Here is a 57671-nt window from a genome sequence, read left to right on the forward strand (position 1 = left end):
ATTGAATCACCAAGATCACCATAGTGAAGATGGAAATGTGGCTGACCTTCAAGGTGAGCGATTCTCTCTCTATAATCTACAGAAGATCTTCTGATAATACCGTGAACATCATAACCTTTTCCTAAAAGAAACTCTGCAAGATATGAGCCATCCTGCCCTGTTATACCTGTTATTAAAGCTTTTTTTGCCATAAGTTTTCCTCTCAATTCAAAGCAATTATTTGCATTTTTCTATGTTATTATATTGCGTGTCTTTCTCTATTTAAATTCACTTTCTTGATTTTTATTTGCATTATCTTGCTTAGTTGTTTATACTATCAATTATCATTGTCATGGAGTATTTTATTATGAAAAACAGATTATTTCAAGGTGAGTACGTATCCTCTGACAGACTCCTTTATACTCCGTCAGAATTCGCAAAAAGTAACCTTTTTTATCTTCAGGAAATAGGGTCTCTCAAGGCCCAGAAAAAACATACAAGTAAGAGGCAGAACCTGTCGTCATTTTTATTTTTTTACATAAGATCAGGAAGTGGATATTTGGATTATGAAGGCAGGGAATATGAGATAAAGGCGGGCGACTGCGTGTTTATTGATTGTCAAAAACCTTACTCCCATAGAACTTCTGAGGATCTGTGGTCTCTTGAGTGGATACATTTTAACGGAAATGTAGTTCTTCCAATTTACTTAAAATACATCGAAAGAGGCGGCCAGCCCATCTTTCATCCAGACGATTCTCAAGTGCTTGAAGGGATTTTTGAAAGCATAAAAACCATTGCCCATTCCGACGATTACATAAGAGACATAAGAATCAACGAAGGTCTCTCATCCCTTCTCACATTCATTATGTCTTTTAGCTGGAATCCTGATATAGTACCGGAAAACAGTAATACCAAGACTCTTTTCATGCTCAGGGAATACCTTGATAGCCATTATCAGGAAAAAATAACCTTGGACAATCTTGCTGATAAGTTTTTGATCAACAAATATGCTCTTTCCAGAGGATTTAAAGAGCAGTTTGGAACTTCTATCATCAACTATCTCTTATCTGTCAGGATAACACATGCCAAGCAGCTCCTTCGTTTTTCCGCAAATTCTGTTGAAGAGATCGGAAATCAGTGCGGTATATCACCTCTGTACTATTTTTCACGTATTTTTAAACAGATAGAAGGGATAAGTCCTATGGAATATAGATCACAATGGAAGTGATAAAAAAGTGGCGTGCAACTTTTTTATAAATATAAAATATTTATAAACATATTATTAACGCTTTATAAAGTTCGAAAACGTTTACCTTAAAAAACTGTTAAAACCTCTAAAAAATGCTTAATATTCGTTTTTTCGTATATTAATTAAGGTATTATCCGATTATAGGAAAGATATTATTTCAGTTCTTATAAACGGGGATACTATATATGAAAATATTTCTATGTGGATTACTACTCACATTTTTCATGAGTATGTGGATATTTTCCATAGATTCTAAAGCCACAGCGGAAGATGAGATTTTATCTCAGATAAATGCAGCAAGAGAAGCTGCCGGATTGTCTTCGCTCACATATAGCGAAGACCTTGAATCTGCTGCGACAATAAGGGCGCAAGAATGCGCAAGCAGCTTTTCGCATCTTAGGCCATGCGGTTCAGCCTGGTACACAGTTGGCTATACACGTGGCGAAAACTTAGCACACGCAAAAAATGAAAATCAGCGCAAACCTGAGAACGTCGTGCTTGCCTGGCTTTTGTCGCCAAAGCATAAAGAAAACGTGCTTCGAAGCTGTTTCACTTCAGTTGGTGTTTCTTATTACAGCAATTCTGACGGAGAGACATACATCGCTTGTGAATTTAATTAAAAAGGTAAAAAACAGAAAGCCAGGGTGACTCATCACTCTGGCTTTACTTTATTGTCCTACACTTTTTAGTCCATCAGTTATAGTTTCACCCAAAAATTCTACTTCACCGGTAAGATCATGAGTTGCGGCAGGAAAAGGTGCATACCCGGCACGGTCTCCCTCTTTAGGATAGTAAATCGTTGTATCCCCAAGCTTAAATGAGTCAACATCATAAGTTCCATAGTCCTGCTGAACCAACAGATATTTGGAATTAAATCTCGGTACATCCTCAATAACTATATTAATTCCCTTGTAAACAAGCCATATAGCCAAAAATGCAATAAGCACTTTAAAAGATATCTCTTTTATCCCACTACCATTTTCAGCAAATTTATGAAGGATCATTATGATCATTCTTCCGAAAACTATTGAGATAGTCGCAAGAACATAAACAATCCCATACCTGATAAGCGGTGCGCTAAAGAACCAAAAAACAAGGCATAAAATAAGCGTTCCACTAAGTGTCAAAAAATCAGCAAAACTAAGCATGCTTCTATGGCTTAAGTCGAATACTTTATTGCCAATAAGCTTGCCAGGCTTTTTTTTATGTTCTACAGCTGCCAGAATAAAATATACAATGCAGCAAATATAGATAACTAACGATATTATTGAAAGTATAATCATTGCCTTATGGAAAAGCGAGAGCTGGCCAAACCAGTTAGGAACCCATTCAGTAAATGGAACATTCATGAAAGCTTCAACATCATTATATCCACGACCAAATGTCCTGATTTCCATTGAATCGTACTGCGCTACTCCCTTTGGTATCTCCCACGCAAGGTCAAAGAAATCCAGGAGAGTTACAGGATAAAGAATCCACCCTGAAATAACTATATTTCTCGCAAAAAAAGGAGCAGTTATTATAAACGCCATGAGAACAGATATCCCAAAAGTCTTTATTTTCTCATCATTCCTGCTATGAAACAGTTTATAAATCGGAATAATTGACAGAAGGACCATAGGCGCGGCTGAAAGTTTAACAGTAACCGCATATATACCAACAAGTGCAAGCAAGATGTATGGAACAAATGCTTTTTCATGCCTTACATACATATCAGTGCAACAGATGATAATGTAAAAAACAAGTGTCGATAAAAAATAATCAGATGCAGGCGCTACCATCTCATCAAAGATTGTAAATATGTAGTACATAGCTGCAATCCTCGGAAAATCTGATAAAACAATCTGCCTCCTTCTGATAATTGTCTTAATATCAAGACACTGCCAAGCCAAAAGCAGTGCAAAAAATCCAGCCATGGTATGCAATGACTGTTTTCCCAAAAATGCAAAGCTATAAAATGCTGAAAGTGCGAATGATGCACTGTTATAAGCAAGTCTCAAATGAAGATTTCCAAGGCCCTTTACTATGCCCGCGCTTTCAATCCAGTGAATAGCCTGTGCATGGTACAAATCTGAATCATAATGCATGATTCCGTGGGATGTTCCATAAGCCATAAAGAGAAATACAAAAAAATACCATAACCAGTCTCTTTTTGCCAAGAGAACATGGCTTACAAGGTAGAATTCTTCAAGTAATCTCTCTCTGTAGTAAAAAGCCACCGCAACATCAAACAAAACCAATAAGGCGTTAGCCATAAGACCAACGCCACTAAATAAGCTCCAGAGTTGAGAAAACACAGTAACCACAACCAAACCGGCTACTATATAACTTTCCTGATATCTGATTTTATACTTTTTTGACACACCTTTGGAATTTCTAAAAGCCATACAATCAAGAGATGTTATGACATTGAGAAAAAAGAATCCTGTAAGATATGCGGTTGCTAAAACATAAATCCAAGTAAGTATAACTGCTATCATTATCAGTTATCTCCTGTGTCTATTTATCCAATTGAGGAAACCACAGCTCCAACTATGATTCCAAGAATCGCTCCAAACAAAACCTGAAGCGGAGTATGTCCGACAAACTCTTTTAATCTCTGCTCTGTTGGAATATCTTTATCAAGCTCTTTAAACCAGTCCATCATATTATTGATGACAACTGCCTGCTTTCCTGCCTGCCTTCTGACACCCATAGCATCGTGCATAACGATAAGGGCTAGAACTCCTGAAATTGCAAACTCAAAGGTTCCTGCTCCATAATGATAAAAAGTTGATGTTACAAGAGCCATTACCGTAGCTGAATGAGAACTAGGCATTCCACCGTCTCCCATAAGCCTTTCAGGATTAAAGTTCTTATTAACAATAACATATATTATTGTTTTCAATACCTGAGCAATAAGCCAGCCCCAGAAAGAAGCCATTAGTATTGTATTACCGAGCATATCATAAATTAATTGCATTTAAACCTCAATTCTATTATCAGCCAAGTTCTCTGATATACCTCTCAATAGCCTCATGCCAGTCAGCAAACATAAAGTCAGATGTAAGCTTTAACATATAATTCTCAAGAATACTGTAAGCAGGTCTTGGTGCTGACTGTGGATTCTTTGCCTGATATTCTTCAGTTGAAACATGGTTTACTTTTGTACCCTTACCTGCAAGTCTGAAGATTTCTTCAGTGAAATCAGCCCAGTTAGTTGATCCTTCACATGTTCCGTGGAAAATGCCGTAGTTCTCGGTAGGAAGAAGATATGCAATAGCTTTGGCAAGTTCATATGTACTTGTAGGAGTTCCGAGCTGATCGTTAACTACGCTAACTTCATCATGATTTTCAGACAGTGCAAGCATTGTCTTAACAAAATTCTTACCATCGCCATACAGCCATGCTGTTCTTAAGATAAAGAAATCTTTTGCAAACTGTTTTACAAATTCCTCGCCTGCAAGCTTTGTCTTTCCATAAACACTTACAGGATTTGGTCTATCAAACTCAACATATGGTCTTGTCCCATTACCTTCAAATACATAATCTGTAGAAACATGAACAAGCTTAGATCCTGTTTCAGTAGCTGCAATTGCAAGATTTCTCGGGCCAATAGCATTGATCTTATAGGACAGATCGATATCGCTCTCCTGCTTATCAACGGCTGTATATGCTGCACAGTTAACAATAGCAACAGGCTTTACCTCTCTTGCAAGTTTAAGAACCTGATCAACGTTTGTTATATCTAAAGGTATAATGCCCTCCTGCTGAAAAACATCAGTATTTACAAGTTCATATTTACCGGCAAGTTCTTTATTGATTGCTCTTCCAAGCTGTCCGTTGCAACCTGTAACTATAATCTTTTCCATACAATTTATTCCTTTCTTGTAAAAATTCGGACGGCATTACTGCCGCCCGCCAAATGCCATTTTTATCAATCAGCGTATGTAACGCCATTTACTGTAAACTTAGAGAATGAACCGCCCTTTTCCTGAATAACAAATATCATTGTCTTACCTGTATTGAATACAACCTCGTTTCCGGCTTCATCATAGTAAGTTGTTGGACCGTAGTCGCTTGTCTTCTCCCATGTAACATGGATCATCTTACCTCTGGTAATGAAATATCCGTCACGTGTTGTATCATGCATCTGATATGCAAGGTAACCATTGTCATCACGAACTTCGTGGTATGTTCTCTGAATGATTACATTGTCAAAAGCAAGCTGTTCACCTGTTACAGCATCCTTCTGTGCATTTCCATACAAAGTCTTAAGGTATACTCCCTTTGACTCATCATACTTAAGAGCTGACTTTGTTACAGGAAAGCATCCTGACATATCAATCTCAGTTGCTTCAACTGCTGACTCTCCATACTGCTCTAAAGTATTAGGATTAGAATAACCAGTGAAATTGAAGTGTGACTCACCTTCGAAATCATCTCTGTGCTCTTTTTCAAATTTAGCTTTCTCAATAGCTGCAGTTACATGTGAACCATCTGTGAAAGCTGTATGCTCAGATGTACTTCCTTCAGGAACTCTGAAGAATGCACCATAATCTGAACCCATTACTCCGCCGACACCATTTAAGTTATCAACGTCATCTCTTGTAAGAATAGATTTAACATAGAGTTCTGGTCCGCCGTAGTGAACAATAATCGGGTCATACTCAAGTGCTGCATATACAAAGTAATCACGGATGCTTCGGATATTACCGATTCTCTCAAGATTTTCCCAATTCTCAAGGATACCCATCTGACGGCTCATGCTGCCTTCTTCCATGATCTCATAGAAAACTGCAACATTGCTAAGTCCGTACTGTGGCTGAGCTTCCTTGTTAATAGGATACATTACAGCAAGTGGTCTGTTTGAATTAACTGCTTCATCAACCCACTCGTTTGTGAAATAACTTCTTACCATACCCTCTGCAGGAGGAACATCTTCATCAACTGTTTCTTCAACCGGTGCCTCTGCAACAGCTTCTTCAGGCTGGCTTACATCTTCTAACTTCTCTACACTAAGTCCAGAAACAGACTCATCACCTGCAGATCCGCATCCAAATAACATAGCTGCTGTTAAACCTGCAGCTATAATTGCTTTTGCTTTTTTCATATCCTTTTTTATTTCCTCTCTCTTTATATTAACACGTGATAGTTTATCACAAAAATATTCTATTCGCCAAGACCAGTCTCGATTGCCTTAACAAGGGCTTCCATAGCTTCTTCTTCATCCGGACCGTCACATTTAAAGGTCAATTCATCCCCACACTTTATACAAGCCCCAAGAACACTAAGAACACTCTTGGCATTGGCAGTATTATCACCATAGCTAAAAGTGATGTGTGATTTATAGTTCATTGCCACCTTACATAGATTACCTGCCGGTCGCAAATGTAATCCAGTAGGGTTTGTAATAACTACCTTCTGACTTACCATATTATAGCATAACCTCCTCGATCAACTTCGCAAGGTTCCTTGCTTCTTCCTCAATCTTACTCTGATCTTTACCTTCTATCATTACTCTTACAAGCGGTTCTGTACCTGATGGTCTGATAAGAACTCTTCCATCTCCGGCAAACTGCTTCTCAAGCTCTGCAATAGCTCCTGCGATCTCAGGATACTCCATGTATGAATCCTTTTTATGAGTAGGAACATGTGCATTTACAAGCGCCTGAGGCATAACCTCCATAACTTTAGCAAGCTCTGAAAGAGGTTTCTTGGTATTTACCATGACTTCCAAAAGATGTAGAGCTGAAAGAAGTCCGTCTCCTGTAGTATTGTCGTCAAGGAAAATGATATGTCCTGACTGCTCACCACCAAGATTTGCTCCGATTTCTTTCATGTGCTCAAGAACATATCTGTCTCCAACTTTTGTCTTGTCAATCCGAATTCCTTCTTTTTCACCCATCTTAAAGAATCCAAGATTACTCATTACTGTTGCAACTATCGTATTCTTTGCAAGCTTGCCATTATCCTTCATGTATTTTCCGATGATAGCCATGATTTCGTCACCATCTACCATCTTACCATTTTCATCAACTGCAAGGAACCTGTCCGCATCACCATCAAAAGCAAGGCCAATGTTTGCCTTTTCGGTAACAACTCTTCCCATAAGTTCTTCCATATGAGTAGATCCACATCCTGCATTGATGTTTGTTCCGTCAGGATTATTGTGGATAACTATCATTTCAGCACCAAGCTGTCTGATAGCCTCTACGGATGTGTAGAACGATGCTCCTTCCGCACAGTCCATTACAATTTTCATTCCCTTAAGGTTAATATCTACAGCATTAAGGTTGTGATTTATATACTCTTCTCTTGCGTCTGTACGGTTCTTGATCTTACCGATACCTGCACCTGTAGGCATCTTAATGCCTTCCATGTTGTTTTTTATAAGTGCTTCTATTTCGTCTTCCATTGCATCAGGAAGCTTATAACCATTGCCATCAAAGAACTTAATACCGTTGAATTCCATCGGATTATGAGAAGCAGAAATAACAACTCCCGCATCTACTCTGTATTTTTTTGTAAGATAAGCTACACCGGGAGTTGGTATAACACCAACATTAACTACGTCCGCGCCTACTGAGCAAGCACCTGCCATCAGTGCACTTGCAAGCATATCACCGGAAAGTCTTGTGTCACATCCTACCATAATAGTAGGCTTGTGATTAACTTCTTTTGATAAAACATAAGCCCCTGCCTGACCAAGCTGCATCGCTAAAAGCGGAGTAAGTTCATCATTAGCCACTCCTCTGACACCGTCTGTTCCAAATAATCTTCCCATTTTCAAAACCTCGTTATTCTTTTCTTTCTATTGTCACATATACGCTCACAGTATTAGTGGCTTTTACACCATCCGGAAGGTTCCAGTTAACATCGACGCTGTAAGTCCCGTCTGCAAGCTCCCCATTTTCACTATTCTGAATAAAGCTATTAACATCCACTGTTCCTGTCAAAGAAGCAGCTGATACACCACTAATTGTAGATGTTAGTCCTGTAAGTGTCAGAGAAACTGTGTCATATTCAGTATCTTCAATTGCAACATTATAACCGTCAACTTCTCCGGCAACAGATATATTCTTTATGTCTACATCAAATGTTTCTTCAGAAACACTCTCTATATGAACAACAACCGCAGCTGTTCCATTGTAATCACTATCTCCAAGAATCACTCCGTTTGGCAGATAATCCTCAACATCGATGGTACATGCAAGATTTCCGGTAAGCCCTGATACGTCAAGCTGTTCATCATCTATAACAATCTCATTTACTGAAGAGATTGCGCTGTTTTTGCCGGCAATAAGTACCTGATCAGGATTGGTGTCAACCTTTCCTGTAAGCGCATACCCATCAGCAGGTTCACCCTTTATTGTATATTTAAGTGGAACATACTTGGTTCCGTAAATTGTTACGTTAACATTGACAGTCTTGGCATTCATGGAAATCTGTGATGTATCAACCTGATTACCATCAACATCATAAAGAACTATATCTGCGTTGGTAATAATATCTGACGTAAAACCTGTTACATCAACATCTACCTCTGCTGTCTGAACTTTCTGGATCACCGATTCAGGTCCGTTTATCCTGATCATATTCTGACCTGTTGAAATACCGCCGATCACGTATCCATCGGCAAGCGTTCCGGATGTAGTAGGTGTAATTGCAAGAGACTTGGAATTCTTGCGCTCTACACTTAATTTAACTACATCATTACTTGTAGATATATTCTCAATCTTGTCACTGTATTTGTTGGTAGTAACATTTATGCTCACCGTATTAAGACTGGAAAGATCCTGAATATCAGCCGTTGCAACGATATTATTCTGACTGATTGAATCTATTATGGATCTGGGTGCATAAATTGTTACAGAACTGATAGTATCTGTATTATCAAGCACGGTATATACCTGCCCCTGCTCCGTAATAAGATTCGTGTTTTTTAAAGTTACCGGAATGTTGGTATATCTGACCGACGTTACCGGGTCATTGATATTGGTAACCAAAAACCACACAATTATAGCAAAAATAAGTGAAGCGAGCTTAAGCCCCCAATTAGACGTAAGTTTTTTCATTTTTTCGCCTTTGCCTTTCTGGCAAGGTGCTTGATCGGCGCCTCTTCAGTGTGCTTATCCTGAAGAATTCTCAGGCGTTCCCTCAATCTGTCACTGTCAACAGATCTCTCTAATTCGCCCTCATAAGCGATACTTATCTTACCTGTCTCCTCAGAAACAATAATTGTAAGAGAATCTGTTGCTTCAGAAACACCCACACCGGCACGATGTCTTGTTCCAAGTTCCTTACCTATCCCCATATTGTCAGAAAGTGGCAAATAACATGTGGCAGCTGTTACCCTGTCACCTTTGATTACAACTGCTCCATCATGAAGTGGAGTATTGTGTTCAAAAATATTGATAAGAAGCTGACTGGTTACTATTCCGTCAACCTCAATTCCTGTGCGTTCAAACTCAGTTAAAGGATGATTATTCTCAATAACTATCAGTGCTCCGGTTCTTACCTTGGCCATCTCAACGCAAGCTCTGACTATTTCATTCAAAGTTCTGTCCGAAAATCTTCCCTGTGTTTTAGGATCACCAAGCGACAGCACATTGGAAAAGAAATTTTTCCTTCCCAGTTCTTCCAAAGCTTTACGAAGTTCAGGCTGCAGTATAACAACCATTGCTATGATTGCAATACTGAAAACTCTTTCAACAATCCACAGGATAGTCGTCATATTGAAAAGAGCTGCAACTAAAATAAACACAACAATTACTATGACACCCTTTAACAGTGACCATAGTCTTGTGTTTTTTGCCCACACCAAAATATGATATACCAGAAACGCAATAATAAAAATTTCCAGTATATCTGAGAATCTCACAGTTGGCATGTGCAAACTTGTTCTATTGAAATCAAATAAAAAATCTATTTGTTCCATGGTGTCCCTTTATATATCACCTGCGCTGCTCTCTTGCGCGGTTTATTTTCTTAACCCTTCGTTCAGGTGTAGAAACTGTAACCTTAGGTACAGCCTTTACATAATAATAATATTCATCATCTTCAAACTGCACTTTCTCAGTTCTGCTATAGTCAAGACTGAATGAGAAAAACTCAACCACAAGCATTAGAAGTGCAGATACAACAGTTCCAACTATAACTCCTACCAAGGCAATATCTGTATCAAATATAAGATTTCCAACAAGGATACAGATAATAAGAGAAATAGCACCTGCTGATATTGCAATCTTCCATGAGTTATCAACAGAAGATCTGCGAATCAGATATACGATAACAATCGTAATTGCAAACGCAGCTACCAAAACTATCATAGATTTATTTCCTGTGATTCCAGACACTATGGACTGGAACTCATTGGCTGCTTCCTCAACACCATCACTTCCAAAAGCTGTGGCATTTGAAGAAAAATAGGAAATCATGAAAGATATTACTATTCCAAATCCAACCGATACCATAGAAGCCGGTGTACCTAACAATCCCATGGCAAGTGGCATCACATAAGGAAGTCCAACAAAATAAAACAATGGTGTAAGTACAACTGCCAAAGTATCTTTAGGTGAAAACCTAAAATAAAGCAAAAACATCAAAACAAAAATAATTGCCGCTACAAGTGCGCATTCAGGAGCAAGCGAAAAAAGGTGCCCCAGTATAAAAGCTGCTGAAGCAACAATAATAAAGTTTGCAGGTAAAATAGCGCACAAAAGTGAAGCCATCAGAACAATCGCCATATTGTTCAGAGAGCTCATATAACCAAGCTTATTATTTATAACTGCAATTGAAATGAGTGAAAGTAAGAACTTCCAGACATATGTAAGATATGTTTCGTTATTGATATAAAACCTTTTGATATACTGCTTAAATTCCAATAATGATGTCATAGTATCACTTTTCCTTCTCGTACATTCTAGCTAACTTTTTAAGATCCCCATAATACTGTCTCATATTCTTACGCATCTTGGAATAACGATAGGAATATATGATATATGAAACAAGAGAATACACGCCAACAAGCAGGAGGTAGTATATAAGATACCTCCTGCCAATAGCCAATAAATTATTTGTATTGTAAAGATTAGATAAAACATTTTCGAAATCGTAAAGTGCATAAGTTCCAACACAAATAGCAAAGACAACTGTCGCGCTAATCACTGACTTAAGTATATTAAAGCCAATGTAATCACTCCTAAAATAAGAGTTGATTGCTCCGTTCTTCTTGCCTTCACGATCCATAAATGCAGCCATTTTGGTCATCAAAATGACTTTGTCTTCATTTAACATTTTTGCTCCTTATGTATCCAGGAAGCGCATTCCAGCTTTCTTATCTTGCTTAACCGGCTGTTGAATAACTGGCTGAGGTCTGGCAAACGTATTATTGAGGTTGTCTGCCATACTAGCCTTACATTTATCACAAAATCTTCCTGTTAAAATACGTGCACCGCACTTTTCACAAGTCATCTTGAGCGGTGAATTTTCAGCGAACATCAGCCTTTCCTCACGAATCCACTGCTGTATCTGCTTGGTGGTTACTTCATTATCTTCCGCGATCTGTTTCAAATCTGCTGTCGGATTCTCAATGATGTATGCCTTAACTCTCTGAAAATCCTCTTCGATTGCCTTTTTACAAGGCTCACAGATCGGTTGTCCACCAATGTAGTTGAACATTTTCCCGCATCTTGCACAATTCCGTAAGTTCATAAATCTGACCTCCATTTATCTTATGTAGTTTGCCCGATAGCAAGTGTAAGGAAATAAACATTCTTTACTCCGGCCATCTGAAACTCATGGGTGATCTCATCAATGGTACTTCCAGTTGTATAGATGTCATCGATAATGAGTATGCACTTAAATTTTACATCATTTCTTACTATATTAAAAGCCTTTTTCAAATTATTGCGGCGTCCACGAAGGTCAAGCTCCTTCATAGGTCTGGTCTGTCTTGACCTTACTATCACATCACCATACACAGGAATTCCTGTCAGCTTTGAAAGCCTTGATGCATACTCTGCTGCCTGATTGTATCCTCTGATATACTGTTTATCTTTGTACATCGGAACAGGTATTATCGCATCCACGCCAAGTCTACTAATCTTCTTCCCAAGCCTTTTCACAGTCGCTTCGGCATAAAAATCTGCATATTCTCTCCGCCCCATATACTTAAACCTATATATTGATCCGGAAATACTTCGATAATTAAATACTGAAAATCCCCGATTAAATCTATGTCTGATAGCCATACAGTCTGCGCAGTACTCTGACTGGTCAGATAGCTTTAAAGGTTTCCCGCATTTTTCGCAGACATGGTCGCCTATGTATTTTATTTTCTTTTTACATTCCTCATGAACTAGGTCTTTAGACTCTTTATATCTAAGTACGCCATCACAGATGGGGCATCGCCTTGGATATATGAGATTCAGAACATTTTCAATTACCTGCATCAAATACTTCTCTAATTCTATCTTTAAGACCGGTGTATCTTTTCAGTTGCTGTTCATTAGCTGTCATGTTTAGTACAGTCTGACTGCTGCCCAAAATACATACAGTGTTCTTGGCTCTGGTCACTGCTGTATAGAGCAAATTTCTGTTCAGCAGCATTCTTGGGCCGCCCAAAAGCGGCATAATAACTGCAGGGTACTCGCTTCCCTGAGATTTGTGAATAGTAATTGCATATGAAAGTTCGAGCTCATCCAATTCAGCAAATGGATACCTGACTCTCCTGTGCTCATCAAATTCCACCACAACATCTTGAGAATATTCATTAATCTCCCTGACAATTCCCATGTCACCGTTAAACACTCCAAGGCCTGAATCCACCGGTATATTATGCTTTCCAACGACTTCCCACTGAGCCTGATAGTTATTCTTTATCTGCATGACCTTGTCGCCTTCCCTTAAGGTAAGCTCGCCATAAACATGCTCCTTTTTGGTCTTGTCAGGCGGATTAAGATACTCCTGCAAAATCAGATTAAGCTGTATCGCCCCAAGCGGGCCCTTTTTCATGGGTGTCAGAACCTGTATGTCATAGGGCTGCGCCCCGACATATCCGGGAAGCTTATCTCTTATAAGCTGTACCATGTGCTTATATATAACGTTTGCATCATTTCTTTCCAGGAAAAAGAAATCCTTACTTTTATTATCAAGCACCGGCTTCTCACCATTATGGATTCTGTGAGCATTCATAACGATGTCACTTTCCTCAGCCTGCCTGAATATCTTTTGCAGATAGATGGTCGGAAATCTTCCACTGGATATAAGATCAGCGAGCACCTGCCCCGGTCCCACACTCGGTAGCTGCGAACTATCTCCAACAAGAATCAGATGCACTCCTGGAACGAGGGCCTTTAAAAGTGCATAAAAAAGATGAATATCAACCATGGACATCTCGTCTATAATGATTGCATCCGCTTCGAGAGGGTTGTCCCTGTTTCTTTCAAATCTAACTGCACCGGACTTGGTATCATCATCACCAACCTGGCCCGAAACTTCCAATAATCTATGGATTGTTCTGGCTTCGTAGCCTGTTGCTTCAGTCATTCTCTTGGCTGCTCTTCCCGTAGGAGCTGCTAAAAGAATATCCAATCCTTCACTTGCATAATATTCAATAATAGTGTTGATAGTAGTGGTCTTACCTGTGCCGGGTCCACCTGTAATGATAACAATTCCATTTGAAATGCTCTTTAATACAGCCTCTCGTTGAAGGTCATCAAGCTGAAGATTTTTTCTTTTCTCTATATCAAGGATTCTCTGCCTGTATCTCTCCTCATCTGCAGCAGTAACATTTTCAGCAACATTCAGGTCCGAAAGCATAACCGCTGCCCCCTGCTCCTCGTAATAAAAATTAGCAGAGAAAATATTGTCATTATTTTTTGCTATGAGTTTTTTGTCCATCATCAGATTCTGAATCTGAATCCTTATGCTGTCAGAATCAATCATCTGGTCAGGTGTCTGTATTAAGAGTTCTTCTGTCTTTGAAACAAGTTCATCCATGGGAAGATAGGTATTTCCATCAAGTGAACTCTGAAGAAGTGTGAAAAGAATGCCGCTTCTTATACGGTACTCAGAATCCACGCGAATGCCGACTTTGGCAGCGATCTCATCAGCAGTCTTAAATCCAATCCCGCTTATATCGTCAGCAAGCTGATAAGGATTCTCCTGAATAATCCCATAAACTCTGGTTCCGTAATTGTTGAATATCTTAACTGCCATATTGTTGCTGATACCATATTTCTGCAAAAAAATCATGGCATCGCGCATCTCTCTTTTTTCTGCCATCTGCATGGCTATGTCTATGGCTTTTTTTTCACTGATTCCTTTAATTTCAGCTAATCTTTCAGGTTCATCCTCAATGATCCTGAAAGTATCCGCTCCAAATTTTTTAACTATACGGGCTGCCAGTGCCTCTCCAATTCCCCTTATAGCACCTGAACCGAGATATCTCTGCATAGATACTGCATCATCAGGAACTGCAATCTTGTAGGAACTTACCTTTAATTGCTGGCCGTATACAGGATGGTTAACGTAGCTGCCCTCGATTTCAAGAGTATCTCCTACATCAGCATCCTTAAAGGTTCCGGTGCAGGTTACCTCCTCTTCATCTACAATAAGGCTCACTACACCGTAGCCGTTTTCCTCGTTCTTATATATAAAATGATCTATGTATCCTTTAACTGTTTCTTTTTCCATAAAAAGTAGTATACCATAATAAAAAGCGTATAAATCTTAAGATTTCTTAAGAATTACACGCTTTTATACACATTCTTATACTTTTATGTGGATGGAGCTTCAGGAATGTCATAGTTGCGTTTTAAATTCTCATAGAGCATCTGAGCAAAGCCATTACTCTGAGTCTCTACTGATGTTGAGCAGACTTCCTGAAGTGTCTTGTCCTTAAAAAAGTCTACCAGAGTTGATGTGGAATTGTCCTCAGTTTCAGGTTTAAGAGCATCTACAGACTTCTGCATTTCTTTGAACATCTGCTCAAGGAAATATGCCTCAAAACTTTTGCAGGCTTCCATAAGTTCATCATCCGTGGAAGTTTCGGACGTATTTTGCAGCTTATTCTGAAGCGCAATAGTGCTGGCGTTCTTACTCTCCTGCATTGCATAATCTGTAATCGCCGTTGAATTTAATCCTTTAATATCAAGACCCGCCATAATCTCCCCTTATCTCACTTTATTATCTCTTAAGTGAATTTGCTGTCTGCATCATTTCATCAGTTGTCTGAATTGCAGTTGAGTTCATTTCATATGCACGCTGGGCTACGATTAGATTTACCATTTCTGTTGCCACATTTACGTTTGATCCTTCAAGATATCCCTGAACGATCTCACTTTTCTTAATATTATCGGCGTCATTTTCAAGAATAGGCTCGCCACTTGCCGCAGTCTGTATCCACGCTGCACTTCCTACCCTTTCAAGGCCTTCTCTATTGGAGAACTGCCATACTCCGATCTGAAGTCCCATATCTGTAGGAACTCCCTGATCATCAGGGTAAAAAATCTTTCCATCGCTGCTGATAGTGATTCTGCTTGCAATCGCTCCATCAAGAGTAATAGCTGCGCCATCTATATCAAGCACAGGATTTCCTTCTGCTGTTGTGAGCTCAAGAGTAGTTCCACCTGTATCCTGAAGTGCCCACACAAAGTTACCATTTCTCGTATAGTTAATAGTCTCACCATCGGCCGACATATATGCAAAGAAACCTTCGCCGCCTATTGCAAGCGCCGCCGGATTATCACTGCTTTGAAATGAACCCTGGGAAAAGAACTGATTAATCGTTGAAGTACGTACGCCAAGTCCCACCTGCGAATTGGTTGGTTTTGGAGTACCATTAGAAGTGGTTGTAACAGACTGTAACTCCTGGTACAAAAGAGATTTGAACTGCGCACCCTGAGCCTTATATCCCACTGTATTAACGTTCGCAAGATTGTTAGAAATGGTATCTACATTTGTCTGCTGCGCATTCATTCCAGTTGCTGCTGACCATAGACTTCTTACCATAAGCCACCTCCGATTTAGATAAATGTAGGTATCACCGTCATCCGTGACTGGTAATATCATCTTCTATATTCTTATCGGCTCAATCCCAAAAAATATTTATAAAAATACTATAAATTTTCATGACAGACGTCCAAGCTGGTTAGCTGCAATATCAAGAGTGCCGTCAATAGTGGTTATCATTCTCTGGTTTGTATCATAATTTCTCTGAACAGCAATCATATTGACCATTTCATCAACTACAGATATATTAGATTGTTCCAAAAAGCCGGCGTAGACTGATGCTGTAGATGTTATCTGAGTTGCATCATCTGTTGGAATATACATATTTTCGCCGTAATGCTCCAATGTATTGTAAGTAATTCTTCCATCAGGATAGGTTACCTTTTCAAAATCAAATTTTCCTACTGTGGCAACAACTTCACCATCCTGAATTATTTCGCCCAATGTATTTATCTCCACAGGAAGTGCCGGATCAACTTCAATATGTCCTCCATCCTGTGACAAAACAAAGTCTCCATCCTGTGTTACAAGAACGCCTTCATTTGTAAGTGTAAAGTTTCCGTCTCTTGTGTACATGATATCAGTCTGCCCTGCTACATCTCTTTCGATGTTTACAGCCTTATTGGTATATTCAATTCCAAAGAATCCATATCCGCCAAGAGCCAGATCAAAAGTATTACCTGTCTCTTTCATCGGTCCTTCAGACCAATCCACGTATCCTTCGCCGATTTTTACACCGGGATTAATAATGCCCAGTCCACGGGCAGTGAACGGGGCATCAGTATAGTCTTTAATTTTGAGCGCAAGCTGATCAGAAAAAGCCTGTGAAGTTGCGCCTTCTTTTTTATATCCGTTAGTATTGGCATTAGCAAGATTGTTAGTGAGCACATCCATTCTGTGCTGTTCGTTAATCATTCCTGTGTATGCTGTGTAGAGACCCTTTACCATACAATATTCCTCATGCCATCCTGGCTTTACAACTGTTCAGTCCATGAACAGTGCGTTAGGCCTTAGTCCTGATGATATCCTGCAAGGAACTCTACATATCTACCTGTTCCGATAGCAACTGCTGTCATAGGATCCTCAGCCGTCATAGTGTTGATACCGGTCTTTGAATAGATGAGATCTTCAAGTCCGCGAAGTAGTGCTCCGCCACCTGTAAGGACAATTCCTCTGTCTGCAATATCTGCAGCAAGTTCAGGAGGAGTGTTCTCCAGAACACTGTGAATCGCCTCAATGATCTGTGCCGTAGGTTCACGAAGGGCCTCTTCTGTTTCCTCAGAAGATACTCTTACAGTCTTAGGAAGGCCTGTTACAAGATTTCTTCCTCTTACATCAAGATAGTCATTCTCAGCTCTTGGATATGCTGAACCTATCTTTATCTTTATATCTTCAGCTGTTCTGTCACCAATAAGAAGGTTGTGTTTCTTTCTCATGTAACGAACAAGTGCTTCATCAAAGTCGTCTCCGGCAACCTTAACAGATGTACTTACAACTGTTCCGCCAAGTGAGATAACTGCTATATCTGATGTACCACCACCTATATCAACAATCATGTTTCCGCATGGCTTTGTAATGTCGATACCAGCTCCAATTGCTGCAGCGATAGGCTCTTCAATAGTCTTAACATCTCTTGCACCGCAAAGTCTTGTTGCATCTTCAACGGCTTTTTTCTCAACTTCTGTAGCTCCACTTGGAACACAAACTGCAATGAATGGTTTTCTGTGGATTCTACGTCCAATAGCCTTCTTGATAAAATATCTCATCATCTGCTCTGTGATCTTGTAGTTAGAGATAACGCCCTGGCGAAGAGGACGAACAGCCACGATGTTACCCGGTGTACGCCCGAGCATAAGTCTTGCATCCTCACCGATAGCCTTGATTTCCTCTGTATCTCTATCATAAGCCACAACTGAAGGCTCTTTCAAAACAACGCCCTTTCCTCTTATATAAACAAGAACTGACGCTGTCCCTAAATCAATTCCAATATCTGCATACTGCATATTACAATGCCCCTTTCAAAAAACAACCAGCATATATCTAAGCGCATAAAAGCGGATAATACTTTAGCCTATAATATCATTTCGATTATAAACCAAATAAAAAATATTGAAAAGGGGATATCCATCTTTTATATATATCGGACATCCCCTTCCAAATCTTTACCTATTTAAGCATTTTTTTGATATATGCTCCTGTGTAGGATTTCTTGCACTTGGCGACTTCTTCAGGTGTTCCCTTGGCTACTACCATTCCACCCTTTGAACCGCCTTCAGGGCCCATATCAATAATGTAGTCACCTGTTTTGATAACATCCAGGTTATGTTCTATAACTACAACTGTATTTCCCTGTTCAACCAGCTCATGCATGATTTTAACAAGCTTTTGGACATCTGCAAAATGAAGACCAGTCGTAGGTTCATCAAGAATGTAAACCGTCTTTCCTGTTCCAACTTTACTAAGCTCTGTGGCAAGTTTTATTCTCTGAGCTTCACCACCTGAAAGCTCGGTACTTGGCTGGCCAAGCTTTACGTAGCCAAGTCCTACATCATATAGAGTCTGGATTTTTCTCTTTATGGTCTTTACATTTTCAAAGAATACCAAAGCCTCTTCAACTGTCATGTTAAGGACATCATAGATGCTCTTGCCTTTGTACTTAACTTCAAGAGTCTCGTGGTTGTATCTCTTTCCGCCGCAGACTTCACAAGGCACATAAACATCTGGAAGGAAATGCATCTCAATCTTGATGATTCCGTCACCGCCACAGGCTTCGCAACGCCCGCCCTTGACATTGAAGGAGAATCTGCCTTTCTGATATCCCCTTGCCTTAGCATCCGGAGTTCCTGCAAATAAATCTCTTATCATATCAAACACGCCTGTATATGTTGCAGGGTTAGATCTCGGAGTTCTTCCGATAGGAGACTGATCGATGGCAATGACCTTATCCACCTGCTCAAGTCCTTCAATTCCTTTATGCTTACCAGGGATAACTCTTGCTCTGTTAAGATCTCTTGCCAGATGCTTATACAGTATCTCATTAACAAAAGAACTCTTGCCCGAACCTGAAACTCCTGTAACTATAGTAAGAACTCCAAGTGGCACATCTATGTCGATGTTCCTTAAGTTGTTTTCCTGTGCTCCCAAAACTTTAAGCCATCCTTTAGGCTCTCTTCTGGTCTTTGGAACTTCAATTTTTAGCTTTCCTGACAAATACTGTCCTGTAATGGATTCCTTGACCTGCATAATCTCTTCTGCGGTTCCGCAGGCAACTATTTTTCCACCTTTTGAACCGGCTCCGGGACCTACATCCACAATATAATCAGCCGCTCTCATGGTATCTTCATCGTGTTCAACAACAATAAGAGTATTGCCAAGGTCACGCAGGTTCTTGAGTGTATTAAGAAGTTTGTCATTATCCCTCTGATGAAGTCCGATGCTTGGCTCATCAAGGATATAGCAAACTCCGCAAAGTCCTGATCCGATCTGCGTTGCCAGCCTTATTCGCTGTGCCTCACCACCGGAGAGCGTTCCTGTAGCTCTTGATAGTGACAGATAATCAAGTCCTACATCAACCAAAAATCCTACTCTTGCCCTGATTTCTTTTAGAAGCTGAGCACCAACCATTTCCTGGAAACTTGAAAGTTTAAGCTGTTCAAGATATTTCTGAAGATCATCTATGGACATGGAAGTTATCTCATAAATATTTTTATCATCGATCGTCACTGCCAAAGACTCTTTTTTAAGTCTCTGTCCGCCGCAGAGCTGACATGGAGTAATTCTCATATACTCCTCGTACTCAGCCTTTGCTGATTCCGAAAAAGTCTCCCTGTATCTCTGCTCAACATTCTTTATAAGACCGTCAAAAAGAACAGGATAATCTCCCTCTCCTCTTGATCCCTTGTAGTGGACATTGACGGTTTTATCCGCTCCATAAACCAGCATATGTCTTACTTTTTCAGGAAGATCCTGAAAAGGAGTATCCATGCTGAACTTATAAGCTTTTGCAAGAGCCTTTAATGTAGCATTAGAAAAACTTCCCTCTTTATTGGATGACTGCCATCCCATTACAACGATGCATCCGTCATTTAAAGAAAGAGATTTATCTGGAATCATAAGGTCCTCGTCAAACTCCATCTTATATCCAAGTCCTGCACAATCGGGACATGCACCAAAAGGATTGTTGAACGAAAAGCTTCTTGGTTCAATTTCTGAAATACTGATTCCGCAATCAGGGCAGGCAAAATTCTGGCTAAAGCTAAGTTCCTGTCCACCAATTACATCAACAAATAAAAGGCCTTCCGCAAGCCCTAATGCATTCTCAACTGAATCCGTAAGTCGTCTTCTAAGATTCTCATTGTCATCTCTTACTACAATTCTATCGACAATGATCTCAATATTATGCTTGATATTCTTATCAAGTTTTATCTCTTCTTCTGCAATCTCGTACTGGCTTCCATCAATTCTTGCACGTACGTAACCTGCACGAACAGCTCTCTCCAAGGTTTTTGCATGCTCGCCTTTTTTACCTCTTACAACAGGCGCCAGAATCTGAAGCTTAGTTCCATCTCCAAGAGCCATGATCTGATTGCAGATTTCATCTACAGTCTGTCTTCTGATTTCACGTCCACATTTAGGGCAATGCGGAATGCCTATTCTTGCGTAAAGCATTCTGAAATAATCATAGATCTCAGTAACTGTCCCGACTGTTGATCTAGGGTTTTTATTGGTTGATTTCTGGTCAATGGAAATAGTGGGAGAAAGGCCTTCGATTCTCTCAACATTGGGCTTGTCCATCTGACCAAGGAACATTCTGGCATAGGAAGATAAAGACTCCATATACCTGCGCTGCCCCTCTGCAAAAATAGTGTCAAATGCAAGAGAAGACTTACCTGAACCTGAAAGTCCGGTGAAAACAGTAAGAGTATCTCTCGGAATCTTTACATTAACGTGCTTAAGATTATGCTCTGATGCTCCTCTCACCCTGATGTAGTCATGTATATCAGTGGGAAGGATTCTCTTGGTCGTAGTATTCTTTTTTGTCATTCTGTTCTCAGACATATATAATTCTCCACTAAAACGAATCGAACTAGCGTAGTTACTTACCTTCGGTAAGATCATTAAGAACTTTTTTAAGTTCAATCATCTTGTCACGCAACATAGCAGCATTCTCGAAATCCAGCTCTGCTGCAGCTTTCTTCATCTTCTTCTGAACCTGCCCAATAAGCTTTTCAAGTTCTTCCCGGTTCATCGACTCAGGTTCCTTTTCAAACTTAACTTCTTCCTTGGCAATAGCTTTGGTCACAGCGATAAGATCTCTGACTGCCTTCTTGATAGTTTGAGGTGTTATGCCATGCTCCTCATTGTATTTTTCCTGAATAGCGCGCCTTCTCTTGGTCTCCTCAATAGCCTTTTTCATGGAATCCGTCATATTATCGGCATACATAATAACATGACCTTCCGAGTTTCGGGCTGCCCTTCCTATGGTCTGTATAAGAGATGTTTCCGAACGAAGAAAGCCCTCTTTATCAGCATCTATAATAGCCACAAGTGAAATTTCAGGAATATCAAGTCCCTCTCTTAAGAGATTGATACCAACAAGAACATCAAAAACATCAAGTCTCATATCCCTGATTATCTCTGCTCTTTCAAGAGTATCAATATCAGAGTGAAGATATTTAACCCTGATGCCCGCCTCAGCAAGATATTCTGTAAGGTCCTCTGCCATGCGCTTTGTAAGGGTTGTAACGAGAACCTTATTCTTTTTATCTATTTCTTTTCTGATCTCAGAAATCAGATCATCTATCTGTCCCTCAACAGGCCTTACCGAAATCTCCGGATCAAGAAGTCCTGTCGGTCTTATTACCTGCTCTGTGCGAAGAAGCTCATGCTCCTCTTCATATTTGCCGGGTGTTGCCGAGCAGAAAAGCATCTGATCAATATGGGATTCAAACTCCTCAAAGTTAAGTGGTCTGTTATCAAGTGCAGAGGGCAGTCTAAAACCATAATCCACAAGGGTAAGCTTCCTGCTTCTGTCACCGTGGTACATGGCTCCAACCTGTGGAATGGTCATATGGGACTCATCCACTATTATCAAGAAATCTCTGTCAAAGAAGTCAAGGAGTGTAAGGGGCGGCTCCCCCGGTGCCATGAAATTGAGGTGCCTTGAATAGTTCTCGATTCCGGAGCAGAAGCCTGTTTCTCTCATCATCTCTACATCAAAGTTGGTACGCTCTGAAATTCTTTGAGCTTCAATGAGCCTGTCCTCTCCCTTGAAAAACTTCACCTGTTCCTCAAGCTCTTTTTCTATATTGTCGCAGGCCTTATTAATTTTCTCCTGAGGTACAACATAATGGGAAGCCGGGTATATCATCACATGAGTGAGCTCACTTCTCACTTTGGCAGTTACCGGTTCAACCTCTGTGATCCTGTCTATCTCATCTCCAAAGAACTCTACTCTAATGAGATAGTCATCAGCATTGGCAGGGAATATCTCAACTGTATCTCCCCTCACTCTGAAATTACACCTACCAAGCTCCATGTCATTTCGGGTGTACTGAATAGCCACCAGTTCTTTTATGATGTCATCTCTGTCCTTCTGCATTCCGGGACGGAGTGATATAGACATCCCTTTAAACTCTTCAGGGCTGCCCAGGCCATAGATACAGGACACGCTGGCAACTACTATTACATCATTGCGCTCTGCAAGGGATGCTGTTGCTGATAGTCTGAGCTTATCAATCTCATCATTAATCGCCGAGTCCTTGGCAATATAAGTGTCGGTCTGTGGAACATAAGCCTCCGGCTGATAATAATCATAATAAGAAACAAAGTACTCTACTGCATTCTCAGGAAAGAATTCCTTCATCTCACCATAGAGCTGACCCGCCAGAGTCTTGTTATGACTGATAATAAGAGTTGGCTTGTTTAAAGCCGCAATAACATTAGCCATGGTAAAAGTCTTACCAGAGCCTGTTACTCCAAGAAGTGTCTCAAACTGGTTACCTTGTTTAAAGCCATCCACTAAGGCTTTAATAGCCTGTGGCTGATCACCTGTTGGCTCATATGGAGCCACTAATTTAAAATCGCCCATATTTTTCTCCAAAACAATTAAAGCGATACATCTGCTACTTCATGTATTGGAAGTATAGCACAAGCAATTAACTAATGCAAACACTTGTTCTTCAACCTAGAGATTAAAGGAATCGTAGGTGTATACCATGTCCTGTTCAATTATGAAATCATCCATCGTGTTTCTGGAAAAGTCCTCGCTTACTTCCAAAAGATTGGTGGTACACATTGCCGCTGTGGCCTCACCCTCAATCTCACGAACAGTTTTCATTTCGCCCAGACCGGTCAATATTCCACATACACCAAGAATAACAACAAGTGCACCAAGAACCACAAAAAATGTATATAAAAAAATGATCATATATCCTCCTCTTTGATCAAACTGTCGGCGAAATCGCATATTCTCTGCCTTGCAATAGAAATTCTGTATCTGACAGCAGGAACCCTCACTACCAGATCATTACTGATTACCTTCGCAGCCTCTTCTTCATAAAATACTCCCACTGTAACAAGTGCAGATGTAACAAATGCTAATGCCGTTATTTTCACAGCCTTCAATGCCTTTCTTGCCGTTTTTTTTGCCGGTACTTTATCAAAACTTTCTTCTGCTTCCTTAAAACTATTGAATCTCTTACCTCTGTCAGCCTTTATACACCTTTCTATAAATGCCAGCATTTCCGGAGATATATTTTTCCATGCGCCACTCCTTGCCATACTCAAAGCATCTGAATCCCTGGCATTTATTCCTGTCAAAAGAGATAAGAGAGTCATTCCAAAACAGTATATGTCCGTCTGTTCATCGGTCTGGCCAAGACTTCCATACTGCTCCGGCGCTGCATATCCGATAGTTCCAAGGTTTATCGTATCTTCTGTCTTACACTTTCTTTGATAGATTCTCGCAGCTCCAAAATCAATAAGGCATGCCCTGCCTTCACAATTAATTATTATGTTCGCCGGTTTTAAGTCTCTGTATACAATTGGAGTATCATTCTCATGTAATGCCCTAAATATAGTCAAAAGATCTTTCGCAATTGCTATCACCTGCTTTTCCTTTAGTCTCCCCTTTTGCTTTAGGAGTTCCAAAAGATTCTTTCCGGAAACAAAACTGACAGCAATATGGTCACATTCAAAGGCTACAAGGCGAGGTATCCTTCCGTTACTTATGAGCTCAGCGTAATTTCTTTTCCCAAATTCCTTTAGTATATCGGCTTCATTGACAAAAGGGCTCTGCTGCCCTGTAGCCGATATATTTTTGGCAAACTTTATAGTAATAAGGTCCCCCGTTCTTTTGTCCCTTGCAAGATACGCTCTGCTGTTTCCACCTTCCCCAAGTTTCTTTAGTATCTTAAATCTTTCCATTCTTAATACTCCAGACACAGGGATGCAACTGTGATATTATCCTGTTCCTTACGATCCATTGCTGTTTTCGTAAGCTTTTTACACTCATCAAGCATATCTTCTGAAGTCACACACATCTGGGGGCAAAGCGCTCTAAAGATTTCTTTTTCTGATATGGTTTTCCAAAAGCCATCGCTGCAGGCAACAACAGTAGTACTCATCCGTATTTCTCCCCTCATAATCTGAGGCTCTGATCCACTCCCTTGCCCAAGGCACTTAAGTAATACATTACTGTCATGGCTTTGAGCTGCTTCATTTTCTGTAATTACTCCTCTGTCAATTTTATCCTGTGCAAGACTCTGGTCGTGAGTTATCTTTTGCACATCTCTTCTGCTCACAAAGTATATTCTGGAGTCTCCTATATTCATGAGCATATATTTTCTCCCAATTTGCAAAAGAGCTGTCAAAGTTGTCCCAAGTTTTATTCCTCTATGTTTACCATAACGTCTTATATCCCTGTTTATATTTGCAAGAAGCCTCCTCCATGAAATTTCGATTGCATCCCACAATTTATCCTGATCAATTCCCAGCATCAAAGGCAATTCCTCATAAAACCAATTTTCGAGTGTCCTTATCGCCTTGCAGCTTGCAACTTCTCCTTTTGAGAGTCCTCCCATACCATCACATACAGCAATAAAAGATATTCTTCCAATTTTCCCCGCACTGGCCACCTTGATAAGAGACGAATCCTGATTAACAGTGCGTTTCTTACCGGCATCAGTGTAAATGCACGCTTTTACTTTCATGATATTCCTTTCAAAAAACACAACAAATCAACTTTCTAACAATTGGAAAAAGCGCTCGAATGAGCAATTAAACCAAAAAGAAAAACTGTGCTAAGACGTAGCACAGTTTTGCATAATACTATTATTTTCTTTTATTGTCAACCTGCTTTTTCTTCCAGGTCCTCAATTGCTTCTTTTAACACTTCTACTGCTTTATTAAGCTGATTATCAGTCTTGTCCTCTGCATAAGCATCGGCATCAAACTCAACTTCAACATCAGGATCAATTCCCACTCCGTGGATATCATTACCATTTGGAGTGTAATAATTGCTGACTGTAAGTTTAATTGCTGTTCCATCTTTAAGGTCAAAAATCCTCTGAACAATTCCCTTACCATATGTTGTTGTGCCAACAAGTGTTCCGATGCCGTAATCCTTGATTGCACCTGAGAGAATTTCTGATGCACTGGCTGAATACTTGTTGACCAGTACTACTACAGGAATATCAATTTCGTGAGTACCATCACAAGTATAATCTTCTCTGTTTCCATCTCTATCCACAGTATAAACTATAGTGCCTTTTGGTAAGAGCTGTCTTGCAATGTCGCATACTGCCGTAAGGCTTCCACCGGGATTACTTCTAAGATCAATAATAAGTCCTTTTATGTCAGCAGCTCTAAGTTCTGCCATACCTTCTGTGAACTGATCCGGAGTTACCTCATCAAACTCTGTTATCTGAAGATAACCAACCCCGTCATCCATGACCTGAGTTTTTACTGTTGGCACAGAAACCTGAGCACGCATAACATCGACTTCTATTTCTTCAAGGTCACTTCCTCTTAAAAGTGTCAGATGAACAGTGGTGCCCTCTTCGCCTTTTATCAAAGATACAACTTCACTCAGTTCCAGTCCCTGTGTGGTTTCTTTATCTACTTCATAGATAATATCATCTGTCTGAAGCTTTGCTTCTTCTGCAGGTGTTCCCTCAATAACTCCTGAAATTCTGGGAAGTGCTGTAGTCTGGTCCATGCTCACATAAGCACCAATTCCATAATAGATACCTGCTGTGTCATTCATCAGGTCTGTAAGTTCTTCCTCTGTATAATATACAGAATAAGGATCGTCCAGAGAATCCATAAGTCCTTTATAAAGTCCATTGGCCTTAGCTTCGTTGGAAACATCGGTCTTGTAAAAATTCGAATCAATCACAGACTCTATTTTATTTATCTTGGTCAGTGTTTCTTCGTTGAGAACAGAATTCACACTGTTAGTACTCTGTACTGTTGTCGGTGTTAGAGTAAGCAAATAAGCCATACACACTGCTGCACTGATAAACAATGCGACAAAACACCCAACTAATATGCCACTTACAAATCTTCTGTTTAGTTTTCCACGATACTGCTGTTCATCGAATTCGGTCTGATAATCCATTTTTCTCCTATCCCCGGGAGACTTTTATTTCAGGTAATTCCAAGGACTGACATATGCTCCATTTAATCGTACGCCAAAATGCAAGTGATTACCTGTTGATCTTCCGGTAGATCCTACTGCTGCAATTTTCGTTCCCGCAGTAACATCTGTACCTTTTGAGACATACAACTTTGAACAATGCATATAAATAGTATAAAGACCGCCGCCATGGTTTATCATAATGTAATTACCCATGGAGGAATTGTAATCCGCGGCTACTACTGTACCATTGTAGGCTGCCAGTATTGCTGAACCTGCCGGTGCCGCCAGATCAATACCATTATGCATTTTCTCTATTCCCAGAGTCGGGTGCATTCTCATACCAAAATTATCAGAAATTCTGGTATAGTTTGGACAAGGCCAGGTGAACACACCCCCATCATACTTATACTTACTGTAAAGAGCTGCCTTATCAGCAGCAACTTCTTTTTCCAATGCTGCAATTGTCGCATTTTCAGCCTTTATCTCAGCTTCATATTCAGCAATCGCTGCTTCTTTATCAGAAATATCTGCTTTAACTGCGGAGAGCTCATTGCTCTTTGTAGCAAGAAGGTCCTGCAGATTGGCTTCCTCTTTCTCTTTTTCTTCCATTGCAAGATCAAGAGTTGCCTTTTCCTCCTCAAGAGCCTCCTTGGTAACAGTGATAAGCTGAGTCGTAGCAATATACTCGTTCAGTTTTTTCCTGTCATAGGATGATAGCATTTCAATGTATTCAGCCTTATTAAGCATATCTCCAAAGCTTCCGGATTCAACCAGTAGTTCCATATACATGGTGTCTCCACGCTCGTACATGAATTTAATACGCTTCTTCATGGCTACATATTGCTCCTGCTGTATCCTCTCAGCTTCTTCAAGCTCTCTTGTGGTCTCTTCTATCTCTTTTTCCTTCTCAGTAATCTGATCGGTAAGAGCATCTATTTTTGACTGAATATCCGTAAGAGATGCGTCAAGCTCAGTAATATACGCATTCAGATCTGACTTGCTCTTCTCCAGATCTTTTTTTATCTTTTCGAGATTGGTTTTAGCAGTACTAAGTGAATCACGCTCTTTTTTGGCATCACTGATCTGAGCTTCCTTGGCCTTGATACTCTCTTCAGTTACTTCTGCACACGAAGATATGCAGCTACCTGCAAATATAGCTATTGCTGTAGCTGCACATATGAACCCTTTAACTATTCTGTTTTTGTGTGATTTTTTCAATAAACTCAATGTAAAAGGATGTCCTTCTTGTATTATACATGTAGGTGTTTTCTAACAGTTGTGAAACTACCAAAGAAACCAATGCCAATTCCGATTGCCAGTGCTATTGGTACAAGCTTGTTATATACCACATTCACCGGAAGAAAGTTAAGCAAAGTTGAAAGCATAGTAAATCTTGATGCTATGTAAGTAATAGCATTGGTATAAACAAAATATATAATAACAAGCGGAATTATTGAACCAATGATTCCGATAATGATACCTTCTACCACGAATGGTGCTCTAACAAAAAAGTCGGTCGCGCCAATGTACTTCATGATATTGATCTCATCTTTTCTAACCGCAATGCCCATTGTAACTGTATTGCTGATAAGGAATATTGATACCAAAAGCAATATGATTATGATACCTGCTGAAATGTATGCGATCAACACATTCAATCCGCTTAATGTATTCGCTGTAACTTCAGAACGGTTAACCTCTCTGACAACATCAATAGATTCTGTATATGTTACCAATGCTCCCTGCATAGATACATCGTTAAGATATATCTGAAGGTTAGCGGAGTCTGCAAGCGGGTTTTCCGTGAATCCATCTGCATATTCGCCAAGGTAATCCTCTTTGAACTCTTCCCATGCAGCATCTGCGGATACATAAACAATCTCTCTAACTTCCGGTCTCTTTTCAAGATCAGACTTCACAGCCAGAATCTGTTCCTCGGCTGTTCCTTCATTGAAGAAAACTGTGACAGAAACGCCTTCCTCAGCTGTCTTTACGACATTTTCAAAGTTTGTGATTATCGAATAAAAAAGTCCGAACAAAAACAGGCAGGCGCTGATGGTAGCTATAGAAGCAAGCGTATACCACTTGTTTCTGCCTAGATTTTTAAATCCCTGTCCGATGGTGTAAAAGAAACTACTAATCCTCATCGATGTACATACCCTCTTCCTCGTCTTCTATGATGACGCCTTTTTTCATGGTTATAACTCGCTTTTTCATGGCATTAACTATTTCTCTGTTATGTGTTACCACAATAACTGTTGTGCCATTTTCATTGATCTGTTCCATGAGTTTCATTATTTCCCATGAATTGTTAGGATCAAGGTTTCCGGTAGGCTCATCTGCCAAAAGAATTGTAGGCTTATTTACAAGAGCTCTTGCAAGCGCCACTCTCTGCTGTTCACCACCTGACAGCTGGTTTATTTTATTTTTGTATTTTCCTGCAAGGTTAACTGTTGCAAGAATAGATGGAACATTTCGCTTGATCTCTCTTGTAGGAGTCTGAACTATTCTCTGAGCAAAAGCAACATTTTCGTAAACATTTCTGTCTTTCAAAAGTCTGAAATCCTGAAATACAATGCCCAGATTACGTCTGAACTTCGGAATCTTGCTATGTTTGATTTTCCTTAGATTATAACCAAGCACCGTTATCTCACCATCTGTTGGCACAAGTTCTCTCAAAAGAAGTTTGATAAGAGTAGACTTTCCTGAGCCACTGTCTCCAACGATGAAAACGAACTCTCCCTTTTTTACGTGAAGTGTAACACCATTTAACGCTGGCGCGCCTGTGGAATATGACTTGGTAACATTCTCAAGGGTTATTACCTCATCATCAGGTATCTGCCTGGTGCCCCTTTTTTTTCTATATCCTTTTTCCATAAAATTCTCCTGAAACAAAACTTTTAGGTCACAAATCCACTTTTATGCTCAAGTGAACTTTTCCATGTACTTCATGTATCTTACAACCATAAGTGCAATTTTAAAAGTGATTGCATCATCAAAAACTCGCAAATCCAATCCTGTACTCTTCTGAAGCTTATCCAGTCTGTACACAAGAGTATTTCTGTGAATAAAGAGCTGTCTCGATGTCTCGGAAACATTCAGGCTGTTCTCAAAGAATTTATCAATTGTTGTAAGTGTCTCCTGATCAAAATCGTCAGGATTCTTGCCGCCAAAGATTTCTTTAATGAACATCTTGCAAAGAGGAATAGGAAGCTGATAGATAAGTCTTCCGATTCCAAGCTCGCTGTAGCAGATAACCTTTCTCTCATCAAAGAATATTTTTCCTACATCAAGAGCCATCTTGGCTTCCTTATATGATCTGCTGACTTCCTTGATCTCGCCTACCACTGTTCCATAAGCAATTCTTACGCCTGAAAGGCCTTCTTTTTCAAGTCCTGCCTGCATCTCTTCGGCAGCCTTTGCAATCTCTCCGGGTTTATTTATGTCTGTAACATCCTTAACGATTATGATGTTGTCCTCATCAACTTCTGTTACAAAGTCAGTACCTGTACCAAAATGAGTCCTTGCAATCTCAAGCGCATTATTATCCCTTCCATTGACCGATTCAATGATCATGGCAACTCTCTTTGCATCTGTCTGAATATGGAGCTTTTTGGCTCTGCTGTAGATATCAACCAACAGGAGGTTGTCAAGAAGAAGGTTCTTGATAAAGTTATCTTTGTCGAATCTTTCTTTATAAGCTACAAGAAGTGTCTGTATCTGATATGCAATCATTTTGCCAAGCATATAGATATTCTCGCCGCTTCCTGTACAGATAAGGATATACTCAAGGCTCTGCTCATCGTATATTTTAAAGAACTGATATCCCTGGATTTCCTGAGAATCAGCCGGAGACTCCACAAAATCCCTTGCTGCAGATGAAACATTAACAACGTCACTGCTTGTGGATGCTACCTCCTTGCCATCAATATCAAGCACAAAAAGATCCACATGTGCTATGTTTTTTAGTCCATCAATGGTATTCTGAAGAATTTGATTAGAAATCATTTCACACTCTTTCTGAAGAGCTTCATGCTCTACTGAATTATATACATAGCATTTTAATATAAATGTACAAAAAAATCCACCAATTAATAGTCCTTTTTTGTATATATTTTTATTTTCATGGTCAAAACTCACAAAAACGCCACTCTGTTTTTGGTATTAACAATCTCAGTTTAAAAGCCGATATAAAAAACAGGATAAAGTATATTGTGCTCAAAATGTAGTTTCAGAGCGCAATCGCACAGGAGGTGCCTATGGATATTCCAGCTTTATCGATGGCTCTTTCTCAGAACAAGCTTCTGACAGATGTGGGAGTTGCCATGCTTTCAAAAAGCCTTGATGTCATGGAGGACACAGGAAGCTCTTTGGTTGAGGGAATTGAAACCATATCAGAGTTGTCTGTTAATCCGGATATAGGAGGAAACATCGACATCCGCATCTGACAGGTAAGCCATCAAAAAAACGCCCTTGGTTTTTTAACCAAGGGTGTTTCATTATTTTCACAAAAAAACTGCAACAAATGTCATCCAGGATACCGCTATAACCATTGCAATAACAAGTGGCAGAGTTATAAGTTTATATCCCTGTCTTGGGTACATGTGTATACTGTCAACAAAATCCTTTCTATTTTCCATGTCAGCAATCTTATAGACAACGCACAGCGCGATCACAGTAAATATAACTGCCATAACAAAGTAAATGCCAATCATCAGATATGTACTCTCATTGCCAAATCCATAGTCTTCAAGTACTTCATCAGCCCCACTTACAACATCCGGAACTGCATACATATAGATCACTTCTATGGAATTAAACAGGGCATGGGCAAAAAACGATGACCAAATACTGCCTGTCGCCTCAACGAGAAGGCAAAACATAATTCCCATTACCGTTCCGTATGCAAATTGATTAAAGTTCAAATGCATCATTCCAAAAAGAATAGATGAAAGGATAATCGAACCAATTATGCGGCCGGTTCTCTGATAACTGTGAAGAATATAGCCTCTGAATACAACTTCTTCAACAAAAGGACCAACAATACCAATTGATAAAAGCATTGTCCACATGGGCATAGCAAGAACTTCATCGCTGATAGAGCTCACCATATTCTCCACAAAAAGCATGGATACTGCATTTACAAAAGACACTAGCGGAAACAGTGTAATAACGTAGATTGCTACCATAAACAGGGTAGATATCTTTATTTTCTTAAAAGGTATTGCTTCTGTAATTTTTTCACCGCTATAGAGGATGGCTGCTATGGCCGGAACCAGCACCACCAGCTCTGAGAGGGCATTATTGGCAAATATCGAAAGGCCGTTTCCCGTAATTATGATCCAATAGCTCATAAGCAATGTAAATGCCAGCGTAGCCAGTATCATATACAGAAAAGACCTGTTGGCTCTCTTATAGTTCACGTCCTTTTCTCCTTACCTGATAACTATTGAATCTTCTTTAATTGTTATTTTCTCTTCCTTCAAAAGACGTCCTACTGCTCTTTTGAACTCATTTTTACTCATGTTTGTCTTTTCACGGATAAGTTCCGGAGAAGCCTTATCAGTAAATGGCAATCTTCCACCTGCTGCCTCTATCATGGCAAAAATCTTTTCTGCATCTGTATCCATCTGAAGATATGCCTTTTCTCTGAGACTTAAGTTAAGTCTTCCATCTTCCTTCACAGAAGTAACCCTTGCTGAAACACTATCTCCAATCCTGATATTTCCATAAAGCTCTTTCTTGGGAATCAAAGCTGAATAAATATCATCCACAGCCACAAAAGCTCCAAAGTTATCACTGAGTTCGTACACAGTTCCCTGTACCTTGTCATCCTTGCCATAAGGGCTTTCGTTCAGAAGATATCTGTAAACATTCATTGTAACGCAAAGCCTTGAGCTCTTGTCGATATAAAGTGCACAGAGTACGTCGTCGCCTTTTTTGACCTTGGCGGTCTGCTCCTTAAACGGTAAAAGAACGTCCTTTTCAAGGCCCCAATCCATAAACGCTCCAATCTTGCCTGTGTCTTTTACCTTAAGCCTTCTGACATCGCCCAGCATTATCCTGGGCTCATTGGTAGTGGCTATTAGCCTGTCATCTGAATCCTTGTAGATAAATACCTCAATCTCTGAACCGATATCTGTTCCTTCAGGCACCTGTTTTCCAGGCAAAAGAACTTTCTCTTCGTTTCCCATTTCCTCTGCAAGATAAACTCCAAAGTCTACCTTCTTTATAACTACAAGTGTCTGTTTTTCTCCTAATCTTAACATGTGTCCTCCGTCCTATCGTACGATTACTTAACAATTAGTTCAACTATACATACCGCCTGACCATCCGTATTATTCAGACTAACAGTATATATACTATTATTACTGGTTTTATTTTCTATGACAACAGGTTTTAAAACATCTCCTAAATAGGCCTGTCTTTTATATTCAGCTCTCATCGAGATGATAATCCCCGCTCTGTCCTTAATAAGGTCCATAGCCATCCTTATGTACTGGCCATTATTAACATGGTTATTGGTATCAAGATTGTGCTTTCTTACAACTATATCCTCGCAGGCATTAATCTGACCTGTTTCAGGCACTTTGATTTTCCTGTCCCCGTAATTCATATCAAGCTTATCGCTCAAAGGATATGCATTGGTTATCACAGGTGTAACTCTTGCCGGGTAATTCTTTTCAAAGTTAAAAAGCGTCCAAACAGAGTTTGCTACAGCAAGTCTCTCACCATCTTTTGTATCCATGAAGAAATTTCTAAGCCCCAGAGCCCCTTTAAGTTCATAGGGAATTGTGCCTATAACAACTTCTTCGCAGAGTTTTGGATATCTTTTTACCTCAATCTGCCATGAGTTAAGAACCCAGGCAAGATTTAGGCTCCTTAAATACTCCATTGAAGCCGGACCATCCTGAGTCTGAAAAGTTGAGCAATCCTGAAAATAATCAATAAGAGATTCCAGTGTAAGAATTCCTTCCCTATCAACTTCACTGTATCTGATCCTGGAATTAAAGGTATACATGTGACACCTCCAAAAAAACAAAATCTTATGATGCAAAAAAAGCGAGATTGTTGCCAATCTCGCTTCACTATCTAAACTGGGCTAGTAGGATTCGAACCTACGTAATGACGGAGTCAGAGTCCGTTGCCTTACCGCTTGGCGATAGCCCATCGACAAGTATTGATTATACGTGAGGTTCCTAAAAAATGCAAGTACTTTTTTTAAAAAATTTGAATTTTTTTCAGGGACCTCACAATCACATATTTTATCAGGTTTTCACGAGACCTAAATCATTTTCTTACACAGCCGGCAGCACGGTGCTGGTTACCAGGCAGCCTAAATCATCCTTCAAAAAGGAGATCTGCATATGTCGGGAATGGCCAATCGTTTTTATCAACAAGCATCTCAAGTGCATCCGCAGGTGCTCTGAGTGCATCCATGATAGGTCTGACTTCATCTTTGTAGAAGAATGCAAGTTCTCTCTGATCTGAAATTGCAGAAGCTTTACCTTCATAAATCTTAAGCTTATCAAGGGCTTTCTTCATCTTTGAAAGATTGTCCTGGATTTCTTTGAGTTCATCCATCTGAGGCTTTGCATCTACTCCTGCATTTGTGATCTCATTGACATCCTTTGCAAGTCTTCCTGCATACTTCATAACTGCAGGAATGATCTGCTTTGAAGCCATATCAATCATTGTAAGTGCCTCAATATTGATTGTTTTAGCATAAGTCTCAAAGATGATCTCTTTTCTTGACTCAAGCTCTGTCTTTGTATAAACTCCAAACTTTTCAAAGAGTTCAATAGCTTTCTTTGTAGTAAGTGTATCAGCAGCTTCAATAGTAGATGCAATATTAGGAAGTCCTCTTCTTTTAGCCTCTTTTACCCATGCATCTGAATATCCATCACCATTGAAGATAATGCGCTGATGTTCTGTAAGGTACTCTTTTATAATGTCATGTACTTCTGTATCGAAGTTCTTAGCCTTTTCGAGCCTGTCTGCCGCCTCGCAGAAAGCTTCAGCCACGATTGTATTAAGAGTAGTATTTGAGCTGGCCATTGAATCTGATGATCCAACCATTCTGAACTCGAATTTATTACCTGTAAATGCAAATGGTGATGTACGATTCCTGTCTGTAGCATCTTTTTCGAACTGAGGAAGTGTGGAAACACCTGTCTTAAGCTTTCCGCCGCGCTTACTTGACTTAGCTTCACCAGTCTCAATAAGCTGTCTCACTACATCCTCAAGCTGCTCACCAAGGAATACTGAAATGATAGCCGGCGGAGCCTCATTGGCACCAAGTCTGTGATCATTGCCAACGTCTGACGCGCTCTGTCTCAAAAGATCAGAATGCTTGTCAACAGCCTTAAGTACGCAGGCCAAAACAAAGAGGAACTGAATGTTTTTATTTGGTGTATCACCCGGATCAAGAAGGTTTACTCCATCGTCAGTGCAAAGTGACCAGTTGTCGTGCTTACCTGATCCATTTACCCCTGCAAATGGCTTTTCATGTAAAAGACATCTCATATGATGATGCTCTGCTACACGCTTCATTGTTTCCATAATTATCTGATTGTGATCTACTGCGATATTGGCAGTCTCATAGATTGGTGCAAGTTCATGCTGACCAGGTGCAACCTCGTTATGTTGTGTCTTATCAGGTACGCCGAGTTTCCAGAGTTCTTCGTTTAGGTCCTTCATGTACTCTCCGACTCTTTCTCTGATAACACCAAAGTAGTGGTCTTCCATTTCCTGCCCCTTTGGTGGCTGAGCTCCAAAGAGAGTTCTTCCTGTAAAGATAAGGTCCTCACGTTTCATTGACTTATCCCAGTCAACAAGGAAATATTCCTGTTCCGGTCCAACTGAAACATTGACCTTAGTAGCTGTATCATTTCCGAATAGTTTTACGATTCTGAGAGCCTGCTTGTTAATCGCCTCCATTGACCTCAAAAGCGGAGTCTTTTTATCAAGAGCCTCTCCTGTATATGAGCAGAATGCAGTAGGTATGCAAAGAGTAACACCTGCGCCTGACTCCTTTAAGAATGCCGGAGAAGTGATATCCCATGTTGTATATCCTCTTGCCTCGAATGTAGCTCGAAGGCCTCCAGATGGGAATGAAGAAGCATCAGGCTCTCCTTTAATAAGCTCCTTTCCCGAAAAAGATGTTATCATCCTTCCATCCTTATCAGCACTTCCTACAAATGAATCATGCTTTTCAGCAGTTATTCCTGTAAGCGGTTGAAACCAGTGCGTATAGTGAGTTGCGCCATTTTCAACAGCCCACTCTTTCATGGCATTTGCAACAACATCAGCAGATTCCTTCGAAAGCTCACCACCATGTTCTGTCACACTAACAACTTCCTTGTAAACATTCTTGGGAAGTCTCTCTCTCATTTTTGCGAGAGTAAAGACGTTCTGACCAAAGATTTCTTCAACATTTACCCTATCACTCATCAATGCATCCCCTTCGGTTAAATTTTTCTGCCATATATCTTACAACATGCTTTTCCTTTTTGCTACAAAAAAATATACTTTCTTGCGAGTGGCATAAAATCCATAAGTGCCACTCGCAGGAAAGTATATTTAGTTGTTGGCAATTCTAAGAATATCGTACTTGGATGGGATTTCAGAAAGCTCAAGGTCAATGATCTGCTGAGGATGTGGACAAGAATCAACACTCTCACCATCTTCAGTGTACATAGCCTTTACAGTGGCCTTTACATCTGTTCCATCCGGTTTCATTATCTCGATCTCATCACCGACAGAGAACTTGTTTCTCTGCTCGATGCGGGCAAGTCCCTTATCATTAACATCGTTAACAATTCCAAGATAGATATACTCGTTAACATAAGTATTGCTATCGTAAATCTGAGCTTCATCACTTGGTTTTCCAAAATAGAAGCCTGTCGTGAACTGTCTGTAAGTACATCTTGAGATCTGATCAAGGTACCATGGCATGTTAGCTCTGTATTTTTCTTCTGACTCAAAATAGTCATCAATAGCTTTTCTATAGGTTCTGGCAACAGTAGCAACATAGAGGGCTGTCTTCATACGGCCTTCAATCTTACAGCTGTCAACTCTGGCGTCAATGAGCTCCGGAATATGCTCGATCATGCACAGATCCTTTGAGTTAAAGATATATGTTCCTCTCTCATTTTCATAGACAGGAAGGTACTCGCCGGGTCTTTTCTCCTCAACAACAGCGTATTTCCATCTGCATGGATGTGTACATGCACCCTTGTTGGCATCTCTGCCAGTGAAATAATTAGACAAAAGACATCTGCCTGAGTATGAAATGCACATAGCGCCATGGATAAAGCACTCCATCTCCAAATCTTCAGGGATTCTGTCTGTTATCTCTTTTATCTCTCTAAGCGAAAGCTCTCTTGCGGCAACTACTCTCTTTGCTCCAAGATCATGCCAAAAATTATAAGTCTCATAATTGGTGTTATTAGCCTGTGTAGATACATGGATATCTATTTCAGGGCAGATTTTTCTGGCCTTCATGAAAATTCCGGGATCTGCGATTATAAGAGCATCCGGTCCTATTTCTTTTAACTCGTGAAGGTACTTATCCACACCATCAAGATCATAGTTGTGTGCAAGGATATTTACTGTTACATGAACCTTTACGCCATGTTCATGCGCAAATTCAATTCCTTCTTTCATCTCTTCAGGGCTGAAGTTTTTAGCTTTTGCTCTAAGACCAAAAGCATCGCCTCCGATGTATACAGCATCTGCGCCAAACATAACAGCTGTTTTTAATACTTCAAGGCTACTTGCCGGAATAAGAAGTTCTGGTTTCTTCATAATTCTTTCTCCTAAACTAACTTGGGTTTACTGTTGGCTCCTCATTTAGAGTTTTACAGAAAGTGTCATTCCATCTCCAACAGTAAGTATAACTGTGTTCAACATATCATTGTGTTTTAGTTCATAAAGGTACTCACGCATTCGTGCATGAATGGTTCTGTCCCTTCTTGTCACTGCAAATCTGGACTCAATCACATCTCCGTCCTGAAGGCAGTTATCTGACACCAAAAGTCCTCCTTTATTAAGGATTCTCAGGCAGTCCGGTAAAAAATTTATATATTGGCCTTTTGCCGCATCCATAAAAATAAAATCATACCCTGGTTGGAGAGCTTTCAATATTTCTGTCGCATCACCTTCCAAAAGTGTGATTTTATTATCTCTGTCGTACTTTATAAAGTTTTCTCTGGCAACAGGTATTCTCTTTTCGTATTTCTCTATTGTTGTAATCTTAGTCTCAGGGCTGCTGTACTCAGCCATCAAAAGAGCTGAGAAACCGGTGGCAGCTCCCACTTCCAAAATGTTTAAGGGCTTTGACTGAACCATTAAAAATTTCAGAAGGGCCTGCGTATCCTTTCGAACAATCGGTACATCCTGCTGCTTGGCAATTATTTCAAGTTCATCAAGGTAGGGTTCATTTCCCCTGTCCAAAGAATTGATAAATGCTTTAATTCTGTCCTGTTCAACCACCGTTTACATCCTCTGAATTCTCTTCTGTTGCCTCTGAAGTCTCCTCCTCAGATGTCTCTTCCACAGATGCTTCTTTTGCTGAAGTCTCACCGCTCTTTTCTCCACCGGACATTACAGCGAGCATTTCCTCCGGAGTCATTGTAGTACTAAGTTCATAAGTACCTGCTTTTTCCATCCCATGGTACTCAGAAAACATTTCCTGAAGTTTGAAAAGTGTCTTATCCGTTATAAGTCCTACCCCAAACAGCTTTTCACCTATTTCTTTTGATGTATCGCCATCTTTAACAGTAACCGAAACCGTTCTTCCTGTCCCTGAAGAAACCGCTGTCTGATTAAAAATGTGGTATCCGTAGTCATATGCAACCTTTGCATATTTTACAATGAGCATTGCGACAAATATTATGAAAACAACTTTAACAATCGTATCAAGCAGTCCCAAAAACATCTTTTTAGCATTCATAAAAAGCATTCCCCTTAGAAGGCATCAGTCATTTGTAGACATGATAATTGGCATTATCATAGGTCTTCTCTTTGTCTTCTTCCAAATATAATCACTCAAAACATCTTTGACAATATTTTTAAGTTTATTCCAATCATAAATGCCTTTATCAAGTGCACTTATAAGCTCGTCATATACGAGATCTGTAGCATCATCAATAAGCTTATCTGACTCCCTGACATAAACAAAACCTCTCGAAACGATGCTCGGTCCTGATGTCAGTTGGCCACTTTCCTGGTCGATTCCAAATACAACGATGACAATACCATCTTCTGCAAGGTGCTGTCTATCCCTAAGGACTACATTTCCTACGTCTCCAACCCCAAGTCCGTCAACAAGGATTGCTCCCACCGGAACTTTCCCTTTAACTTTAGCGCTGTTTTCATCAAGTTCAAGCACATCTCCTGAAGTTAAGATAAATACGTTTTCCTTTGGAATTCCCAAGTCCTTGGCAATATTACTCTGAGCAATGAGGTGTCTGTACTCACCATGAACAGGAATAGCATATTTAGGCTTAACAAGTGTATAAATAAGCTTTATATCTTCCTGACAAGCATGTCCTGAAACATGAACATCCTGAAAGATAACATCAGCGCCTTTCATCTGAAGTTCGTTAATAATATTTGTAACTGCCTTCTCATTGCCGGGAATCGGGTGGGATGAGAAAATAACCGTATCCCCCTTACCTATTGTTATCTTGCGGTGCTGATTGCTGGCCATTCTGCTGAGAGCGGCCATACTTTCACCCTGGCTGCCTGTAGTAATGATAACAGTTTTGTTTTCAGGATAATTTTTAAGCTGGTCAATATCTATAAGAGTATTCTCAGGAATCTTGATACACTCAAGTTTCTGGGCAATATCAATTATGCTTACCATACTTCGGCCTTCAACTACAACTTTTCTACCACACTTGTGAGCTGTATTTATGATCTGTTGAACTCTGTCAACATTGGAGGCAAAGGTAGCTACTATGATCCTGGAATTCTCATGTTCCTCAAAGAGAGAATCAAGAGCTCTTCCTACAGTTTTTTCTGATGCAGTAAAGCCAGGTCTCTCAGCGTTTGTTGAATCGCACATAAGCGCCAAAACGCCTTTTTTACCAATCTCTGCAAATCTCTGCAGATCAATGGGATCTCCAAATACAGGTGTGTAGTCAACCTTGAAGTCACCTGTGTGAACCACAGTTCCTGCAGGTGAATAAATTGCAAGGGCAGCCGCATCAACTATAGAATGGTTGGTTCTGATAAACTCAACTCTGAACTGTCCAAGATTTATGGATTGTCCGAATTTAACAACTTTTCTTCTAGTCTTTTTAAGGAGACCGTGTTCCTCAAGCTTATGCTCAATAATTCCCATTGTAAGGCGTGTTGCATAGATTGGAACATTAAGCTCATGTAAAACATAAGGAAGCGCACCGATATGATCCTCATGTCCATGAGTTATAACAAAACCTTTTACCTTGTCTATATTCTCCTGCAAATATGTAATATCAGGAATCACAAGATCGATTCCGAGCATGTCATCATCAGGAAATGACAGTCCGCAATCCACTACAATAATACTGTCTTCATACCTGAAGGCAGTGATGTTCATTCCAATCTGCTCAAGACCACCCATAGGAATGATTTGCAGCTTGGACGCATTTTCAATTTTCTTTTTACTCAAATTAAATCCTCCATTTATATTGGCGGATAAACAGAACCTGCTATCAACTATGCTCCCCGTTAGATATCAAGATCTATTCCATCCTCAGAAAGCAGCTTACGAAAAACACCTGCAACTGCATCCAGTTCCAGATCGTCGTCCACTATTACATAAACTGCTTCTTCATCTTTAATATCGGAGTCGTCGCGTAAAATAAGCGCTTCTCCGTCACCATCTTCTTCATCTGTTACAAGCAGGTAGGTCTTGCCTCCAAGGCTTGTCTGTTCAAGGCAGTAGAACTCTACTGCTTCTTCCCCATCGGGACTAAAAATTATTTTTTCCAATATTATTCACCATTTGTTTTGCTGTTATCAAGATAATCCTGAAGGATTACCTGCGCTGCTATCATATCTACGTACTCTTTTCGCTCACGGCCTCTTATACCGGCTTCATCCATTATCTCATCAGCCTCAACAGTCGTAAGTCTCTCATCCCACATAATAACAGGGATACCACATCTTCTCTCTATTTTGTCTTTGAATTCAAGACACAACTCAGAGCGCACAGAGGGAGTCTGATCCATGTTAACAGGGAGTCCAAGAACTATCTTCTCCACCTTAAACTCCTCTATAAGCTCCTCAATGCGCGCTAGCGTTCTTCTTAATTTGTTTTCTTCTTTTCTACGGATTATCTCCTTGGCACCTGCAGTCAATAAGAGCTCATCGCTGAGCGCCACACCAACAGTCTTGGAACCGTAGTCAAGACCCATTATTCGCATATATTACTTCCAATAAAAAATTATTTACTTGCCCAATTATTACTCTTGATATACTCGGTAAGCATTTCTTCAACAAGTTCATCACGTTCAACCTTCATGATGAGACTTCTTGCCCCCTTATGGCTGGTAATGTAAGTAGGATCACCAGACATAATGTATCCTACAATCTGGTTAACCGGATTGTATCCCTTTTCGAGGAGAGCATCATAAACAACAGAAAGAACTTTCTTAACCCCTGTCTCAGGCTCAACTTCTACTTTAAAAAATTGGGTGTTTCCTAAATCCTGATCTGCCATAAACCTTCTCCGTTCTTGGAATATTAGGATATTCCTCATATTTTCAAAGGTCTTAATAAATTAAGACACTTTCACATTATTAATATTACACTAACAAAATCAAATAAGCAATGTATCCGCATTTATAAAGGCTGATGGAGAAACTGTAGTTATTTCTCCTGAATGCGCCCCATACTTTTCTATTTCATTTTCCGGAACTGCAACGCGCACATATCTGTCAGTATGGCCTATCATGTAACGCCTTCCCTTTATCTCTTCTTCATCTTCCCAAAGAACACTAAGCTTTTCTCCAATAAAGATGTTACGATAACATTCTGCCTGCTTTCTTGTCAAGTGGAGGAGAATTTCGCTTCTTGCAGTCTTTTCTTTATCTGTAAGCTGCTCCTTCATTCCTGCAGCAACAGTGCCTTTCCTGGGAGAATACTTAAACACGTGCATTTCATAAAAGTCTATATCTGTTACAAACTTCCTGCACTCTTCAAACTCTTCCTCAGTCTCGCCAGGGAATCCGACAATAACATCAGTTGTAATGGCCGGTCTGTCAAAAACCTGCCTGAGTATCTTTACACTTTCTTTAAAGTCTGCAGCCGTGTAGTGTCTGTTCATGCGCTTAAGGACTGAATCGCATCCACTCTGAAGTGACAAATGGAAGTGTGGACAGAGCTTAGAAACAGCTGCAAGCCTCTTGGCATTTTCTTCGGTGATGATCCTTGGCTCAAGAGAGCTTAAACGGATTCTTTCGATGCCTGCGATATCAGCAATCTGCTCTACAAGTTCAATAAGCTGAGGCTTTCCAAAATCCACTCCATAAGAACTAGTATGGATACCTGTCAGCACTACTTCCTTGCAGCCGGATACCACAAGGCCTTTTATTTCAGCAAGAATATCCTTCATCTCACGGCTTCTTACTCTTCCTCTTGCATAAGGGATTACACAATATGAACAGAATTGATTGCATCCATCCTGAATCTTGATATAGGCTCTTGTATGCTCAGGCATCTGCGTAAGAGTCATGTTCTCATATTCATGTGTGTTATTGATATCAATGATAGAGTGGCCATTTAATGTCTTGTCATACGTATCATTTCTAGCTTCCAGAAATTCATTAAGAATATCGACAATCTCTGATTTTTTATTGTTTCCAACTGCCAGATCAATGCACTCATCTTTGTTAACGCCATCAATTCCTGTTTCAACATAACAACCTACAGCAACAACTATAGCATCAGGATTTTCTTTTTTTGCTCTATGAAGCATCTGCCTTGATTTTCTGTCCGCAATGTTAGTAACTGTGCATGTATTGATAATATAGACCTCTGCCTTTTCATCAAAAGGTACTATTTCAGCACCATTTTCCCTGAGTTTCTGACTCATTACATCCATTTCATAGCTATTTACTTTACATCCAAGATTGTGAAGTGCAATTCTTAATCCATTAACGTTATTTTGCATATTAAAATTTCTTTCTAATTTTGTTTTTGTCAAGTCATTGACTTTTGCTGTTACTGCGTTTACTATAAAGAAAAGAAGGAGGTATTTGCGCAATGAAGACCGTAAAAATTTCTTTAAATTCTATCGATAAGGTTAAGTCTTTCGTAAACGATATTACGAAGTTCGATTATGACTTCGACCTCGTTTCAGGAAGATACGTTATCGATGCAAAGTCTATTATGGGTATTTTCTCACTTGATCTTTCAAAGCCTATCGATCTTAATATCCATGCAGAAGACGGCGCAGATGAGGTTCTCGAAGTACTGAAGCCTTACATGATCTAATCTTTCCGGATTAGATCTATTTAAAAGTTTATTCAAGACCATCTTAAACTTCGGTTTAAGATGGTCTTTTTGTGTAGAGCACTTGCCGAGGTCATTTCGAGGCTAGTGCAAACCACTTCTGTGTACTTAGCAACGTCTTTTCGCGCTTAGTACAGCAGAAGTTTCTTCCTGCACTTGCCAAGGTTATCTCTTAACTTCAATAACTTCATCAGTTTCAAGTGCCACTTTTACAAGCTCATCTATTTTTTCATTCAAAAGCTCTTCGTGTCTTCTGATGATATCAGCTCTTGGCTTTGTTACAGGGTGCTTAGCGACAAAAATAGTGCAGCAGTCTTCATAAGGAAGTATTGAAGTCTCGTATGCATCAATCTTATAGGAGATATCCACAATATCCTGTTTGTCAAAAGCGATAAGTGGTCTGTAAACAGGAATATCTGTTACGACTTCACCAGTGCAGATAAGGCTCTGCATTGTCTGTGAAGCAACCTGACCAATACTCTCACCTGTGATAAGTCCCATTGATCCAGACTCATTTGCAAGCATATTAGCTATTCTCATCATGTATCTGCGCATGATGATAGTGAGCTCTTCGTGAGGGCATTTCTCATAAATGTACATCTGAATATCAGTAAAGTTGATAACATGAAGTTTTACTTTCCCTGTGTACTTAGCAATAACTCCTGCAAGATCAACAACCTTCTGTTTAGCTTTCTCACTTGTATATGGAGGCGCATTGAAATAAACTGCCTCAATTTCAACACCTCTTTTAGCAACCATGTAGCCTGCAACAGGTGAATCAATTCCTCCGGACAAAAGAAGCATCGCTTTACCTGCTGTTCCAATAGGCATTCCACCAGGTCCGGGTATTACTTCTGAGTAAATGTTGAGTTTTTCTCTGAGTTCTACATTTATAAGAATCTCCGGATCATGAACATCTACTGTCATCTCATCATAGGCATCAAGAATTCTGGCTCCAAGTTCTGCAGCCATAGCCATTGAATCCATAGGATAACTCTTATCAACTCTTCTAACCTTCACCTTGAAGGTCTTGTGTTTGTCAGGATAAACTCCATCAATAAAGTCTATAACTGCCTTCGCAACACCATCCACATCCGGAAGATGATTCTCACTGTCTCTTGCTATAGATACAGCAGGACAGATTCCTGTAATACCAAAAACAGTCTTCAAACTGTCAACTGTTTCGTTGAAGTCAAAATCCTGAGCGTCGATATACATTCTTCCCGCAACACGGGTAACATTGAATTTACCATCGCACTTTGAAAGAACTCTTCTTATCTGTTTAACTAAAGCTTCCTCGAAAACGTATCTGTTCTTACCTTTAACACCAATTTCCGCGTACTTGATCACAAAAGCATGATACTGCATAAATACCTCTTTCTTTTAATGCCTGTAAAACTTTCTCATGTTAGAAACCTGAGAACAAAGTGTATCCAAAAAATAATCAATTTCTTCTTTGGTAGTCATAAATGACATACTAATACGAATTGTTGATTCAAGCAAATCTTTTTCAAGACCTATTGCCTGGAGCGTATCTGACACATGTGGATTATTAGATGTGCAGGCGCTTCCCGCAGATACATAAATATTTTTGCTGCTGAGCATGTTAAGCACTGTCTCTGCTGCAAGTCCCTTTATAGAAACACTGATAATGTGCGGTGCACCTTCACTTACTTTTTGTCCGTTGATCTTAATATCAGGGATTCGCTCAAGCAGTGAATCAACTGTGTACTGCTTCAGGTCATAGAGCTTCTTTATCTTTGCATCAAAATCCTCGTAGCATTTCTTAGCTGCAAGAGCAAGGCCTGCAATTCCCGGAACATTCTCAGTTCCTGATCTCATTCCCTTTTGCTGTCCGCCGCCATAACATACAGGAACGATCTTTGTTCCTTTTTTGATGTATAAAAAGCCAACTCCCTTTGGTCCGTGAATCTTATGTCCACTTACAGACAAAAGATCTATGTTCATAGTTCTTGGTCTGATCAGAACTTTACCATAAGCCTGAACCGCATCCACGTGGAAGTATGTGTCCTTATTGACGCTCTTTATGAGCTCTCCGGCTTTCTGTATTGGCATAAGTGTTCCAATCTCGTTGTTAACAAACATGATTGAAACAAGTATTGTCTCTTTTCTGATGGCATTTTTCAGCTCGTCAAGATCAATAGTTCCTGTCTCGTCCACTGAAAGATATGTTATTTCAAAGCCTTCTTTTTCAAGAAAAGCCATTGTCTCGAGTATGGCAGGATGCTCAATCTTAGTTGTAATAATGTGATTACCACGCCATTTATTGGCTCTTGCCACACCTATAAGAGCCAGGTTATCAGACTCTGTTCCACCGGAAGTAAAAACTATTTCCTGTGGATCAACCTTAAGACTTGCAGCAATTGTATCTCTTGCCTGAGACAGCCTCTCACCGGAAACCATCCCCATGTGATGAACACTGGAGGGATTTCCATATTCTTCTTTCATTACCTTTGCAACCAGATCTGCCACCTCATCGTAAACTCTCGTGGTTGCAGAATTATCTAAATATGCTTCCATTTTTTATGTCCTATTATCCTTCAAGATGATACATTAACCAGGATATAATTGTAAATCCTGCTGTTTCTGTTCTTAGAATTCTTTTTCCCAAAGTGATTGGCTTTATATCATTCGCCTTACAAAGTTCGACCTCTTCATCAGAAAAACCGCCTTCGGGCCCGATAAATACAGCAATATTTTCTCCCGGCTTTATTCCTTCTATGAGCTTTTTGGTCTCGTCCATATGCTCAGCATTTTCATATGGAATAAGTTTTATATCCATATCTTTTGCGTACTGAACTGCCTCTTTCATGGTCATTGGCATATGAACATTTGGAATTATCGCTCTTTTGCTCTGTTTTGCCGCAGCCTCTGCTATAGCCTGCCATCTCTTTATCTTGGACTGAGATTTCTTTTCATCAAGCTTTACCACACACCTCTTGGTAGCCATAGGAACTATCTCAAAAGCTCCAAGTTCAACGGCCTTCTGAATTATTAGTTCCATCTTATCAACTTTTGGAAGTCCTTGAAAAAGATATATCTTTGAAGGCAGTTCCTGTGAACCTTCTTCTATAAAGCAAAGCTTTCCAATGACACCGTTGTCATTTATATTCTCTATTTCATAAAAAATTTCTTTACCATCCTCATCACCACGAATGCTGACAGAGAACTGCTCGCCAACCTTCATCCTGAGAACATTGGCTATATGGTTAAAATCTTTTCCGGTGATCTCAACATTTTTAAAATCAGAAGTAATCTGATTACTCTCCACAAAAAAATGATACATCAGTTTTTCCTCGAAGTAATTGAAACCCAGTCTCCCTGATGATGAATCTCAAGTATCTCAAGTCCAGCATCAAGATGTGCCTTCTTTACCTCTTCTTCCTTGGTATTGATAATGCCTGAAGTAATATATATACCACCCTTCTTTAACTGGCCAAGTATTACAGGGGTAAGGGGAACAAGCACATTAGCTAAAATGTTTGCAACAACTATATCGTATTTATCATATCCAACAGCATCCTGAACTGACTTGTCATCAATGATATTTCCAATCATCATTTCAAACTTGTCTTCAGCGATTCCGTTATTTTCCATATTCTCTTTAACGGCAGGAACTGCACACTTATCAAGATCTGTTCCAACAGCATGTTTTGCTCCGAACATAAGCGCAAGAATGGACAACACTCCGCTTCCTGTTCCAACGTCCAAAAGCTCTGTATCTTTAGTAACATACTTTCTGAGCATACGTATACAAAGCTGTGTTGTCTCATGCATACCTGTGCCAAAAGCTGTACCGGGATCTATGTGAAGCACCATGCTGGCCTTCTTGTCATCTTCTGTAGTCTCTTTTTCCCAAGATGGAATAACTAAAACATCATCAATATAAAATTTATGAAAATACTGTTTCCAGTTATTGATCCAGTCAATATCTTCTGTGACTGATATAGAGATAGTTCCATCTCCTATATCGGAAAAAGTTCTAAGTTCATCGAGCTGTTCCTTGATTTTACTTTCAATCTCTTCAGGTGTCTTCTTAACTTTGATGTACTCACCATTTTCATCCTGAAGTTCAACAGTAAGCATATTGTCATCATCTATTTCCAAAAAGAAATTCAGATAAGCTGCGCCTGCTTCGATTCCGTTATCTTTCTCATCTGGCTCAAGTTCAGGAGCATCAATAAACATCTGCTCCTTATCAGCGGCTGATAGTGGAGCATTATCTTCTATCTGTGCCCCTTCAAGTCCTATATCCTCCAGGTAGCTTATTATAATATCTTCTGATTCTTCATTAGTACGAACTCTAAAGCGCATCCACTTCATAGAAAAACCTCCACAAAAATTCAAAATACAGTAAAAAACGTGAAGCAGATTTTACTTCCGCTTCACGCGTATAATAACACAAAACATTTAAAATGCCAAAATTACTTAAAGAAACCTTTTTTCTTCTTGCCGCCTGAGCCATCACCATTTGGATCTTTATCTCCGGCTCCCATCATGCGTTCAGCAGCAGTCAGCGAATCTCCGGTCTTCTCATCAAATTTCTTAAGAAGTTCCTTAGCTTCCTTTGAAAGTTTCTCTGGAACCTGAACAACCAATGTTACATAATGGTCGCCTCGAGTATCCCTGTCTCTAAGTGATGGAACACCCTTTGAACGAAGTCTCACTCTTGTATCAGTCTGTGTTCCCGGCTTGACATCATAAGCAACCTTTCCATCAACTGTATCAATAAGCACAGTTCCTCCAAGAGCTGCCACAGCAAATGAAACAGGAACCATAGAATAGATATCATATCCTTCTCTCTGGAAAATAGGATGATCAGATACAATAACCTCTACTAAAAGATCTCCTCTTGGTCCACCATTAACTCCTGGTTCACCTTTTTCACGAATCCTTACGCTCTGACCATTATCGATTCCTGCCGGTATCGTAACTTTGATTTTCTTTCTGCTGGCAATATATCCTGTTCCATGACAGTCTGTACACTTATCCTTGATAACTTTACCTGTTCCGCCACATTCAGGACATGTTTGAACATTACGAACAGTTCCAAAGAATGACTGCTGTGTAAATACTATCTGACCTTTTCCGCCGCACTTAGAACATGTCTGAGCTGATGTTCCGGGTTTAGCACCTGTTCCGTGACAGGTTGGGCAGGAATCCTTAATAGTAAGTTCAAGCTCTTTTTCACATCCGAATACTGCTTCCAGAAATGTAATTCTTACACTTGCTCTTAAGTTAGCTCCCTTTGAAGGACCTGTCCTGGCTCCCTGACGTGACCTTCCGCCGCCAAAGAAATCGCCAAATATATCACCGAATATATCACCGAAGTCAGCTCCGTTAAAGTCGAAGCCGCCATATCCACCGGCACCTCCGTCAAATGCAGCATGGCCAAACTGATCATACTGACGCTTCTTTTCAGGGTCACTAAGAACAGCATATGCTTCAGATGCTTCTTTGAATTTTTCAGCTGCCGAAGCATCACCGGGATTCATATCCGGGTGATACTTCTTGGCAAGTACTCTGTATGCTTTTTTTATTTCATCCTCAGAGGCGTTCTTACTAACGCCAAGGACTTCATAATAGTCGCGCTTTTGCTCTGCCATATATATTCCTCAAATCTGTCTGGTCTTAATGGTCATAGGCTGCAATGAGCAACCACAGCAGCCTATAACTATATATCCCTATATCAATTAAACTTCTCTGTAATCTCCATCAACTACGTTGTCATCTGATGATGAAGTGTTATTAGAAGCACCACTCATGTCAGGGCCCGCACCAGCTCCCATGTTAGGACCTGCGCCTGCAGCTCCCTGTGCATTTTCATACATCTTTGCAAAGAGTGCCTGAGCATCGTTCATAAGCTTTTCTTTCTGGCTCTTAAGAGAATCAATCTCGCTGTCAGAAAGTTCCTTATCCTTAGTCTGCTCAAGTGTTTCTTTGAGAGCCTTAATATCATCTTCTACAATCTGTTTCTGAGAAGCATCAATCTTGTCTCCAACATCCTGAAGAGCTTTCTCTGTCTGGAATACGAATGAATCTGCATCGTTACGAGCATCAATTCCTTCTTTACGCTTCTTATCCTGAGCTTCATATTCCTGAGCTTCCTTAACAGCCTTATCTATATCTTCATCAGACATATTAGAACCAGCTGTGATTGTGATATGCTGCTCTTTGCCTGTTCCAAGGTCCTTAGCAGATACGTTAACGATACCATTAGCATCGATATCAAATGTAACTTCGATCTGTGGAACACCTCTCATTGCTGGTGGGATTCCATCAAGTCTGAACTGGCCAAGTGACTTGTTGTCCTTCGCAAACTGTCTCTCACCCTGAAGAACATTGATATCAACTGCTGTCTGATTATCTGCAGCTGTTGAGAATACCTGGCTCTTCTTTGTAGGGATTGTTGTGTTACGCTCGATAAGTCTTGTAGCAACACCACCCATTGTCTCAATAGAAAGTGAAAGTGGAGTAACATCAAGAAGAAGGATGTCGCCTGCGCCTGCATCTCCGGCAAGCTTACCACCCTGGATAGAAGCACCGATTGCTACGCACTCATCAGGGTTAAGGTTCTTGCTAGGCTCATGACCTGTAAGCTGTTTAACTTTCTCTACTACGCAAGGAACACGTGTTGATCCACCAACAAGAAGTACCTTTCCGATATCTGCGTTAGTAAGACCTGCATCCTTCATAGCGTTCTGAACAGGAATAGCTGTTCTCTCAACAAGATCATGGATAAGTTCTTCGAATTTAGCTCTTGTAAGATCTACATCGAAGTGCTTAGGGCCGTCAGCGCCTGCTGAAATGAAAGGAAGGTTGATATTTGTTGTTGTAGAAGAAGAAAGTTCCTTCTTTGCCTTCTCTGCAGCTTCCTTAAGTCTCTGCATAGCCATCTTATCGCCTGAAAGATCTACGCCTTCTTTATTCTTGAAATCCTGGATCATCCAGTTAATGATTGCCTGATCAAAGTCATCACCACCAAGGTGTGTATCACCGTTTGTTGAAAGAACTTCGATAACACCATCACCAATCTCAATGATTGATACATCAAATGTACCACCACCAAGGTCATAAACCATGATCTTCTGCTCTTTTTCATTGTCAAGGCCATAAGCAAGGGCTGCTGCTGTAGGCTCATTGATGATTCTCTTTACTTCAAGACCTGCAATCTTACCAGCATCCTTTGTTGCCTGACGCTGAGCATCATTGAAATATGCAGGAACTGTGATTACTGCTTCTGTTACTTTTTCGCCGAGATACTGTTCTGCATCAGCTTTCAGCTTCTGAAGGATCATAGCTGAAATCTGCTGTGGTGAATACTTTTTGCCATTAATTGTACGACCGTTGTCTGTACCCATGTCTCTCTTAATTGATGAAATTGTGTTGTCTGCATTTGTTACAGCCTGACGTTTTGCAGGTTCACCGACAATTCTCTCACCATTCTTTGTAAATGCAACGATTGAAGGAGTTGTTCTAGCACCTTCTGCATTTGCTATAACAGTTGGCTTTCCGCCTTCCATAACTGCTACGCAGCTATTAGTTGTACCAAGATCGATACCGATAATCTTACTCATTTCTTTATCCTCCATAGTTTAAATTTCGATCATTTGCACAAATGCGAATCTCTTCGCTGTGCTTTTGCAATTATCTATATCACTTATTTGTTAACACCAACCATGCTGTGTCTGAGCACGGTGTCGTGGAACATATATCCCTTTTGAAGTTCCTGTGCCACAATTCCTGATTCATACTCTTCACTTTCAACCTGCATTACTGCATTGTGGAGATTTGGATCAAATTCCTTTCCCACAGCTTCAATAGGGGTTACTCCAAGATCTTCAAGCTGCTTGATAAGCTGCTTATAAATCTTGTTCATACCATCTGCGAAGGCTCCGTCTTTTTCATCTTCCGGAACTGCTGCAAGTCCTCGCTCGAAATTATCTACAATAGGGAGAAGCTTTTCTAAAACACTTCCCTGTCCCTGTTCAAACATCTGAGCTTTTTCTCTGTCAGTTCTTTTTCTGAAATTGTCAAACTCAGCAACCTGTCTTATAAGTCTGTCATTTAGTTCATCAAGTTTCTCTTTTAAAGGATCTTTCTTTTCTTTTTTGGAAGGCTCCTTTTCTTCTGGCTTCTCAGTTTCTTCTGTCTTCTCAGTTTCTTCTTTTACTTCTTCTGAAGCTGATTCCTTATTTTCAGCAGCCTCTTTTTCTTTGGCTTCTTTTTCAAGGTCTTCCATGATATTCTCAAGAACTTCTTTTTCCTGCTCGCTAACCTGTTTCTTCTTGCTCAATTCATTGCCTCCTAACACTTGTCTGTCTTAGCTGCGCTACCCTTTCTTATACAAATCATCAAGCGCATGTCTCATATTTTTTAATGTTGAAATAACTTTGTCGTAATCCATTCTCTTAGGACCTATGATTCCAACTGTCCCCTTCATTCCATCGCCAAGCTCATATGTCGCTGTAACAACACTGCAATCCTTCATGGCCTGAACCGGGGTTTCATTACCGATATAAACCTGAATACCAGTTTCCTCAGAATCTGAAGAAAGTGTATTCTCTACAATACTTGAAAGATCTTTGGTATCCTCAAAGGTACTGATAAGCTCGCTTGCCTTTGCGGAATCCGTAAGTTCAGGGTACTTAAAGATGTTCATAGTACCGCTTGTGTATATCTGAAGGTCTTCGTCAGCTGTGATGGATTCTGCAGCCGCATCAATGACATTACCTATGATTTCACTGTGAATTCCTGCTTCCTGCTTGACTGCAGCAATAAGTCCAAGATTTATATCTTCTACAGCAAGCCCGTCAAGTCTTGTATTCATAAGGATGTTTAGCTTAAGCATTGTTGCATCATCTAAAACTTCCTCAACAGGAATGATCTTGTTTTTAATGACATTTCCCTCTATAACTATTGTCGCAAGAAGGTGCCCTTCATCAACCTTACTTATCTGTATGAATTTCAGTTTATTTTTCCTGATCTGCGGAGCAGATATCATTGTAGCATAATTGGTATCTACCGCCAGTGTCTTGGCAACCTGCTTAAGCAGATTCTCAAGTTTCTCCTCTTTATCGAGGAGCATTTCCTTCATGTTCTCAACTTCCTGTTCCTTGTCACGGAGCATCTCATCGACATATACACGATAGCCCTGATCAGAAGGAATACGCCCCGCTGATGTATGAGGCTGTAAGATAAGTCCCATCTCTTCCAGATCGGCCATCTCATTTCTGATTGTTGCAGAGCTAAGATTAAGGTCCGTGTACTTGGAAATAGTACGACTACCGACTGGTTCTCCAGTTTCCAGGTAGTTCTTAACTATTGCATGAAGTATTTTTCTTTTTCTCTCATCTAATTCCATATTGCCCTTCCTATGTATTCACCGGTTAAATTCATCGGAATGGTTTTTCGATATTAGCACTCACTCGATTCGAGTGCTAATATCTTCTGTAACTTAAAATATCACTATGAGAGTGTAATGTCAACAACGCTTTTTATAAAATAAGTATTAAGAAAAAAAACGCCCTCTACAATAGTAGAGAGCGTCAAATAAACGTTTGGATTATAAACCGATTCTTCCCTGAACCTTATCATTTACTACATAATATGCAGCATCTTCATCAGGCTTTACATAAATGCTGAGTTTCGTAATCTCATCAACATTTCCCCCCATTTCATACTGGAAGTTATTCTTGGAGTTCTGAATAAGCTCCTCATATGGAATGTGCTTGTATGAATACTGAAGTTCTACACTTACCTTGATTTCTTCTTCCTTTTCAGTAGCAGCTTTCTTAACATCTGCCTTCTTAACAGGAGCAGCCTTTTTTTCAACTGTTGCTTTCTTTGCTGCAGGCTTCTTCTCAACCTTAGTTTCTGCTTTCTTTACAGGAGCAGTTTTCTTTGCAGCGGGCTTCTTAGAAACAGTTTTTTTAGCTTCTTCTTTAATAATAGCTTCAGTCAATTCTTTAACTTCAGATTTTTTTACTTCTGTTACAGGAGCTTTTGTTACTGTCGCAGGCTTAACAGAAGAATTTGTCTTCTTTACTTCAGGCATTTTTGTCCCCTCCTCAAAATCACACTTGATTTATGTAACTCTTTAAAACAGTGAAGTCATTTACGAAATAGAGTTTACTCTGTTTAACCCGCATTGTCAACGCATTTATCAAATAAAAATTATCCTGTTTGCCCATATTATGCGTTATATTTATCTTCGACAAACTCGCGAAGGCGTACCATGGCCCTTTCAACCTTCTCTGTATCGATACAGTAAGCCATTCTGAAGAATCCCGGAGCACCAAATCCGTCAGCAGGCACAAATATTAGATCGTAGTCCTTTGCCTTCTTGCAAAAGCTGATGGAGTCTTCTTCTAAAGCTTTCGGCATGATATAAAAAGTCCCATCAGGCTTAACTACTGTAAATCCAAGTTCTTTGAGTGTTTTGTAGATTATATTCATATTGGTCTCGTATACAGATAGATCAGCTGTAAGTGAGCATACTTTTGCAACTGCCTGCTGGATTATTGATGGAGGACAGTTGTGTCCTGTACCCCTTGAAATCTGTCCGCACATTGGAACAATGTACTCCGCGCCCTCGCAGGCTGGATTTACGGCCACATATCCGATTCTTTCTCCCGGAAGAGAAAGAGATTTCGAAAATGAATAGCAGCTTAATGTATTATCATAAAACTTAGACACATATGGAGTGTCTGCCCCATCGAAAACAATTTCTCTATATGGTTCATCTGAAATAAGGAAAATAGTGTGCCCATATTCATCTGATTTTTTCTTTAATATATCTGCAAGTTTTGTCAGAGTTGCTGTTCCGTAAGCCACTCCCGACGGATTGTTTGGTGTATTGATAAGTACTGCCATCACTTTTTCGCCAAGCATTTCCTCGAACTTATCAAAGTTTATCTGAAAAGAGTCAGTGTCAGCAGGAACAACTTTGAGTTCAACTCCGGCACCTCTAATATATGGATAATACTCTGGAAAAAATGGAGCAAACGTAATCATCTCATCTCCCGGCTCCGTCACAGCCCTTACTGCATGAGCTATTGCACCGGCAGCTCCGGTAGTTGGAAAAATATGCTCAGGACCATAATTCATCCCAAAACGCTCATTTAGAGATTCAGCTATTCTTTCCTTATAAAGAGGATTACCAAGACTTGGTGTATATCCATGAAGAGTCATTGTGTCCTCATTCTGCAAAAGACGTATCATTTCCTCTGTAAACTCTTTTGGAACTTCTACACTTGGATTTCCAAGGCTGAAATCAAAAACATTCTCATATCCAATCTCTTTTCCCCTGGCTGTTGCATATTCTGAAAGCTCTCTGATAACAGATTTAGCCCCAAGCATTTCTTTATACTGCTGATTGATCATAACTGCCTCCTGAAAAAATCATTTTAAACTGACTCACATTATATCACATAGTTTTAACCATTTACAGCGCTAAAGTTTCTTATTCAAGTGCTTGATAATAAATAGCGCACAATGTAAAATTATCCATAACACTATTTGAGGAGCGAATTATGAAGCTTATTAAAAAATTTATCCCCTACTACAAACCTTATATTGGCGTGTTCCTGTTCGATCTTGTATGCGCTTCAATACTATCTGTAATTGATCTTGCTTTCCCACAATTTTTACGAATCCTTCGAAGTTCTCTTTTCCTCGAAGAACCTAAGGTTATCTTAAGTCGTCTTGGTCTTTTGGCAATAGCACTTATACTTATGTATATAGTAAGGTCACTTTGCAAATACTATGTCACTTATCAGGGGCACATGATGGGTGCAAAGATGGAATCCGGAATGAGGCATGATCTGTTTGAGAGATTTGAAGCATTTTCTTTTTCCTATTATGACACTCACAACACCGGCGAAATGATGAGTAAACTCGTATCCGACTTATTCGATATTTCCGAACTTGCCCACCACGGCCCGGAAAACATCTTCATCTCAGTGGTAAAAATAGTCGGCTCTTTCATTCTTCTTATGAGAATAAATGTCCCTATGACTCTGTGCCTTGTGGCCGTTGTTATATGCATGGCTATTTTTTCAGTGAGCCAGAACAGGAAAATGCGTGCGACTTTCTCCGATAACAGAAAGAAAATTGCAGGTATCAACTCATCTCTCCAGGACACATTAGGCGGAATACGAGTCGTTAAGTCTTTTACCGGTGAGGAAATTGAGGAAAAGAAATTTGATGAATCCAACATTGCTTTTCTTGACTCCAAACAGGCAAATTACCGTCAGATGGCAAAATTCCATTCAGGAAACAATCTGTTTGAAGGCCTTATGTTCGTGACAGTGCTTGTGGCAGGAGGCTTCTTTATTGCAAAGGGCCAGCTTACCGGCGAAGACCTTGCTATCTATGCGCTTTACATAAACATTTTCATTAACCCGGTCAATGTCCTTGTTGAATTTACAGAGCAGCTCCAAAAGGGTCTTGCGGGCTTTGAGAGATTCCGTGAAGTTATGGATACCATGCCTGAGATCGTGGATAAAGAAAACGCCGGAGAGCTTAAGAATGTCAAGGGCGTTATTGATTATAAGAACGTAAGTTTTTCATACGAAGAAGATGAAGCAGTGTTAAAAGATATAAATCTACATGTGGAGGCCGGAAAATCAGTTGCCATAGTTGGACCTTCAGGCGGCGGGAAAACAACGCTTTGCTCGCTGCTTCCAAGATTCTACGATGTCACAGAAGGTTCTGTTCTCATTGATGGCACTGACATTCGAGATGTGACTCAAAAGTCGCTTCGCTCCTACATCGGCATCGTTCAGCAGGAAGTATATCTTTTTAATGGAACGGTAAAAGAAAATATCGCATACGGAAAGCAGAATGCCACAATGGAAGAAATTGTGGAAGCAGCAAGAAATGCTGATCTTTTGGATTTTATTGAAAGTCTTCCAAATGGCTTTGATACAGAGGTTGGAGAAAGAGGTGCAAGACTTTCCGGAGGTCAGAAGCAGCGTATCGCCATAGCAAGAGTGTTCCTTAAGAACCCTCCAATCCTGATCCTTGATGAGGCAACCAGTGCTCTTGACAATGAAAGCGAAAGATACATTCAGGAAAGTCTCGATAAACTCTCTGTAGGTCGAACAACCATTACAATTGCTCACAGGCTTTCAACAATCCTTGGTGCTGATGAGATCATCGTTCTGGATGAAGACGGCATCAAAGAGCGTGGCACTCATAAAGAGCTCATCAAAAAAGGCGGTCTCTACGAAAAGTACTACCGCATGCAGCTCGGAAAAGTCTGAATCAACACTTTCTTGTAACCGGACGCAGCCGAGCTGATAGTGTAGGCATAGCTCTGTTCACTCTGATATTTTTCAATGTGATAAATTGGACATAAAACACCCACAAAAGACTTGTTTCATACTTATTCAGAACACAAGTCTTCTGTGGGTTTATTTATATCCATTTATCATCATTTCAAAATAAATCGTTCACATCACTATGCCTACACTTTCAGTTCGGCTGCTGTTCGTGAAAAAATATTAGTCTTTATATGTGTCGTAAACCATAAATCCAAAAGTGCCCATACCTTTGGATAGAGCGATTTAGTATAAGCAATAGAGACAGTTAATAAAAAATAATTCGCCTCATTTCCTGTTTTGAATAAGCATGAAAGGAAATGAGGCGAATTATTTTGAATTTACTGTCTCTTTGCGAATACTCCGAGATCTATCCGAAGGTATGGGCACTTCTGGATTTTATGCCACTCGCAATAAAGTATATATTCTTGAACATAAAGTTCAAGAATATATCAACCATGCCAAATTGAATCGACTACGTCGATGAGGCATGGTTGACCCTTGTATCACCTTCTCACGAAACCCGCAGCAAGTGCGGGTTTCTGTAATTTCATTTAATAAGTCATGCTTTTTGAAAAATAGTGGTTCTATAGCAATATGTGATTGGCGTGGGCGACTGAAAATGGGTAAAGTTAGGATATAAGTTTTTTCGCGAGGTGTATTGATATGGGGAATGTTCGTTTTCATTTGCCGGGGCTGAGGTACAATTATCCGCTAAATATGTTTTGGATAAGTATGATGAAGCAGTACCCGCATTATTTTAGAGAAAGTGTTGAGATTGCATCGTTTTTTGGCTCTTTTCCATTTTCGCTTTGGAACGGAGGAAGGCTGATAGCTGATGATCAGTGCGACAGGGCTTTTGTCCAGAATGTAATAAAGAGCATAAATGCAAATCACATACCTGTTCGTTTTACATTTACTAATCCTCTTATTACTGAAGAAGATTTAATGG

56 protein-coding genes and 1 tRNA gene (1 of these 57 running past the window's edge) are annotated in these 57671 nt (G+C 40.0%); 6 read left to right on the forward strand and 51 right to left on the reverse strand.

Translation table 11 applies throughout. The annotated features are described in order from the left end of the window. The coding region (locus tag BM146_RS10245; protein ID WP_143087466.1) for a GDP-mannose 4,6-dehydratase at positions 1-191 on the reverse strand (191 nt) is incomplete at its 3' end. A 155-nt stretch (positions 192-346) separates the two neighbouring features. On the opposite strand from BM146_RS10245, the gene BM146_RS10250 reads away from it, so the two are divergent. Both BM146_RS10250 and BM146_RS10255 read left to right on the forward strand, forming a co-directional pair. Beyond that, positions 347-1207, forward strand: a complete 861-nt coding sequence (locus tag BM146_RS10250; protein WP_074888266.1) for a helix-turn-helix transcriptional regulator — start codon at positions 347-349, stop codon at positions 1205-1207. 245 nt (positions 1208-1452) lie between these two features. After that, on the forward strand, positions 1453-1848 hold the full coding sequence (locus BM146_RS10255) for a CAP domain-containing protein (protein WP_207649916.1): 396 nt from the start codon (positions 1453-1455) through the stop codon (positions 1846-1848). Between the two features lie 48 nt (positions 1849-1896). Here the strand turns inward: BM146_RS10255 and BM146_RS10260 are convergent, their stop codons facing one another. The 27 genes from BM146_RS10260 to BM146_RS10390 all read right to left on the reverse strand — a co-directional run bounded on the left by BM146_RS10260 (position 1897) and on the right by BM146_RS10390 (position 30875). Then, positions 1897-3708: an LIC_10190 family membrane protein gene (locus tag BM146_RS10260; protein WP_074888272.1), complete on the reverse strand. Its 1812-nt coding sequence runs from the start codon at positions 3706-3708 to the stop codon at positions 1897-1899. A 23-nt stretch (positions 3709-3731) separates the two neighbouring features. Beyond that, positions 3732-4190 carry a divergent PAP2 family protein gene (locus tag BM146_RS10265; RefSeq protein WP_074888274.1) on the reverse strand — a complete coding sequence of 153 codons (459 nt, stop codon included), beginning with the start codon at positions 4188-4190 and terminating at the stop codon, positions 3732-3734. A 19-nt stretch (positions 4191-4209) separates the two neighbouring features. Then, a complete protein-coding gene (gene rfbD / locus BM146_RS10270) occupies positions 4210-5079 on the reverse strand; it encodes a dTDP-4-dehydrorhamnose reductase (protein ID WP_074888277.1) in 870 nt (289 codons plus the stop codon). Positions 5080-5144: 65 nt separating this feature from the next. Beyond that, the gene (locus tag BM146_RS10275) at positions 5145-6320 is read right to left on the reverse strand and encodes a DUF3048 domain-containing protein (RefSeq protein WP_074888280.1); all 1176 of its coding nucleotides are present in this window, start codon (positions 6318-6320) and stop codon (positions 5145-5147) included. Between the two features lie 59 nt (positions 6321-6379). After that, complete coding sequence (locus BM146_RS10280) at positions 6380-6643, reverse strand: HPr family phosphocarrier protein (protein WP_022772638.1); 264 nt, start codon at positions 6641-6643, stop codon at positions 6380-6382. A gap of 1 nt (position 6644) precedes the next feature. Then, positions 6645-7994, reverse strand: a complete 1350-nt coding sequence (gene glmM / locus BM146_RS10285) for a phosphoglucosamine mutase (protein ID WP_074888284.1) — start codon at positions 7992-7994, stop codon at positions 6645-6647. A 13-nt stretch (positions 7995-8007) separates the two neighbouring features. Further along, the gene (locus tag BM146_RS10290; RefSeq protein ID WP_074888287.1) at positions 8008-9285 is read right to left on the reverse strand and encodes a CdaR family protein; all 1278 of its coding nucleotides are present in this window, start codon (positions 9283-9285) and stop codon (positions 8008-8010) included. Continuing rightward, a complete protein-coding gene (gene cdaA / locus BM146_RS10295) occupies positions 9282-10148 on the reverse strand; it encodes a diadenylate cyclase CdaA (protein ID WP_074888289.1) in 867 nt (288 codons plus the stop codon). The genes BM146_RS10290 and cdaA overlap by 4 nt, the downstream gene beginning before the upstream one ends. A 16-nt stretch (positions 10149-10164) precedes the next feature. Continuing rightward, positions 10165-11106 (reverse strand): hypothetical protein, encoded by a 942-nt coding sequence (locus tag BM146_RS10300; protein ID WP_074888292.1) that lies wholly within the window; start codon positions 11104-11106, stop codon positions 10165-10167. A gap of 4 nt (positions 11107-11110) precedes the next feature. After that, positions 11111-11506 carry a hypothetical protein gene (locus BM146_RS10305; protein WP_074888295.1) on the reverse strand — a complete coding sequence of 132 codons (396 nt, stop codon included), beginning with the start codon at positions 11504-11506 and terminating at the stop codon, positions 11111-11113. A gap of 9 nt (positions 11507-11515) precedes the next feature. Continuing rightward, complete coding sequence (locus tag BM146_RS10310) at positions 11516-11923, reverse strand: flagellar protein (protein ID WP_074888299.1); 408 nt, start codon at positions 11921-11923, stop codon at positions 11516-11518. A gap of 20 nt (positions 11924-11943) precedes the next feature. Beyond that, a complete protein-coding gene (locus BM146_RS10315) occupies positions 11944-12663 on the reverse strand; it encodes a ComF family protein (protein ID WP_074888302.1) in 720 nt (239 codons plus the stop codon). Then, the gene (locus BM146_RS10320; RefSeq protein WP_074888305.1) at positions 12650-14908 is read right to left on the reverse strand and encodes an SF1B family DNA helicase RecD2; all 2259 of its coding nucleotides are present in this window, start codon (positions 14906-14908) and stop codon (positions 12650-12652) included. Before BM146_RS10320 ends, BM146_RS10315 begins: the two co-directional genes overlap by 14 nt. A gap of 83 nt (positions 14909-14991) precedes the next feature. Continuing rightward, positions 14992-15378 (reverse strand): hypothetical protein, encoded by a 387-nt coding sequence (locus BM146_RS10325; protein ID WP_083413493.1) that lies wholly within the window; start codon positions 15376-15378, stop codon positions 14992-14994. A 22-nt stretch (positions 15379-15400) separates the two neighbouring features. Then, positions 15401-16225, reverse strand: a complete 825-nt coding sequence (locus BM146_RS10330) for a flagellar hook-basal body protein (RefSeq protein ID WP_074888307.1) — start codon at positions 16223-16225, stop codon at positions 15401-15403. A gap of 117 nt (positions 16226-16342) precedes the next feature. After that, entirely contained in the window at positions 16343-17173 is an 831-nt protein-coding gene (locus BM146_RS10335; protein ID WP_074888310.1) for a flagellar hook-basal body protein, read from the reverse strand. Between the two features lie 62 nt (positions 17174-17235). Further along, a complete protein-coding gene (locus BM146_RS10340) occupies positions 17236-18228 on the reverse strand; it encodes a rod shape-determining protein (RefSeq protein ID WP_074888313.1) in 993 nt (330 codons plus the stop codon). A 163-nt stretch (positions 18229-18391) separates the two neighbouring features. Further along, positions 18392-21268, reverse strand: coding sequence for an excinuclease ABC subunit UvrA (gene uvrA / locus BM146_RS10345; protein WP_074888487.1), 2877 nt, complete (start codon positions 21266-21268; stop codon positions 18392-18394). 52 nt (positions 21269-21320) lie between these two features. Next, positions 21321-23315: an excinuclease ABC subunit UvrB gene (uvrB, locus tag BM146_RS10350; RefSeq protein ID WP_074888316.1), complete on the reverse strand. Its 1995-nt coding sequence runs from the start codon at positions 23313-23315 to the stop codon at positions 21321-21323. Between the two features lie 96 nt (positions 23316-23411). Next, positions 23412-23654 (reverse strand): hypothetical protein, encoded by a 243-nt coding sequence (locus BM146_RS10355; protein WP_074888319.1) that lies wholly within the window; start codon positions 23652-23654, stop codon positions 23412-23414. Further along, positions 23651-24652, reverse strand: a complete 1002-nt coding sequence (locus BM146_RS10360) for a serine/threonine protein kinase (RefSeq protein WP_074888322.1) — start codon at positions 24650-24652, stop codon at positions 23651-23653. Before BM146_RS10360 ends, BM146_RS10355 begins: the two co-directional genes overlap by 4 nt. Positions 24653-24654: 2 nt before the next feature. Then, positions 24655-25437 carry a PP2C family protein-serine/threonine phosphatase gene (locus BM146_RS10365; protein WP_074888325.1) on the reverse strand — a complete coding sequence of 261 codons (783 nt, stop codon included), beginning with the start codon at positions 25435-25437 and terminating at the stop codon, positions 24655-24657. A gap of 137 nt (positions 25438-25574) precedes the next feature. Continuing rightward, a complete protein-coding gene (locus tag BM146_RS10370; protein WP_074888326.1) occupies positions 25575-26846 on the reverse strand; it encodes a S41 family peptidase in 1272 nt (423 codons plus the stop codon). Between the two features lie 24 nt (positions 26847-26870). After that, the gene (locus BM146_RS10375) at positions 26871-28085 is read right to left on the reverse strand and encodes a murein hydrolase activator EnvC family protein (RefSeq protein ID WP_074888329.1); all 1215 of its coding nucleotides are present in this window, start codon (positions 28083-28085) and stop codon (positions 26871-26873) included. A 32-nt stretch (positions 28086-28117) separates the two neighbouring features. Beyond that, entirely contained in the window at positions 28118-29014 is an 897-nt protein-coding gene (gene ftsX, locus BM146_RS10380; protein WP_074888333.1) for a permease-like cell division protein FtsX, read from the reverse strand. Beyond that, positions 29004-29744 carry a cell division ATP-binding protein FtsE gene (gene ftsE, locus BM146_RS10385; protein ID WP_074888336.1) on the reverse strand — a complete coding sequence of 247 codons (741 nt, stop codon included), beginning with the start codon at positions 29742-29744 and terminating at the stop codon, positions 29004-29006. The genes ftsX and ftsE overlap by 11 nt, the downstream gene beginning before the upstream one ends. 48 nt (positions 29745-29792) lie before the next feature. Next, positions 29793-30875 carry a PucR family transcriptional regulator gene (locus tag BM146_RS10390; RefSeq protein ID WP_074888490.1) on the reverse strand — a complete coding sequence of 361 codons (1083 nt, stop codon included), beginning with the start codon at positions 30873-30875 and terminating at the stop codon, positions 29793-29795. 251 nt (positions 30876-31126) lie between these two features. On the opposite strand from BM146_RS10390, the gene BM146_RS10395 reads away from it, so the two are divergent. Next, positions 31127-31315 carry a YjfB family protein gene (locus BM146_RS10395; RefSeq protein WP_074888338.1) on the forward strand — a complete coding sequence of 63 codons (189 nt, stop codon included), beginning with the start codon at positions 31127-31129 and terminating at the stop codon, positions 31313-31315. Between the two features lie 57 nt (positions 31316-31372). On the opposite strand, the gene BM146_RS10400 is transcribed toward BM146_RS10395, so the two are convergent. The 13 genes from BM146_RS10400 to mtaB all read right to left on the reverse strand — a co-directional run bounded on the left by BM146_RS10400 (position 31373) and on the right by mtaB (position 43032). After that, entirely contained in the window at positions 31373-32290 is a 918-nt protein-coding gene (locus BM146_RS10400) for a CPBP family intramembrane glutamic endopeptidase (RefSeq protein ID WP_074888341.1), read from the reverse strand. 12 nt (positions 32291-32302) lie between these two features. Continuing rightward, the gene (locus BM146_RS10405) at positions 32303-33136 is read right to left on the reverse strand and encodes a CvfB family protein (RefSeq protein ID WP_074888344.1); all 834 of its coding nucleotides are present in this window, start codon (positions 33134-33136) and stop codon (positions 32303-32305) included. Between the two features lie 23 nt (positions 33137-33159). Next, the gene (locus BM146_RS10410) at positions 33160-33888 is read right to left on the reverse strand and encodes an acyl-[acyl-carrier-protein] thioesterase (RefSeq protein ID WP_074888347.1); all 729 of its coding nucleotides are present in this window, start codon (positions 33886-33888) and stop codon (positions 33160-33162) included. Positions 33889-33964: 76 nt separating this feature from the next. Next, a tRNA-Gln gene (locus BM146_RS10415) sits at positions 33965-34037 on the reverse strand. A 171-nt stretch (positions 34038-34208) separates the two neighbouring features. Continuing rightward, positions 34209-36320, reverse strand: a complete 2112-nt coding sequence (locus BM146_RS10420) for a glutamine synthetase III family protein (protein ID WP_074888351.1) — start codon at positions 36318-36320, stop codon at positions 34209-34211. Between the two features lie 129 nt (positions 36321-36449). After that, complete coding sequence (locus BM146_RS10425) at positions 36450-37676, reverse strand: peptidase U32 family protein (protein ID WP_074888354.1); 1227 nt, start codon at positions 37674-37676, stop codon at positions 36450-36452. Between the two features lie 45 nt (positions 37677-37721). Then, positions 37722-38363 carry an O-methyltransferase gene (locus BM146_RS10430; RefSeq protein ID WP_074888358.1) on the reverse strand — a complete coding sequence of 214 codons (642 nt, stop codon included), beginning with the start codon at positions 38361-38363 and terminating at the stop codon, positions 37722-37724. Next, the gene (locus BM146_RS10435) at positions 38356-38823 is read right to left on the reverse strand and encodes an endolytic transglycosylase MltG (RefSeq protein WP_074888361.1); all 468 of its coding nucleotides are present in this window, start codon (positions 38821-38823) and stop codon (positions 38356-38358) included. Before BM146_RS10435 ends, BM146_RS10430 begins: the two co-directional genes overlap by 8 nt. A 24-nt stretch (positions 38824-38847) precedes the next feature. Next, on the reverse strand, positions 38848-40479 hold the full coding sequence (locus BM146_RS10440; RefSeq protein ID WP_074888493.1) for a ribonuclease J: 1632 nt from the start codon (positions 40477-40479) through the stop codon (positions 38848-38850). Between the two features lie 107 nt (positions 40480-40586). Beyond that, positions 40587-40850 carry a DUF1292 domain-containing protein gene (locus tag BM146_RS10445; protein WP_022775458.1) on the reverse strand — a complete coding sequence of 88 codons (264 nt, stop codon included), beginning with the start codon at positions 40848-40850 and terminating at the stop codon, positions 40587-40589. A 2-nt stretch (positions 40851-40852) separates the two neighbouring features. After that, a complete protein-coding gene (gene ruvX / locus BM146_RS10450; RefSeq protein WP_022775460.1) occupies positions 40853-41284 on the reverse strand; it encodes a Holliday junction resolvase RuvX in 432 nt (143 codons plus the stop codon). Positions 41285-41304: 20 nt separating this feature from the next. Continuing rightward, positions 41305-41580: an IreB family regulatory phosphoprotein gene (locus BM146_RS10455; protein WP_022775461.1), complete on the reverse strand. Its 276-nt coding sequence runs from the start codon at positions 41578-41580 to the stop codon at positions 41305-41307. Positions 41581-41679: 99 nt separating this feature from the next. Beyond that, positions 41680-43032, reverse strand: a complete 1353-nt coding sequence (gene mtaB / locus BM146_RS10460) for a tRNA (N(6)-L-threonylcarbamoyladenosine(37)-C(2))-methylthiotransferase MtaB (protein WP_074888496.1) — start codon at positions 43030-43032, stop codon at positions 41680-41682. 92 nt (positions 43033-43124) lie between these two features. Here mtaB and BM146_RS10465 point away from each other — a divergent pair, with 92 nt between their 5' ends. Beyond that, positions 43125-43355, forward strand: coding sequence for an HPr family phosphocarrier protein (locus BM146_RS10465; RefSeq protein ID WP_022775464.1), 231 nt, complete (start codon positions 43125-43127; stop codon positions 43353-43355). Between the two features lie 183 nt (positions 43356-43538). Here the strand turns inward: BM146_RS10465 and thiI are convergent, their stop codons facing one another. The 10 genes from thiI to BM146_RS10515 form a co-directional block, all read right to left on the reverse strand. Next, positions 43539-44741, reverse strand: coding sequence for a tRNA uracil 4-sulfurtransferase ThiI (gene thiI, locus BM146_RS10470; protein WP_074888364.1), 1203 nt, complete (start codon positions 44739-44741; stop codon positions 43539-43541). A 15-nt stretch (positions 44742-44756) separates the two neighbouring features. Then, positions 44757-45914, reverse strand: a complete 1158-nt coding sequence (locus tag BM146_RS10475) for a cysteine desulfurase family protein (protein WP_074888366.1) — start codon at positions 45912-45914, stop codon at positions 44757-44759. Positions 45915-45927: 13 nt separating this feature from the next. Further along, the gene (locus tag BM146_RS10480; RefSeq protein WP_074888369.1) at positions 45928-46680 is read right to left on the reverse strand and encodes an RsmE family RNA methyltransferase; all 753 of its coding nucleotides are present in this window, start codon (positions 46678-46680) and stop codon (positions 45928-45930) included. Then, the gene (prmA, locus tag BM146_RS10485) at positions 46680-47717 is read right to left on the reverse strand and encodes a 50S ribosomal protein L11 methyltransferase (RefSeq protein WP_074888372.1); all 1038 of its coding nucleotides are present in this window, start codon (positions 47715-47717) and stop codon (positions 46680-46682) included. Before prmA ends, BM146_RS10480 begins: the two co-directional genes overlap by 1 nt. A gap of 101 nt (positions 47718-47818) precedes the next feature. Further along, on the reverse strand, positions 47819-49000 hold the full coding sequence (gene dnaJ, locus BM146_RS10490) for a molecular chaperone DnaJ (protein ID WP_074888374.1): 1182 nt from the start codon (positions 48998-49000) through the stop codon (positions 47819-47821). 87 nt (positions 49001-49087) lie between these two features. Further along, positions 49088-50971 carry a molecular chaperone DnaK gene (gene dnaK / locus BM146_RS10495; RefSeq protein ID WP_074888377.1) on the reverse strand — a complete coding sequence of 628 codons (1884 nt, stop codon included), beginning with the start codon at positions 50969-50971 and terminating at the stop codon, positions 49088-49090. An 83-nt stretch (positions 50972-51054) separates the two neighbouring features. Beyond that, positions 51055-51690, reverse strand: a complete 636-nt coding sequence (gene grpE, locus BM146_RS10500) for a nucleotide exchange factor GrpE (protein ID WP_330391817.1) — start codon at positions 51688-51690, stop codon at positions 51055-51057. A gap of 36 nt (positions 51691-51726) precedes the next feature. Next, positions 51727-52758: a heat-inducible transcriptional repressor HrcA gene (hrcA, locus tag BM146_RS10505; RefSeq protein WP_074888383.1), complete on the reverse strand. Its 1032-nt coding sequence runs from the start codon at positions 52756-52758 to the stop codon at positions 51727-51729. Positions 52759-52959: 201 nt separating this feature from the next. Beyond that, positions 52960-53451: a DUF6465 family protein gene (locus BM146_RS10510; protein ID WP_074888386.1), complete on the reverse strand. Its 492-nt coding sequence runs from the start codon at positions 53449-53451 to the stop codon at positions 52960-52962. Between the two features lie 137 nt (positions 53452-53588). Next, positions 53589-54779, reverse strand: coding sequence for a pyridoxal phosphate-dependent aminotransferase (locus tag BM146_RS10515; RefSeq protein WP_074888391.1), 1191 nt, complete (start codon positions 54777-54779; stop codon positions 53589-53591). A 149-nt stretch (positions 54780-54928) separates the two neighbouring features. Between BM146_RS10515 and BM146_RS10520 the strand changes: the two genes are divergently transcribed. Beyond that, positions 54929-56662 (forward strand): ABC transporter ATP-binding protein, encoded by a 1734-nt coding sequence (locus tag BM146_RS10520; protein WP_074888394.1) that lies wholly within the window; start codon positions 54929-54931, stop codon positions 56660-56662. A gap of 723 nt (positions 56663-57385) precedes the next feature. After that, positions 57386-57671: the 5' end (the start) of a hypothetical protein gene (locus BM146_RS10525; RefSeq protein ID WP_074888397.1), read on the forward strand. Its footprint extends 668 nt past the window's final position; the window shows 286 of its 954 coding nt (coding positions 1-286); it begins with the start codon at positions 57386-57388; its stop codon lies beyond the right edge, outside the window.

The sequence above is a fragment of the Butyrivibrio proteoclasticus genome (genome assembly GCF_900115735.1).
Lineage (GTDB): Bacteria > Bacillota > Clostridia > Lachnospirales > Lachnospiraceae > Butyrivibrio > Butyrivibrio proteoclasticus_B.

Excerpts from the sequence above, each read along its gene's own strand:
- BM146_RS10255 (WP_207649916.1), top strand. The coding sequence starts at position 1,453 with ATGAGTATGTGGATATTTTCCATAGATTCTAAAGCCACAGCGGAAGAT.
- BM146_RS10250 (WP_074888266.1), top strand. The coding sequence starts at position 347 with ATGAAAAACAGATTATTTCAAGGTGAGTACGTATCCTCTGACAGACTC.
- uvrA (WP_074888487.1), bottom strand. The coding sequence starts at position 21,268 with ATGACAAAAAAGAATACTACGACCAAGAGAATCCTTCCCACTGATATA.
- mtaB (WP_074888496.1), bottom strand. The coding sequence starts at position 43,032 with ATGCAAAATAACGTTAATGGATTAAGAATTGCACTTCACAATCTTGGA.
- BM146_RS10360 (WP_074888322.1), bottom strand. The coding sequence starts at position 24,652 with ATGGAAAGATTTAAGATACTAAAGAAACTTGGGGAAGGTGGAAACAGC.
- BM146_RS10325 (WP_083413493.1), bottom strand. The coding sequence starts at position 15,378 with ATGGCGGGTCTTGATATTAAAGGATTAAATTCAACGGCGATTACAGAT.
- BM146_RS10300 (WP_074888292.1), bottom strand. The coding sequence starts at position 11,106 with ATGACATCATTATTGGAATTTAAGCAGTATATCAAAAGGTTTTATATC.
- BM146_RS10510 (WP_074888386.1), bottom strand. The coding sequence starts at position 53,451 with ATGCCTGAAGTAAAGAAGACAAATTCTTCTGTTAAGCCTGCGACAGTA.
- BM146_RS10480 (WP_074888369.1), bottom strand. The coding sequence starts at position 46,680 with ATGTATCATTTTTTTGTGGAGAGTAATCAGATTACTTCTGATTTTAAA.
- BM146_RS10305 (WP_074888295.1), bottom strand. The coding sequence starts at position 11,506 with ATGTTAAATGAAGACAAAGTCATTTTGATGACCAAAATGGCTGCATTT.
- BM146_RS10290 (WP_074888287.1), bottom strand. The coding sequence starts at position 9,285 with ATGAAAAAACTTACGTCTAATTGGGGGCTTAAGCTCGCTTCACTTATT.
- BM146_RS10425 (WP_074888354.1), bottom strand. The coding sequence starts at position 37,676 with ATGAAGAAACCAGAACTTCTTATTCCGGCAAGTAGCCTTGAAGTATTA.
- BM146_RS10275 (WP_074888280.1), bottom strand. The coding sequence starts at position 6,320 with ATGAAAAAAGCAAAAGCAATTATAGCTGCAGGTTTAACAGCAGCTATG.
- BM146_RS10335 (WP_074888310.1), bottom strand. The coding sequence starts at position 17,173 with ATGGTAAAGGGTCTCTACACAGCATACACAGGAATGATTAACGAACAG.
- uvrB (WP_074888316.1), bottom strand. The coding sequence starts at position 23,315 with ATGGGCGATTTTAAATTAGTGGCTCCATATGAGCCAACAGGTGATCAG.
- prmA (WP_074888372.1), bottom strand. The coding sequence starts at position 47,717 with ATGAAGTGGATGCGCTTTAGAGTTCGTACTAATGAAGAATCAGAAGAT.
- dnaK (WP_074888377.1), bottom strand. The coding sequence starts at position 50,971 with ATGAGTAAGATTATCGGTATCGATCTTGGTACAACTAATAGCTGCGTA.
- BM146_RS10330 (WP_074888307.1), bottom strand. The coding sequence starts at position 16,225 with ATGGTAAGAAGTCTATGGTCAGCAGCAACTGGAATGAATGCGCAGCAG.
- BM146_RS10395 (WP_074888338.1), top strand. The coding sequence starts at position 31,127 with ATGGATATTCCAGCTTTATCGATGGCTCTTTCTCAGAACAAGCTTCTG.
- BM146_RS10520 (WP_074888394.1), top strand. The coding sequence starts at position 54,929 with ATGAAGCTTATTAAAAAATTTATCCCCTACTACAAACCTTATATTGGC.
- BM146_RS10465 (WP_022775464.1), top strand. The coding sequence starts at position 43,125 with ATGAAGACCGTAAAAATTTCTTTAAATTCTATCGATAAGGTTAAGTCT.
- BM146_RS10405 (WP_074888344.1), bottom strand. The coding sequence starts at position 33,136 with ATGTTAAGATTAGGAGAAAAACAGACACTTGTAGTTATAAAGAAGGTA.
- BM146_RS10265 (WP_074888274.1), bottom strand. The coding sequence starts at position 4,190 with ATGCAATTAATTTATGATATGCTCGGTAATACAATACTAATGGCTTCT.
- BM146_RS10260 (WP_074888272.1), bottom strand. The coding sequence starts at position 3,708 with ATGATAGCAGTTATACTTACTTGGATTTATGTTTTAGCAACCGCATAT.
- hrcA (WP_074888383.1), bottom strand. The coding sequence starts at position 52,758 with ATGGAATTAGATGAGAGAAAAAGAAAAATACTTCATGCAATAGTTAAG.
- BM146_RS10315 (WP_074888302.1), bottom strand. The coding sequence starts at position 12,663 with ATGCAGGTAATTGAAAATGTTCTGAATCTCATATATCCAAGGCGATGC.
- glmM (WP_074888284.1), bottom strand. The coding sequence starts at position 7,994 with ATGGGAAGATTATTTGGAACAGACGGTGTCAGAGGAGTGGCTAATGAT.
- thiI (WP_074888364.1), bottom strand. The coding sequence starts at position 44,741 with ATGCAGTATCATGCTTTTGTGATCAAGTACGCGGAAATTGGTGTTAAA.
- BM146_RS10435 (WP_074888361.1), bottom strand. The coding sequence starts at position 38,823 with ATGAATGCTAAAAAGATGTTTTTGGGACTGCTTGATACGATTGTTAAA.
- ftsE (WP_074888336.1), bottom strand. The coding sequence starts at position 29,744 with ATGGAAAAAGGATATAGAAAAAAAAGGGGCACCAGGCAGATACCTGAT.
- ftsX (WP_074888333.1), bottom strand. The coding sequence starts at position 29,014 with ATGAGGATTAGTAGTTTCTTTTACACCATCGGACAGGGATTTAAAAAT.
- BM146_RS10440 (WP_074888493.1), bottom strand. The coding sequence starts at position 40,479 with ATGGGTGGTCTTGAGCAGATTGGAATGAACATCACTGCCTTCAGGTAT.
- BM146_RS10320 (WP_074888305.1), bottom strand. The coding sequence starts at position 14,908 with ATGGAAAAAGAAACAGTTAAAGGATACATAGATCATTTTATATATAAG.
- BM146_RS10410 (WP_074888347.1), bottom strand. The coding sequence starts at position 33,888 with ATGTATACCTTTAATTCCAGGATCAGATACAGTGAAGTTGATAGGGAA.
- BM146_RS10365 (WP_074888325.1), bottom strand. The coding sequence starts at position 25,437 with ATGAAAGTAAAAGCGTGCATTTACACTGATGCCGGTAAGAAACGCACT.
- BM146_RS10515 (WP_074888391.1), bottom strand. The coding sequence starts at position 54,779 with ATGATCAATCAGCAGTATAAAGAAATGCTTGGGGCTAAATCTGTTATC.
- BM146_RS10420 (WP_074888351.1), bottom strand. The coding sequence starts at position 36,320 with ATGAGTGATAGGGTAAATGTTGAAGAAATCTTTGGTCAGAACGTCTTT.
- BM146_RS10475 (WP_074888366.1), bottom strand. The coding sequence starts at position 45,914 with ATGGAAGCATATTTAGATAATTCTGCAACCACGAGAGTTTACGATGAG.
- cdaA (WP_074888289.1), bottom strand. The coding sequence starts at position 10,148 with ATGGAACAAATAGATTTTTTATTTGATTTCAATAGAACAAGTTTGCAC.
- rfbD (WP_074888277.1), bottom strand. The coding sequence starts at position 5,079 with ATGGAAAAGATTATAGTTACAGGTTGCAACGGACAGCTTGGAAGAGCA.
- BM146_RS10280 (WP_022772638.1), bottom strand. The coding sequence starts at position 6,643 with ATGGTAAGTCAGAAGGTAGTTATTACAAACCCTACTGGATTACATTTG.
- BM146_RS10310 (WP_074888299.1), bottom strand. The coding sequence starts at position 11,923 with ATGAACTTACGGAATTGTGCAAGATGCGGGAAAATGTTCAACTACATT.
- ruvX (WP_022775460.1), bottom strand. The coding sequence starts at position 41,284 with ATGCGAATAATGGGTCTTGACTACGGTTCCAAGACTGTTGGTGTGGCG.
- BM146_RS10455 (WP_022775461.1), bottom strand. The coding sequence starts at position 41,580 with ATGGCAGATCAGGATTTAGGAAACACCCAATTTTTTAAAGTAGAAGTT.
- dnaJ (WP_074888374.1), bottom strand. The coding sequence starts at position 49,000 with ATGGCAGAGCAAAAGCGCGACTATTATGAAGTCCTTGGCGTTAGTAAG.
- BM146_RS10355 (WP_074888319.1), bottom strand. The coding sequence starts at position 23,654 with ATGATCATTTTTTTATATACATTTTTTGTGGTTCTTGGTGCACTTGTT.
- BM146_RS10390 (WP_074888490.1), bottom strand. The coding sequence starts at position 30,875 with ATGATTTCTAATCAAATTCTTCAGAATACCATTGATGGACTAAAAAAC.
- BM146_RS10370 (WP_074888326.1), bottom strand. The coding sequence starts at position 26,846 with ATGGATTATCAGACCGAATTCGATGAACAGCAGTATCGTGGAAAACTA.
- BM146_RS10340 (WP_074888313.1), bottom strand. The coding sequence starts at position 18,228 with ATGCAGTATGCAGATATTGGAATTGATTTAGGGACAGCGTCAGTTCTT.